The following is a 57,671-nucleotide window of genomic DNA, read 5'->3' as shown; positions in this document are numbered from 1 at the left end:
TCCAAAGCTACGCATAGTTGCCCGAGGCAATGTCATCAAAGTGCTGGGCGACGAGGAAGAAATGTGTGCCTTCGAGGAAAATATCACCAAACTTGAAAAGTACTGCGCCGAATATAATTCACTGAAAGAAGAAGTTATCATTGACATTATAAAAGGAAATGCTCCGCAAGCGGAACAGACAGGAAACGTGATTGTGTTCAGCGTCACGGGCAAGCCTATCATCCCCCGAAGCGAAAACCAGTTGAAACTGGTAGAAGGATTCGCCAAGAATGATATGGTATTCGCCATCGGTCCGGCAGGTTCGGGAAAAACATACACCGCTATTGCCCTTGCCGTGCGTGCATTGAAAAACAAAGAAATCAAAAAAATCATTCTTAGCCGCCCCGCCGTAGAAGCCGGAGAAAAGCTCGGTTTCCTGCCCGGCGACATGAAAGATAAGATCGATCCATACCTACAACCTTTATATGACGCCTTGCAGGATATGATACCTGCCGCCAAGTTAAAGGAATACATGGAATTGAACATTATCCAGATTGCCCCGTTAGCCTTTATGCGCGGACGTACGCTGAATGATGCAGTCGTTATATTGGACGAAGCCCAGAATACTACCGCCCAACAAATCAAAATGTTCCTCACCCGTATGGGGATGAACACCAAAATGATTGTGACGGGAGACATGACACAGATTGACCTTCCCGCTTCACAAACATCGGGATTGGTGCAAGCCCTCCGCATCTTGAAGGGAGTGAAAGGGATCAGTTTTGTTGAACTGAATAAGAAAGATATCGTACGCCATAAACTGGTGGAACGTATCGTGGATGCTTACGAAAAGTTCGATAAAGAAGCGAAATTTTAATATATATATCATTATGAAAGCATTAACAAAAACAGATTTCAACTTTCCGGGACAGAAAAGTGTGTACCACGGAAAAGTGCGCGATGTGTACAACATCAACGGCGAAAAACTCGTCATGGTAGCAACCGACCGTATTTCGGCCTTTGACGTAGTACTACCTGAAGGTATTCCTTACAAAGGACAAATGCTGAACCAGATTGCAGCTAAATTCCTCGATGCCACTACTGACATCTGTCCGAACTGGAAAATGGCTACTCCGGACCCAATGGTAACAGTGGGTGTGTTGTGTGAAGGTTTTCCGGTGGAAATGATTGTACGTGGTTACCTGTGCGGTAGCGCATGGCGGGCTTACAAAAGCGGTGTACGCGAGATTTGCGGTGTGAAATTGCCGGACGGAATGCGCGAAAACCAAAAATTCCCCGAACCGATCGTCACTCCGACTACGAAAGCAGAAATGGGATTGCACGACGAAGACATCTCTAAAGAAGAAATCCTGAAACAGGGATTGGCTACTCCGGAAGAGTATGAAATCCTCGAAAAATATACATTAGCCCTTTTCAAACGCGGTACTGAAATCGCAGCAGAACGCGGACTGATTCTCGTAGATACAAAATACGAATTCGGCAAGCACAACGGTACTATCTACCTGATGGATGAAATCCACACTCCGGATTCAAGCCGTTATTTCTATGCTGAAGGTTATCAGGAACGTTTCGAAAAAGGCGAACCACAGAAACAACTTTCTAAAGAGTTCGTTCGCGAATGGTTGATGGAAAACGGTTTCCAGGGCAAAGACGGTCAGAAAGTGCCTGAAATGACTCCGGCTATCGTACAAAGCATCAGTGACCGTTACATCGAATTGTTCGAAAACATCACCGGTGAGAAGTTTGTGAAAGAAGATACCACCAACATCGCTGAACGTATATTCAAAAACGTTGAAACGTTCTTGAATCGTTGATAGTCAACAAATGACAGATAATAAATGATAGTTGACAGATAATGAATGACAGTTCGTATGCAATTCATCGCATATAACTTCAACCTTAATTATTATCCGCCAACTATCATTTATCAACTATCATCTTCCAACTATCATTTATCAACTATCAATTAAAAAGAATGGACTACCCACAACAACATATCAAGCCTTACGACGAAGAAGGAAAAAAGACCGAGCAAGTGGAACGAATGTTCGACAACATCGCGCATGCATACGATAAGCTGAACCATACCTTATCTTTAGGTATCGACCGCAGCTGGCGCAAAAAAGCGATTGCCTGGTTACGCCCTTTCCAACCGCAGCGTATGATGGACGTAGCTACCGGCACAGGAGATTTTGCTATCCTCGCCTGCCGTAAACTGCAACCAGCCGAACTGATCGGGACGGACATCTCGGAAGGCATGATGAATGTGGGACGTGAAAAAGTAAAAAAGGAAGGACTGTCGGACAAAATCTCTTTTGCCCGGGAGGACTGTACTTCACTCTCTTTTGCCGACAATGATTTTGACGCCATCACCGTAGCTTTCGGTATCCGCAATTTCGAAGACCTCGACAAAGGACTCTCCGAAATGTGCCGTGTATTGAAACCGGGCGGTCATCTTGTGATTCTGGAACTTACCACTCCGGATCGTTTCCCGATGAAACAATTGTTTTCCATCTACTCTAAAGTCGTCATTCCATTATTGGGCAAACTGCTCTCCAAAGATAACAGTGCCTACCGCTATCTGCCGGATACCATCAAAGTATTTCCTCAAGGGGAAGTGATGAAAGGAGTCATCGCCCGAGCCGGATTTAGCGAAGTCAACTTCAAACGGCTGACCTTTGGCATCTGCACGCTTTATACCGCAACAAAATAGCAATTCATTGTGAATGATTAATTTAACCCTTATTATATTATGGAAAAATATGGTTTAATCGGCTATCCTCTGCGACATTCATTTTCTATCGGATACTTTAATGAGAAGTTCAAATCCGAAGGAATCAATGCAGAGTATGTGAATTTTGAGATTCCCAGTATCAATAACTTCATGGAAGTGATCGAAGAGAATCCCAACCTGTGCGGGCTCAATGTCACCATCCCTTACAAAGAACAAGTGATTCCTTTTCTGGATGAACTCGATCGTGACACCGCAAAGATAGGCGCAGTCAATGTGATTAAAATCATTCGCCAGCCAAAAGGAAAAGTCAAGTTGGTGGGTTACAACTCCGATATCATTGGATTCACTCAATCCATCCAGCCCTTGTTGCAGCCTCATCACAAGAAAGCGTTGATTTTGGGTACCGGCGGAGCTTCCAAAGCTGTCTACCACGGTCTGAAGAATCTAGGTATCGAAAGCATCTTCGTATCGCGCACCCACAAAGCCGACGATATGCTGACTTATGAAGAACTGACTCCCGAAATTATGGCAGAATACACAGTCATTGTCAATAGCACTCCCGTAGGAATGTTTCCTAAGGTAGATTTCTGCCCTAATATCCCTTATGAACTTCTGACACCAAACCATTTGCTCTACGATTTGTTATATAATCCGAACGTTACGCTGTTCATGAAAAAAGGAGAAGCGCAAGGGGCTGTTGTAAAAAACGGTCTGGAAATGCTCCTGCTTCAGGCATTTGCCGCCTGGGAGATATGGCATAAATAAGGGTTAAAAGAAGTTTTTATGAGGAGAAAAGTAGTATATAGCATCATTATTATCATGCTGGCATTGACCGGCTGCACTATCGGAGGAAGTTTTTATATGTTAAACTTCTCATTGACTCCGAATGCCAAAATTTTGTCTAAAGATGCTGACTCTTATCCTTTCATGTATAAAAACTACCCTTTTTTGCGTCCATGGGTGGATAGCCTGAGACAAGTGGATGCACTGAAAGACACTTTTATCATAAACCCACACGGCATACAACTACATGCGTATTATGTGGCTGCTCCCCAACCTACCAGCAAGACCGCAGTCATTGTACACGGATATACGGATAATGCTATCCGCATGTTTATGATCGGTTATCTGTATAATCGTGATTTAGGATATAATATATTACTCCCCGACCTGCAACATCAGGGAGAAAGTGAAGGTCCTGCCATTCAAATGGGCTGGAAAGACCGTCTAGATGTATTGCAATGGATGAACATCGCCAATGAAATCTTTGGAGACAGCACGCAAATGGTTGTACACGGAATTTCAATGGGAGGTGCCACCACCATGATGGTATCTGGTGAGGAACAAAAGCCATTTGTCAAATGCTTTGTGGAGGATTGCGGCTATACCAGCGTATGGGACGAATTCTCACACGAGTTGAAAACAAGTTTTCATCTTCCTCCTTTTCCACTCATGTACACCACAAGCTGGCTTTGCGAAAAGAAATATGGATGGAATTTCAAAGAAGCTTCTTCACTGAAACAGGTAGCCAAATCACAACTTCCGATGCTGTTTATTCACGGGGACAAAGACACGTATGTGCCTACCTGGATGGTATACCCGCTTTACGAAGCCAAACCGGAGCCCAAAGAACTATGGATTGTGCCGGGAGCCGCTCATGCTGTTTCATACCAAGAGAATAAACAGGAGTACACCGACCGAGTCCGTGCATTCGTCGGGCGATACATCCATTAAACCTATTATAACAAGGAGTTTAAGATTCATAACAGAAAAAGTTTCTATATTTGCAAGCATAAAATAATCGTTATGAAATCAATATTAACTTTTATACTAGCTACTTTTCTTCTGTTCCCACTACAAGCTCAAGGGAAAGTATACACGGTAGACAACCTTCCGAAAGTACATCTGCAAAATAAAATGCAATATGTTTGCAACCCGGCCGGCATACTTTCACAGGCTGCTTGTGACAGTATAGACTCCATGCTTTATGCTTTGGAACAACAAACTGGAATTGAAACAGTGGTTGCCGTAGTTCCCTCAATCGGAGAAGAAGATTGTTTCGACTTCTGTCATCAGCTGCTTAATAAATGGGGTGTAGGAAAAAAAGGCAAAAACAATGGATTAGTCATTTTATTAGTCACCGATCAACGCTGTATACAGTTCTATACTGGTTATGGCTTGGAAGGAGTACTTCCCGATGCTATCTGCAAAAGGATTCAAACAAGGTATATGATTCCTTACCTCAAAGATGGGAATTGGGATGCAGGAATGGTGGCTGGTCTAAAAGCGACTTGCCAGCGGCTCGACGGTTCGATGGAAAATGATGCTCTCTCCGATTCTAACAGCGGTGGTTCTTTTGATTTTATTCTTGCTATTCTTTGTTTTATCACCATTGGCGGAGGTCTTGCTTTCTTTTCGGCACGCAAACAAAGTCGCTGTCCGAATTGTGGTAAACATCAATTGCAGAGAAGCGGAAGCAGAGTCGTATCCCGGATTAATGGAGTGAAGACCGAAGATGTCACCTATACATGTAGAAACTGTGGACATACCATCATACGCCGCCAGCAAAGTTATGACAATGATTACCATCACCGGGGCGGTGGCGGAGGCGGTCCGTTCATTGGTGGTTTTGGCGGAGGCAGTTTCGGAGGCGGAGGCGGTTTCGGTGGAGGCAGCTTTGGCGGAGGAATGGGCGGAGGCGGTGGTGCCGGTTCTCGTTTCTAAAATAAATGTTATCCAATGCCCTAGTTTCGAAATAAATTAGTAACTTTACCTAATGACTAAGACAGAAGAAAATGAAAGAGAATAAAGAATATCAAGAAAAAAAAGAACAAGAAAAAGTTGTCCATGAGCCAACTGGTTCTTACGGTATGGACACCATCACCATGAGACAGAAAATTATGGAACGAGTTATGTTAATGGAAGAAAATCAGCTCAAAGAAATGCTTCGATTCTCCAACGAATTGGAACAAAAATCATGGTTATTACCACATACTCAAGAAGAATTAGAGATCGCAATCAATAGAGGTATGGAGGATGTCAAGGCAGGAAGAATTGTTTCACATGAGGATGTTCTCAAATATTATATGAAATGACAAATATTGTTTGGACTCAATCGGCTTTGCAAACGCTAGAATTAGTTTATTTACAAACATTACAATATACAAAAAACGAACGTATAGCTGCTAAATTACATAATAAACTTATCAAAGAAGCAGAGATGCTTAGAACTTTCCCAAATGCGGGAAACATTCTAAATACTTCAGAAAGAGTTACACTCTGTTACAGAGCATTAGTAGTAGACACTAATTATAAACTTATTTATTACGTTGATGCTAATAAGGATGTAATCATTGTGACAGTTTGGGACGTTCGTCAAAACCCTGATAAATTAACAAAAACTATAGAATAATTAGAAACATGAAGAAGTCAATTATTATCATCTTAGCCGTTGTGGTTATCCTTGTTATATGGGCAGTAAGTGTATATAACGGTCTGGTTACTATGGACGAGAATGTAAGTGGTCAATGGGCAAATGTAGAAACTCAATATCAACGTCGTGCCGACCTGATTCCTAACTTGGTAAACACAGTGAAAGGATATGCGACACATGAAAAGGAAACATTGGAAGGAGTTGTTGCCGCACGTAGCCAGGCTACTCAAATCAAAGTAGATGCTGCCGACCTGACACCGGAAAAGCTGGCGCAATACCAAAAGGCACAAGGTGCTGTAACATCAGCATTGGGCAAGTTATTAGCCATCACCGAGAATTATCCGGACCTGAAAGCTAACCAGAACTTCCTGGAACTTCAAGCTCAACTGGAAGGAACGGAAAATCGTATCAATGTAGCACGCAAAAACTTCAATGATGCTGCACAAGCTTATAACACCAATATCCGCCGTTTCCCGAAGAATATCTTTGCAGGAATGTTCGGCTTCGATAAGAAAGCATATTTTGAAGCAGAAGAAGGAAGCGAGAAAGCTCCGAAGGTAGAATTCTAAAAAAGATTTGATTTACCCAAAAAGATACTTGATATCATCTGAGATATTTATCTCGGCATTTTTTCATTAGATAAAACACTTCTATATTAAGAGTTAAATTCATAGTAATGAAAACTATGAATTTAACTCTTAATTTTCTATTATTCTTCTCCTTTTCAATAGAATATCCCAAAGTATAAAAGTTAATGATTAACATTTACTAGTACCTAGTTGGCTGTACCAAAAAAAAGCTGTACTTTTGCAGCCGTATACAAAATAATTCTATAACTCATGAGTAATCAACGATACATGATGCGTGGAGTAAGCGCATCAAAAGAAGATGTGCACAACGCCATCAAGAACATCGACAAAGGAATCTTCCCGAAAGCATTCTGTAAAATTATTCCCGATATATTGGGAGGTGACCCGGAATATTGCAACATTATGCATGCCGATGGTGCCGGAACCAAATCATCTCTTGCTTATATGTACTGGAAAGAAACGGGTGACTTATCCGTTTGGAAAGGTATTGCACAGGATGCATTGATTATGAATATCGACGACCTGCTTTGTGTAGGTGCCGTAGACAATATCCTTGTTTCATCTACCATTGGACGTAACAAACTGTTGATTCCCGGAGAAGTAATCTCCGCCATCATCAACGGAACAGACGAATTGCTGGCCGAACTCCGTGAAATGGGTGTAGGCGTATATGCAACCGGTGGTGAAACTGCAGATGTCGGCGATTTGGTACGTACCATCATCGTTGACTCTACCGTAACTTGCCGTATGAAACGTTCAGACGTTATCGACAATGCCAATATTCGCCCGGGTGACGTGATCGTTGGGTTGGCTTCTTACGGACAAGCTACTTACGAAAAAGAATATAATGGCGGTATGGGTAGCAACGGTTTGACGAGTGCCCGTCACGACGTATTCGGCAAATATCTTGCTGAAAAATATCCGGAAAGCTATGATGCTGCAGTTCCTGAAGAGTTAGTTTATTCCGGTAAGTTAAAACTAACAGACAGCGTGGAAGATTCTCCAATTGATGCAGGTAAGTTAGTACTCTCTCCTACCCGTACATACGCACCGGTAGTCAAAAAATTGCTTGATGCATTGCGTCCGGAAATCCACGGAATGGTACACTGCTCCGGTGGTGCACAAACTAAAGTTCTGCATTTTGTAGAAAACGTTCGTGTAGTAAAAGATAATCTTTTCCCTGTTCCTCTTTTATTCAAAACGATCCAAGAACAAAGCGGTACGGACTGGGCAGAAATGTACAAGGTATTCAATATGGGACATCGCCTCGAAGTCTACCTGTCACCGGAACATGCAGAAGAAGTAATAGCTATTTCCGAGTCATTCGGTATTCCGGCACAGATTGTAGGACGTGTTGAAGCATGCGAGCAAACAGAATTAATCATTAAGAGCGAATTCGGAGAATTTAGATATTAAAGAATGGCAGACAATAGTACCATACTAGAAAAATTAGACGGACTCGTAGCCCGTTTTGAAGAAATATCTACCCTTATCACAGACCCGGCAGTGATTGCCGACCAGAAACGTTATGTCAAGTTGACTAAAGAATATAAGGAATTAGACGACTTGATGAAAGCAAGGAAAGAATATATCCAATTACTGGGTAATATTGAAGAAGCTAAAAATATCCTTGCCAATGAATCGGACGCTGAAATGCGCGAAATGGCGAAAGAAGAAATGGACAATAGTCAAGAGCGCCTTCCGGTATTGGAAGAAGAAATCAAACTGATGCTTGTCCCTGCCGATCCGCAAGACAGCAAGAACGCTATTCTCGAAATCCGCGGAGGTGCAGGAGGCGACGAAGCAGCTATCTTTGCCGGCGACCTCTTCCGTATGTATGCCAAATTCTGTGAAACCAAAGGTTGGAAAATGGAAGTCTCCAATGCGAACGAAGGGACAGCCGGTGGATTCAAAGAAATTGTTTGTAGTGTGACAGGCGATAATGTATACGGAATTTTAAAATACGAATCGGGAGTACACCGCGTACAGCGTGTTCCTGCGACGGAAACGCAAGGACGTGTTCACACTTCAGCCGCATCCGTGGCCGTGCTTCCCGAAGCTGAAGAATTCGATGTAGTCATCAACGAAGGAGAAATCAAATGGGACACTTTCCGAAGCGGCGGTGCCGGCGGACAGAATGTAAACAAGGTAGAATCCGGAGTACGTCTGCGCTATATCTGGAAGAACCCGAACACCGGTATTGCCGAAGAAATTCTTATCGAATGTACCGAGACACGCGACCAGCCGAAAAACAAAGAGCGCGCCTTGGCCCGTCTCCGTACTTTTATCTACGACAAAGAACATCAGAAATATATCGATGACATTGCCTCCAAACGTAAGACAATGGTATCTACCGGAGACCGTTCAGCCAAAATACGAACTTACAACTATCCCCAGGGACGTATCACCGACCACCGCATCAACTATACAATCTATAATCTGGCAGCCTTCATGGACGGGGATATCCAGGATTGTATCGACCATCTGATCGTAGCGGAAAATGCAGAACGCCTGAAAGAAAGCGAACTTTAGAGAAGTGGAGAGTTGAGAATTGAGAGTTGAGAACGGTTTCTTAAAATAGTAAATAGTAAATTGCAAATTGCAAAATAGTAAATAACAAGATGGATAAGCAACAATTATTTGAAAACATAAAGCGCAAAAAATCATTCCTTTGTGTAGGACTTGATACTGACATCAAGAAAATCCCGGAACATCTGTTGAAAGAAGAAGATCCGATCTTTGCATTCAACAAAGCAATCATTGACGCGACAGCTGATTTGTGTATCGCCTACAAACCCAATCTGGCTTTCTATGAAAGCATGGGTGTAAAAGGATGGATCGCATTTGAAAAGACAGTAAAATATATCAAAGATAACTATCCGGATCAATTCATCATCGCTGACGCAAAGCGTGGTGACATCGGAAATACTTCTGCAATGTATGCCCGCACATTCTTTGAAGAATTGGATATCGACTCTGTAACAGTAGCCCCCTACATGGGTGAAGACAGCGTTACTCCGTTCCTTACCTACGAAGGCAAATGGGTGATCCTGTTGGCATTGACTTCCAACAAAGGATCTCATGACTTCCAATTGACAGAAGACGTAAACGGCGAACGTCTGTTCGAGAAAGTATTACGCAAATCACAGGAATGGGCTGGCGATGACCGCATGATGTATGTGGTAGGTGCTACTCAAGGACGTGCTTTTGAGGACATCCGCAAGATTGTCCCGAACCATTTCCTTCTCGTACCAGGCGTGGGAGCACAAGGCGGTTCACTCGAAGAAGTTTGCAAATATGGTATGAACAGTACATGCGGATTGATTGTTAACTCGTCGCGTGGTATTATCTACGTAGATAAAACAGAGAAATTTGCAGAAGCTGCCCGCACCGCCGCACAAGAAGTGCAGGCTCAAATGGCTGAACAACTCAAAGCAATTCTCTGAAAAGGGAAAAAGGATCTCTAAAGAAAACGAATGCTTTACGAAAGAAAGATAATTAACGACCCCGTATTCGGGTTCATCAATATTCCAAAGGGGTTACTGTACGATATAGTACGGCATCCCCTTTTGCAGCGTCTTACCCGCATCAAGCAAGTAGGATTGTCATCTGTTGTGTACCCCGGTGCACAACACACCCGCTTCCAACACTCCTTAGGTGCTTTTCACCTGATGAGTGAAGCTATCACCCAACTGGCCTCCAAAGGCAATTTTATTTTTGATAGTGAAGCGGAAGCCGTGCAGGCTGCCATCCTGTTGCATGATATAGGACACGGCCCTTTCTCGCATGTACTGGAAGACACAATTGTAAAAGGAGTCTCGCACGAAGAGATTTCTCTTATGTTGATGGAACGGATGAATAAAGAGATGAACGGCCAGCTGAGTCTTGCCATTCAAATCTTCAAGGACGAATACCCGAAACGCTTTCTGCATCAACTCGTAAGCGGTCAGTTGGATATGGACCGGCTTGATTATCTTCGCCGCGACAGCTTTTATACAGGCGTAACGGAAGGTAACATCGGCTCTGCCCGAATCATCAAAATGCTTGATGTAGCGGATGACCGTTTGGTTGTCGAATCCAAAGGGATCTATTCTATCGAGAATTTCCTCACGGCACGTCGCCTGATGTACTGGCAAGTATACCTGCATAAGACGTCCGTGGCATACGAAAAGATGCTGATTAGTACTCTATTGCGTGCCAAAGAACTGGCTTCACAAGGAGTGGAACTATTTGCATCACCCGCATTACGTTTTTTCCTTTACAATGATATCAATCCTACGGAATTCTATAACAACCCCGACTGTCTGGAGAATTTTATCCAGCTGGACGACAACGATATATGGACAGCCTTGAAAGTGTGGAGCACCCACACCGATAAAGTACTTTCTACTTTAAGCACGGGAATGATAAACCGAAATATCTTTAAAGTGGAAATTTCGTCGGAACCTATTAGTGAGGACAGAAAAAAAGAATTAACTTTGCACATCAGCCAGCAACTAGGCATAACCCTTTCCGAAGCGAACTATTTTGTCTCTACCCCCAGCATCGAAAAGAATATGTATGACCCGGCAGATGACAGTATTGATATTATCTACAAAGACGGCACTATCAAAAATATTGCCGAAGCATCGGACATGCTGAACATCTCATTATTGTCCAAAAAGGTAAAGAAATACTATCTCTGCTATCAGAGATTACACAGATAAGTATAAAATATTCATGCAATAACACGGAAATCTGAAAAAAAAATCCGTTATTTGTGAACTAATTAAATTTTAAATAAAAGACATGGAGTTCTCGGCTAAGCAAATTGCAGCATTTATCCAAGGGGAAATCATTGGAGACGAAAACGCTACGGTACACACATTCGCTAAAATTGAAGAGGGAATGCCCGGAGCAATTTCTTTCCTGTCAAATCCCAAATATACACCTTACATCTACGAAACACAATCAAGCATTGTCTTGGTTAATAAGGACTTCACTCCCGAACACGAAATTAAAGCTACTCTTATCAAAGTAGACAATGCATACGAAAGTCTAGCTAAATTGCTCAATCTTTATGAGATGAGCAAGCCTAAGAAACAAGGGATAGATTCATTAGCTTTCGTTGCACCCAGCGCCAAAATTGGTGAGAATGTATACATCGATGCTTTTGCCTATATCGGTGAAAATACCGTGATTGGAGATAATACTCAAATTTACCCCCACACTTTCGTTGGAGACGGCGTGAAGATAGGCAACAGTTGCCTGCTTTACTCCAATGTAAATGTTTATCATGACTGCCGCATAGGTAATGAATGTATCCTTCATTCGGGTGCAGTGATCGGAGCTGACGGATTTGGTTTTGCTCCCACTCCGAACGGATATGACAAGATTCCGCAAATCGGAATTGTTATTCTGGAAGATAAAGTAGATATAGGTGCTAATACGTGTGTAGACCGTGCTACAATGGGAGCTACGGTAGTACACAGCGGTGTCAAGTTAGACAATCTGATACAAATAGCACACAATGATGAAATAGGTTCGCATACCGTTATGGCTGCGCAAGCCGGAATTGCCGGTTCTACCAAAGTGGGTGAATGGTGTATGATCGGTGGTCAGGTAGGTATTGCAGGACATGCTAAAATAGGAGATAAAGTTGGATTAGGCGCACAATCAGGTGTGCCGGGAGACATCAAGTCCGGTAGCCAGCTTATCGGAACTCCTCCTATGGAACTGAAGCAATATTTCAAATCATCCATTGCACAAAGAAGCCTGCCGGATATGCAGAAAGAACTGCGTAACTTGCGCAAAGAAGTAGAAGAATTAAAACAACTATTAAATAAGTAAATAAGTAACCAATGCTGAAACAAAAAACGCTGAAAGATAGCTTTTCACTGAGCGGGAAAGGTCTTCACACTGGACTTGATCTCACTGTAACATTCAATCCAGCTCCGGACAATCACGGATATAAAATCCAACGCATTGACGTAGAAGGACAACCAACTATTGACGCAGTAGCCGACAATGTAACAGAAACCACCCGTGGTACTGTATTGTCGAAAAATGGAGTCAAAGTAAGCACCATTGAACATGGTATGGCAGCCCTTTACGCATTGGGCATTGATAACTGCCTGATCCAAGTTAACGGACCGGAATTTCCTATTTTAGATGGTAGTGCACAATATTACGTACAAGAAATAGAACGTGTAGGAACAGTAGAACAAAATGCCGTCAAAGACTTTTATATTATCAAGTCTAAAATTGAGTTCCGGGATGAAACGACTGGTTCTTCTATCATTGTACTACCTGACGAGAATTTCAGTCTGAATGTACTGGTTTCTTACGATTCGACTATTATCCCGAATCAGTTTGCTACCCTTGAAGATATGCATAATTTCAAAGACGAAGTGGCTGCCAGCCGTACTTTCGTCTTTGTTCGTGAAATAGAGCCGTTGCTCTCCGCCGGATTGATTAAAGGTGGCGACCTGGACAATGCGATCGTAATCTACGAACGCAAGATGTCACAGGAAAGCTTCGATAAGTTGGCAGATGTGATGGGAGTACCTCACATGGATGCCGATCAGTTAGGCTATATCAATCACAAACCGTTAGTTTGGCCCAATGAATGTGCCCGTCACAAACTGCTTGATGTCATCGGTGACCTCGCTCTAATTGGAAAACCGATTAAAGGTCGTATCATCGCTACCCGTCCGGGACACACCATCAACAATAAATTTGCCCGTCAGATGCGGAAAGAAATCCGTCTGCACGAAATACAGGCACCAAGTTACGACTGTAACCGTGAACCAATAATGGATGTAAACCGTATCCGCGAATTGTTACCGCACCGCTATCCTTTCCAACTGGTGGACAAAGTGATTGAAATTGGTGCCAACTACATTGTAGGTATTAAAAATATCACAGCCAACGAACCTTTCTTCCAGGGACATTTTCCACAGGAGCCCGTTATGCCGGGAGTACTTCAAGTGGAAGCAATGGCACAAGTCGGAGGCTTGCTCGTCTTGAATTCCGTAGATGATCCTGAACGTTATTCTACCTATTTCATGAAAATAGATGGAGTGAAATTCCGTCAGAAAGTAGTGCCGGGAGATACAATCATCTTTCGTGTAGAACTGCTGGCACCTATCCGCCGTGGCATTTCTACCATGAAAGGATATGCGTTTGTCGGCGAGAAAGTTGTTTGCGAAGCAGAATTCATGGCACAAATAGTAAAAAATAAGTAATAATTGATATTTAAAAGCATGATAAGTCCTTTAGCGTATATCCATCCCGAAGCTAAGATCGGAGAAAATGTAGAAATTGCGCCTTTTGTATTTATAGATAAGAACGTAGTTATCGGCGACAACAATAAAATTATGGCTAACGCCAATATTTTATACGGTTCACGTATTGGTAACGGAAACACGATTTTTCCGGGTGCCGTTATCGGAGCCATTCCGCAGGACCTCAAGTTTCGCGGTGAAGAATCGACAGCCGAAATCGGAGATAATAATCTGATTCGTGAAAATGTAACAATCAACCGTGGTACGGCAGCTAAAGGGCGCACGATTGTGGGAAATAACAATTTATTGATGGAAGGTGTACACGTAGCACACGACGCATTGGTTGGTAACGGATGTATCATCGGTAACTCTACCAAGATGGCAGGCGAAATCGTCATTGATGATAACGCGATTGTCAGCGCCAATGTATTGATGCATCAATTTTGTCATGTAGGCAGTCATGTAATGATTCAGGGCGGATGCCGTTTCAGTAAAGATATTCCTCCTTACATCATTGCAGGACGCGAACCGATCGCTTTCAGCGGAATCAACATCATCGGCTTGCGCCGTCGTGGCTTCTCCAATGAAGTGATCGAAAGTATTCACAATGCATATCGTATCATCTACCAAAGTGGTTTGAACACGACAGAAGCATTGAAAAAAATAGAAGATGAATTCGAAAAGAGTCCGGAAATTGACTATATAGTCAATTTTATCCGTAATTCAGAACGTGGTATTATTAAATAAACAGTTCAAAATAGTCATATTATGATATACAGATTTACTATCATATCTGATGAAGTTGACGATTTTGTCAGAGAAATACAAATTGATCCGGAAGCAACTTTTTATGACTTCCATGAAGCAATACTGAAATCAGTAGGGTACGCAAACGACCAGATGACTTCTTTCTTTATCTGCGATGACGACTGGGAAAAAGGAAAAGAAGTAACCTTAGAAGAAATGGACGACAATCCGGAAATAGATAGCTGGGTAATGAAAGACACTGCTATCAGTGAACTGGTAGAAGACGAAAAACAGAAACTGCTATATGTATTCGATTACATAACAGAACGTTGTTTCTTCATCGAACTATCCGAAATTATCACCGGAAAAGATATGAATGGTGCCAAATGTACCAAGAAATCAGGAGATGCTCCCAAACAAACGGTAGACTTTGAAGAAATGACCGCTACCGGAGGTTCTCTTGATCTGGATGAAAACTTCTATGGAGACCAGGACTTCGACATGGAAGACTTCGATCAGGAAGGATTTGACATAGGTGGTGACACTAGCAGCCCATACGAAGAAGAAAAATTCTAAGTATTAAGCATCAAGTATTAGGTATTAATTGCTATGTAGTGTCAGGCAGTTAATACCTAATATTTTTTTTTAGTCCCGTACGCTTTAATACTTAATACTTCTATACTTAATACTTAAAAATCTATGCCTACTCTCATTGTTCTTATAGGTCCTACAGGTGTGGGGAAAACGGAGTTGAGCCTGCGCTTGGCAGAAACATTTCAGACAAGCATTGTATCTGCCGATTCGAGACAGCTTTATGCCGAATTAAAAATAGGCACGGCAGCTCCTACTCCCGACCAACTCAAACGTGTCCCCCATCAACTGGTCGGCACGCTCCACCTCACAGACTATTACAGCGCTGCCCAATACGAAACAGAAGCACTGGAAATTCTGGAGAAATTATTCACGCAACACGAAGTCGTGATTCTCACTGGTGGCTCAATGATGTATGTAGACGCTATCTGTAAGGGAATTGACGATATTCCTACCGTTGATGCGGAAACCCGTCAACTCATGCTACAAAAGTATGAAGAGGAAGGCCTTGAACAACTCTGCGCAGAACTTCGCTTGTTAGACCCGGAATATTACCGGATTGTAGATCTGAAGAATCCCAAGCGGGTAATTCATGCGTTGGAGATTTGCTATATGACCGGACGCACTTATACTTCTTTTCGCACCCAACAAAAAAAACAGCGTCCTTTCCGTATTCTGAAAATCGGCCTGACTCGTGATCGGGAAGAACTTTATGACCGTATCAACCGTCGGGTAGACCAGATGATGGAGGAAGGATTATTGGAAGAAGTACGTTCCGTACTTCCCTATCGTCACCTCAATTCACTCAATACAGTAGGCTATAAAGAACTGTTCAAATATCTGGACGGAGAATGGGAACTCTCCTTTGCTATAGACAAAATCAAGCAAAACTCCCGCATTTATTCGCGTAAACAGATGACCTGGTTCAAAAGAGATGAAGAAATAAAATGGTTCCACCCGGAACAAGAAACGGAGATACTAGCGTACCTCCGTCAATCTTTATAACATTATATTTTGACAATATTTAGAAACAGAAGACATCTAAAATCTACTGCTATTCTTCAGATGTAGTTACTTTTATTGTTGAAGTCACTGTATCATTAATAGCACGAATAGAAATTTGACGGGCTTGATATTCTTCTTTCACTAATAGATTTACTTCAATCACTCCATTCTTTCCCTTATCACCATAAGCAGCCAATGCAGTCTTATCTTTCAATACAGATATACTCCTAATACGATCAGGAGAAATATTCGCTAAAGGATCATCACCTGTAGCCTCTTTGCCATCAATTATAACCAAAGGTTTACCTCCATCAGCAGAACGAAACGTAGCTCCCCAACTCTTTGCCCCACTATTTAATGCATCCAACCTTGTTTTATTAATGCCTTCGATTTCAATCTTTCTCGGCGCAAACTTTTTTTCCGAATATAGTTTTATATCCATCACTCCATCCTTAGCCTTTTCTCCATAAATCTTAATAGCTTTTTCAGGACCTATGACAGACACACTTTCAATACGTTCAGGATTCAAAGCATTTACTACTTCACGTTCAGACTCTTTCCCATTAATAATAACCAAAGGTTTTCCTTCACCGGAAATTCCTTGTACCGAAATAGCCACCTTCTTTTTCCCGGATGTTAAGACAGAATCTTTTTTTTCTGTACGATAACCTACCACTACTACCTTATTCTTGGTAGTATCAATAGGCTCCTTAACAACATTTTCTTCACTCTTTTTTTCCACAATTTCCGCCAAATCATTAACTTTGACTGCAGAAATCTCTTCCACTTTTTCAGAGATTTCAGGACGGGCAAAAGCAGTTACTGCAATAGCTGCCAACGGAAGTACATACAGGTACTTCAACCGTGCCCACGGATTCGATTTTTCTTTTAACATCATAGTGATACGTTTTTTAAGTTTACTGTGATTAAAGCTGTTGGCCATAGAGTAGAGCCTTGTGCCAACGGCTTTTTTTATTAATAATAGTTGATATTCTTTCGCGTTTACACCCTCATTAATGACGGTCTCGTCCGCTTCATATTCGTGAACGTTCTGCAACTCCTGTTTCAACAACCATGCACCAGGATTGAACCATTGGAAAAAGATGCAAATATCCGCCACCAATAAATCTACTGAATGACGATGGTGGATATGAGCCATTTCATGAATAAGGATTTCCCTCCCGTTTTCCTCCAGGTCTTTCCGGCTGATGACAATATACTTCATCCAACTGAACGGAGCTATCTCCTGATTGTGCACCACAAGTGTAACTCCTTTCTCCAACTTCTCATGTTTGCCGGAATGTATCAACCGGAAGAGACAAATCAAAGAATAGATATTGCGACAGGCAAGAAACAGAATACCCGCCAGATAGACCAACAGAACAATCTGTACCCAAGATATGGCCGGCGTCTCCTGCACTGCACCGACATTGGCAGGAGTAGCCTCCAACTCTGCCATCAATAGCAATTGTTCAATGGAAAGCACAGCCTGCTGCACTTCAACCTGATGCCGGGTAGTTACTTCGATACAAGGAATGAGTAATGAAAAGAACAACACTCCCAATAAAGCCATACGATTGAAACGATGAAAGGTTTCCTTGCTAAGTAATAACCGGAAAAACAGGTAAAACAGAACAAGACAAACAGATGATTTTAATATATAAATGAAGAAAACTCCCATAGCATAGATTTTCGTTTAATAGATTAGTGTTTTTTGTCAGCCTGTTCCACTTCCTCGATGAGCTGTTTCAATTCATCCAAGGAAATATCTTCCTCCTTAACCAAAGAAGAAACGGCATTCAGGTAAGAATTATTAAAATACTTACTAATCACATTCCGCAGCGTTCCTTTACGAAAATCTTCTTCACTGACTACGGGATAATATTGATAGGTATTTCCGAAAGTATAATGAGCTAGAAAACCTTTTTCTTCCAACCCACGCACAATCGTAGATAGTGTATTGAAATGTGGCTTGGGATCTTCATAGAAAGCCAACATTTCCTTCACGAACAAGGGACCTTTTTCCCAGAAAAAGCCCATGATTTCTTCTTCTTTTGCTGTTAATCCTTTCATATCTGCAACTTTGTTTGCTGCAAATAACGAAAAGTTTTAGTTCATAAACTAATTTATCTAGTTAAAGTAAACTAAAAACTATAGTTAAGACGAAGAATCTACTATTAAACACCTGTGAAACAGATTTATTACATCTCTTTTAGCTCCACAGTTTATTGACAATAAAGTTGCCGATAAAGAATAAGTCGCCCATAAAAATAATGCTAAATACCAGAAAAGTGAAACAAGTACTCCACCGGGCTCCTCCCTCCTCTTCGCCACGTTTGATACGAAGCAGGGAACTATGTAAACAATCACCTGCTATGAATAGTACAAACAAACTCGGTATCAAGTCACCCCATGACACCAACCACAGATTATCACCCTTCCCCATCAGGAACGTCAATGCCACGGCCAATAAGAAGACAGAAGCATATTGCAAGTCTTTTCTTTTTGAATTCATAGTGGTAATGTTTAAAGTCCTTTTCACAAAGATATTGAATCTCACCCAATAATCCTTATCAAATCTATATAAAAATCGGTCAGGCTTTGTTGAATCTAAGTTTATTGTTACTTTTGCAAGTACGAATTAAAACCAAAACCGATTATAAACGCAGATGAAAAAGATCAGCATCACTTTATTACTCTGCCTTCTCTGTCTGACCGGAATGGCACAAGGACAAAAGGCACTCGATTTAAAAGATATTACCTCCGGACGTTTCCGCCCGGAAAATATTCAGGGAGTAATCCCTATGCCTGATGGCGAACACTACACACAGATGAACGCTGACGGCACGCAAATCATTAAATACTCTTTCAAGACAGGCGAGAAAGTAGAAGTGATTTTCGATGTAAATACCACACGCGAATGTGACTTCAAGAACTTCGACAGTTACCAATTCTCGCCCGACGGTCAGAAATTGCTGATTGCTACTAAAACAACACCTATTTACAGGCATTCATACACAGCTGTACATTACATTTACCCTTTGAAACGAAATGATAAGGGCGTTACGACAAACAACATTATTGAACGGCTGTCTGACGGTGGACCTCAACAGGTCCCCGTCTTTTCTCCGGACGGTACCATGATTGCATTTGTACGCAACAATAACATATTTCTTGTTAAGTTGCTTTACGGCAACAGCGAAAGCCAGGTCACAGAAGATGGCAAACAGAATTCGGTAATCAACGGTATTCCTGACTGGGTGTATGAAGAAGAGTTCGGCTTCGACCGTGCTTTGGAATTCAGCGCCGACAATACGCTGATTGCTTTTATCCGTTTCGACGAGTCGGAAGTTCCCTCCTACTCTTTCCCGGTATTTGCCGGACAAGCACCCCGCATTGATGCTTTAAAAGATTATCCGGGCGAATATACATACAAGTATCCGAAAGCCGGATATCCGAATTCGAAAGTAGAGGTACGCACGTATGACATCAAATCACATGTCACCCGTACAATGAAACTCCCATTGGATGCAGACGGATACATTCCGCGTATCCGTTTCACAAAGGATGCCAATAAACTGGCTATCATGACATTGAACCGCCATCAAGACCGTTTTGATCTTTACTTTGCCGATCCTCGTTCCACACTTTGCAAACTTATACTTCGTGATGAGTCTCCTTATTACATAAAGGAGAATATTTTCGATAATATCCAGTTCTATCCGGAATATTTCAGCCTGCTTAGCGAACGTGACGGTTACAGTCACCTCTATTGGTATAGCATGGGAGGTAATCTGATTAAAAAAGTTACTAACGGTAAGTTTGAGGTGAAAGATTTTCTGGGATATGATGAAGAAGACGGTTCTTTCTATTACACCAGCAATGAAGAAAGCCCTCTGCGCAAAGCTGTCTATAAAATAGACAAGAAAGGCAAGAAGCTCAAACTATCCCAACAGGTAGGAACCAATACACCGCTCTTCAGCAAATCAATGAAGTATTACATGAACAAGTTCTCCAACTTGAATACTCCGATGCTGGTTACACTGAATGATAATTCGGGCAAAACACTCAAAACGCTTATTACCAATGACGGTTTGAAACAAACATTGTCCGGATATGCTGTGCCACAAAAAGAATTCTTCACTTTCCAAACCACAGATGGCGTGAAGTTGAACGGCTGGATGATGAAACCGGTTAATTTTTCCGCATCTAAAAAATATCCGGTACTGATGTATCAATATAGCGGTCCGGGCTCTCAACAGGTATTGGATACCTGGGGAATCAGTTGGGAGACATACATGGCAAGCCTTGGTTATATCGTGGTATGCGTGGACGGTCGCGGCACAGGAGGTCGTGGAGAAGCTTTCGAGAAATGCACTTATCTGAAAATCGGAGTCAAAGAAGCCAAAGATCAGGTAGAGACTGCCTTGTATCTCGGCAAACAGCCATACGTGGATAAAGATCGCATCGGTATCTGGGGCTGGAGCTACGGCGGATACATGACTCTTATGAGCATGAGCGAAGGAACTCCCGTATTCAAAGCAGGAGTAGCAGTAGCTGCACCCACCGACTGGCGTTTCTATGATACGATTTACACCGAACGCTTCATGCGTACTCCGAAAGAGAACGCGGAAGGATATAAGGAATCATCAGCCTTCACCCGTGCTGACAAACTGCATGGAAACTTGTTGTTGGTGCATGGCATGGCAGATGACAATGTGCACTTCCAAAACTGTGCAGAATATGCCGAACAATTGGTTCAACTTGGAAAACAATTTGATATGCAAGTGTACACGAACCGCAATCATGGAATATACGGTGGCAATACCCGCCAACACCTATACACACGGTTGACCAACTTTTTCTTGAATAACTTATAATGACGGACAGAGTACGTAAGCCCGAATGGCTGAAAATTAATATCGGTGCCAACGAACGATACACCGAAACCAAACGGATTGTCGACTCCCACTGCTTGCATACTATATGCAGCAGTGGGCGTTGCCCTAATATGGGGGAATGCTGGGGAAAAGGAACTGCCACCTTTATGATCGGTGGTGACATCTGTACGCGCAGTTGCAAATTCTGCAACACACAAACCGGCCGCCCGCACCCGCTAGACATAAACGAACCTACCCATGTAGCAGAATCCATCGCACTGATGAAACTGGATCATGCTGTCATCACATCCGTAGACCGGGATGATCTGCCGGATTTGGGAGCAGCACATTGGGCACGTACCATTCAAGAAATAAAACGGCTGAATCCACAAACAACAATCGAAGTGCTCATCCCTGATTTTCAAGGCAGGATGGAGTTGTTAGATTTGGTAATCGAAGCCCGCCCCGACATTATTTCACACAATATGGAAACCGTACGCCGCATTAGTCCGCTAGTGCGCAGCGCGGCAAATTATGATACAAGTTTGCAAGTTATCAGACACATTTCCAGAAAGGGAGTTAAATCTAAAAGCGGCATTATGGTCGGACTGGGTGAGACCCCGGAGGAAGTTGAAACATTGATGGATGATCTGTTAGCAACCGGTTGCCAGATTCTTACCATAGGCCAATACCTTCAACCGACTCACCGGCATTATCCCGTTGCGGCATATATCACTCCGCAGCAATTTGCAGAATATAAAACTGTAGGTTTAGAGAAAGGATTCAACATCGTAGAAAGCGCTCCCCTTGTTCGTTCCTCCTACCATGCAGAGAAACATATTCGTTAGTAAACAAAACACATACCCTATTTGTTTTATAGATAGAACCGACAAATAAACATAAATATAGAGATGGCTCATAAAGGAATACTTTCTTCCGCATTTAACATGTCGCTGGGTTTTATCCCCGTTATTATTTCCATTTTATTGTGTGAACTTATAACGCAAGACACGGCTATTTACATCGGTACAGGCATAGGTATTATAGGTATATACCTTTCTTATCGACGTAAAGGATTGTTAATTCCTAATTTTATCCTCTATATAGCGACCGGAGTGTTAGCACTATTATCCGTAGCAGCTCTCATTCCTGGTGATTATGTTCCCCCCGGTGCGCTTCCACTTACGCTGGAAGTCAGTATTCTCATTCCGATGCTAAGTCTTTATATGCATAAGAAAAGGTTTATCAACCACTTCTTAAAACAGATAGGTTCTTGCAACAAACGTTTATATGCGCAGGGAGCAGAGGCAGCCGTTGTCTCTGCCCGCATTGCCTTGATTTTCGGAATACTGCATTTTATTATAATCAGCATCACCGTCATTTTCCAAAACCCACTAAGTAAGACAAGTCTGTTTGTACTCTATAAAGTGTTACCTCCTACTGTCTTTCTGATGAGTATCCTGTTCAATCAGATCGCCATCCGTTTCTTCAATCATTTAATGTCACACACGGAATATGTTCCTATTGTGAATACCAAAGGAGACGTGATCGGGAAAACACCTGCAATAGAAGCTGTTAATTACAAAAATGCATACATCAATCCGGTGATAAGAATTGCCATATCCACTCACGGAATGTTATTCCTTTGCGACAGGCCATCAACAGCCATTCTGGATAGAGGGAAAGTAGATATTCCCATGGAATGTTATCTTCGCTACGGAGAATCTCTGGAAGTAGGCGCCACTCGCTTAATCAACAATGCTTTTCCTCATGAAAAAGGTATCAAACCTGAATTCAATATCGTTTATCACTTCGAGAATGAAGTGACCAACCGTCTTATCTATCTATTCATTGTCGATATCAAAGACGATTCCATCCTTTGTACTCCCCGCTTTAAAAACAGTAAGCTGTGGAGTTTCAAACAGATAGAGGAGAACTTAGGAAAAGGCTTCTTCAGCAGTTGCTTCGAAGATGAATATGAACACCTGAAAGGCGTTATTTATATAAGAGAAAAATACAGGGAATCTTAGATAAATCGGGCACGTGTCCTTTCCAGTCCTTCACTGTACGCGTCTGTATATATTCTCCTTCACAAGTAATATTGGCAGCGATACAGAGCTTTGTTTGAGGACGGCAATTCAACAAAATATCTTCTACCATCTTATGATTTCGGTAAGGCGTCTCAATGAAAAGTTGCGTTTGATTTTCAGCATACACACGCTGCTCCAGTGCTTTTAGTTTCTTGGCACGTTCTCCCGGTTCAATCGGCAGATAACCGTGAAACGCAAAACTCTGCCCGTTAAAGCCGGAAGCCATCACGGAAAGGATAATGGAAGAAGGTCCGACCAAAGGAACCACTTTCAGCTTTTTACGTTGTGCGATAGCAACCACATCCGCTCCCGGGTCAGCTACTGCCGGACAACCTGCTTCGGAGATAACCCCCATTGAAGCTCCACCCACCAAAGGTTGCAGATAACCGGAAATATCATCAGGAGAAGTATGCTTGTTCAACGGGTAAAATGTCAATGCATCAATATCAATCTCCCGGTCCACCTTTTTCAGGAAACGCCGGGCAGAACGAACATCTTCGACTATAAAATACCGGATACCAGAAATGATCTCCTTATTATAAGAAGGCAATACCTTTTCAATAGACGTATCACCTAACGTCACAGGCAACAAATAGAGGGCAGTTTCCACTTTTAAAATTGAGAATTAAGACTATACTTTAATATTAAAAATCAAATAAGGTTTTGAGCGAAGCTAATTAAAAATTGAAAAATGCAACAGTTTAGGAAGCCAGATAGTTGGATTCACTTAACATCACATGATAATCAGTAAATTCCAGGAGATCTTTCAGTTTCATGTCCTTATGCTTTTTCATATAAGAGGCGATGATTCTTGCACCCATCCATGTTCCGATCAATGCCGGAGCTTGAGCACCCAACATATCGACAGCAGGAGCAGGCTTCATATAATAGCGGATCACCATCGGGTCTCGTGCATGCAGATGATCGTTGGTACAGATATAATTCCATATCTCCTTTTCATTCTCCTTACACCAGTCGTTTTCCTCCTTGGAATATCCCATCGCTTCGCCGATATCACTATATCCTAATAAGTTCTGCACGACGTAGTTGATTTTTCCGGAGTGCATCATCAAGTCAATCAAACAAGTACCCTCATGATAGTTCATTCCGTAACGGCTCAAAAGATAAAAAGCAAAACAATCCGGCACAATCCGTTCCGGACGCATCGAGCGACATTGATAATCGTAATAGAAACGCTTATAAAGAGGATAATCTTCCCCCATATATTTATCAAGACTGATTCCCAATAAAGAATCCACTAAAATAATAGATTCGTTGAAAGCGGATACTTGCGAATAGATAAACGGCACTTTCGTATCAGGCACTTCCTTTTTCAGTTTCCGAAATCCTTTGCTAAGTCCTTTTTCCACTTCATCCAGATTAGGATATTTTGCTTCTACATCGCTAAGCAAACGAACCAAAGTCGTATCCGAATAGAATTTTTGCAGACGTTGCGAGATGGTATCATCTTTCACTGTACCGATAGACAATACATCCTCAATCAGGATTTTCGTCGGCATACGGTAGTCCATCGTCAACTTCTGCATAGCAGAAAAACTGTTGGAGCGAACATATTCGCTCAACAGCTTATCATATCTCAGAACAGAAATCTCTTCTTCCTTCTGCTCCGTACCCTTTCCTGTGCTTATCCCGCAGGAGGCGAAAAGCATACTCATTAAAATAATAAGAAGAGAGATCCGTAGTTTCATATTTTTTTATCCGTAAATGATGTTACCATTTTCGTCCATATACTCATCGAGTCCTTTCTCGTAAGTAGCCATGGCACGAAGACTCATACCTACACTGGAGAATCCACCGTCATGGAATAAGTTCTGCATAGTTACCTTACGGGTAAGATCGGAGAACATCACGATGCAATAATCGGCACATTCGTCAGCCGTAGCATTTCCGAGAGGAGACATACGGTTGGAGAAATCAAACAGTTTATCCATACCCTTCACGCCCGAACCGGCAGTAGTAAATGTAGGAGACTGCGAGATAGTATTCACACGTACGCTATGTTCGCGTCCGTAGATGTAACCAAAGCTACGTGCAATAGATTCCAGCAATGCCTTTGCATCTGCCATATCATTGTAGCCGTAGAAAGTACGCTGCGCGGCCACGTAGCTCAAAGCAACGATAGAACCGTAATCAGCAATAGCGTTCAATTTCTTGGCCGACTGAATCATTTTATGGAATGAAACAGCTGAAATATCCAATGTCTTATCCAACATTCCATAGTCAAGGTCATCGTAAGTACGTTTTTTGCGCACGTTGGGAGACATACCGATAGAGTGGAGTACAAAATCAATTTGTCCACCCAGTATATCCATGGAGGTCTTGAATACATTTTGCAAATCTTCTACACTGGTGGCATCTGCCGGAATAACCTGGCAATTTAATTTCTGGGCCAAAGCGTCGACTTCTCCCATACGGATAGCCATCGGAGTATTTGATAATGTAATAGTTGCACCTTCTTCTACGGCACGCTCTGCTACTTTCCAGGCAATAGACTGATCGTTCAAAGCACCGAAGATAATACCTCTTTTTCCTTTCAACAAGTTATAACTCATATCTTTTAATAGTTAAATTTTGTGCAAAGATAGGAACTTTCTGCATAAAAACACGAGAAGTGTGCAAATAATAGACAGAAATGACAAAAAATACACGTATTCTATCAATTAGTCCACATCCTCTTGGGGTTTGCCACCTATCTTTGCAATCGATAATTAAGAGGTTTTTTCATAATATTTATTTAAGGTTAGAATTAGGTTAACATGAATTTGTCTTATTCCTCTCCTGCAGGCTGCCTGCGACAGATCGCCTGCGGAAGGACATAAGAATTATGAAATCGCCCTCATTAATCATCACCCAATTACCAAGAAAAACAATAGATGTATAACCCTATAGAAATAAGTTACTAAATGAACACATTGACAAAAAGACTCTTCTGGATGGCCCTATGCTGTTTACCGTTTATCTCATCAGGATGTAAACAAAGCGAGACTACCGTAAAAGAAAGCTCCATCAGTGACGCTCTTTACCAGAATTTACCTTTTGAAATGCCGAAAGTACAGCAACCGGTTTTCCCTGCTTACGAAGTAAACATTGAGAAATTCGGAGCCAAAGGAGACGGTCTGTTCCTGAATACCAAAGCTATCAACGATGCTATTAAAGACGTGAATCAACGCGGAGGGGGTAAAGTGATTATCCCGGAAGGTGTCTGGTTGACTGGTCCGATCGAGCTGTTGAGCAATGTAAATCTATATACGGAACAAAATGCGCTGGTACTTTTTACCGGTGATTTTGAAGCATATCCTATCATTGCCACTTCTTTCGAAGGACTCGAGACTCGTCGTTGCCAATCACCGATTTCAGTACGCAATGCAGAAAATATAGCTATCACCGGACATGGTACATTTGACGGAAACGGTGACTGCTGGCGTCCGGTAAAAAAAGGAAAGCTGACTGCTTCACAATGGAAAAAGCTGGTAAACTCGGGAGGTGTTCTCGACGAGAAACAAGAGATATGGTATCCCACTGCCGGCTCACTGAGAGGTGCAATGGCTTGCAAAGACTTCAATGTCCCCGAAGGTATCAACACAGATGAAGAATGGGCTGAAATCCGTCCATGGTTACGTCCGGTGTTGTTAAGCATCGTCAAAAGCAAGAAGGTGCTGTTGGAAGGAGTTACTTTCAAAAACTCACCAAGCTGGTGTCTGCACCCATTGTCTTGCGAAGATTTCACAGTAAATAATATCATGGTCATCAACCCCTGGTATTCTCAAAACGGTGATGCTATCGACTTGGAATCTTGTAAAAACGCTCTAATTATCAATAGTGTGTTTGATGCGGGAGATGATGCCATCTGTATCAAATCCGGTAAAGACGAAGATGGACGCCGTCGTGGAGAACCTTGCCAGAACGTTATCGTGAAAAACAATACAGTATTGCACGGACATGGCGGATTCGTGGTAGGTAGTGAAATGTCCGGCGGTGTGAAGAATATCTATGTAGAGGACTGCACATTTATGGGTACAGATGTAGGTTTACGTTTCAAGAGTACCCGCGGACGTGGCGGTGTGGTAGAAAACATCTACATTAACAATATCAATATGATTAATATTCCGAATGAACCCTTATTGTTCGACTTGTTCTACGGTGGAAAAGGTGCCGGTGAAGAATCGGAAGAAGATCTGTTGAGCCGTATGAAAACTGCCATTCCTCCGGTGACAGAAGAAACACCAGCTTTCCGCAATATTCATATTTCCAATATTGTTTGCAGAGGTTCGGGACGTGCCATGTTCTTCAACGGACTGCCGGAAATGCCCATCAGCAATATTACCGTTAAAAACGTTGTGATGACGGAAGCTGCGGATGGAGTTGTTATCAGTCAGGTAGACGGAGTTACTTTGGAAAATATTTATGTAGAATCTTCTAAAGGTAACAATATATTAAACGTTAAGAATGCCAAGAATCTGACTATAGACGGAAAGGTATATGAGGAATTAGGTGCAAAAGAGGAGATTTTAAGTCTCAAATAAAAAACTCATTGCCATTCTGTGATGCAAAATAGAAACCACAATATCATTATATAGAGTAAAAAGCTCAAATAGCAGACTATAATCTCCTCAAAAGAGACACAGTCTGCTATTTTTTCTGCTATTTTTGCAAGGAGAAATACGACGTATAATTTCAGCCTTAGAAACATGAAGAAGAATCTTTTTATTATTACTTTCTTTTTAGGAGCTTTCAGCCTGTCTGCCCAAACGCAGAAACAGGAGAAAACCATCACAGTTGAAGTACAAAACAACTGGAATCAGCCCAAAGCGGATGCTCCGGTTGTTATCAATCTACATGAGTTGCACGCTGGTTTCAAAGTAAAATCAGCCGTTGTCATGGAAGGAAGGAAGGAAATTCCTTCGCAGTTGGACGATTTGAACCGGGACCGCAAGATGGACGAACTGGTCTTTGTTGCCGATCTTCCTGCCCATGGTAGAAAAACATTTCAGGTTACACTTTCTTCGGAAAAGAGTACAAAGACTTATCCTGAACGAGTTTATGCCGATATGTTTATTGTAGACAACAAGAAAGGTAAACATCAACGGGTACAGGCTATCACCGTTCCCGGCACTAGCAATATATACAGCATGGTACGTCCTCACGGTCCGGTTTTGGAATCGGAACTGGTAGGATACCGTCTTTATTTCAATGAAAAACAGACACCGGATATTTACGGCAAGTTCAACAAAGGACTGGAAATCAAAGAATCGCAGTTCTATCCGACGGATGAGCAGTTAGCTAAAGGATTCGGAGATGACGTACTTCGCGTGTTCGACAGTTGCGGACCGGGTGCATTGAAAGGTTGGGACGGACAAAAGGCAACCCATATTACTCCAGTGGACACTCGTACAGAACGTATCGTCTCTTATGGACCGGTACGTGTAATTGCAGAAATAGAAGTAACCGGATGGAAATATCAGGACCAGGAACTGAATATGATGACACGCTACACGCTTTATGCCGGACATCGCGATCTTCATATCGAAGCATTCTTTGACGAACCGCTCGATAAAGAAATTTTCTGCACAGGTGTGCAAGACATCGTAGGTACTTCCAAATCTTTCTCCGATCATAAAGGACTCGTAGGAAGTTGGGGAACGGACTGGCCGGTAAACGATACCGTAAAATATGCTAAAGAAACTGTAGGGCTGGGCACTTGTATTCCCCAACGTTATGTAAAATCGGAAGAAAAGGATAAAGCCAACTTCCTTTATACAATTACCGCCCCGGGAAATAAATATTTCCAGTATCACACGACTTTCACCTCGATGAAAGAGACATTCGGATATAAAACGCCGGAAGCATGGTTTGCTCATCTCCGCGAATGGAAAGAAGAGCTGGCTCATCCGGTGACAGTGAGAATAAAAGATAACCGCCCCAATAAATAGGGTAGAAACAAATACAACTAAACAAAAATTACGAGGTATCTACCAATTTTTCTATGACTCTGCACAAATATTCCTCCTTGTGCAGAGTCTTTTTATTTACCTTTGCCATCAGATAAAACCAACGAATCATATCTATAAATAATCTATCTATAACATGAAACGATTGACACAGACTTTAGCCTTTTGCTTATTAACGGTTTTCACCGCAGTAGCACAGAAGAACTATGTATCTGAAGTATGGGTTTCCGACCTCGGAAACGGTAAATACAAAAATCCGGTGCTTTATGCCGACTATTCCGATCCGGATGCTTGCCGTGTAGGAGATGATTTCTATATGACTTCATCCAGTTTCAACTGTTTGCCGGGATTGCAAATCCTTCATTCTAAAGATTTAGTCAACTGGACAATCATCGGTGCCGCAGTTCCCAATGCCCTCTCCCCTATCGAAACTCCGGAACGGCCGGAACACGGCAATCGCGTATGGGCTCCGGCTATTCGTCATTACAACGGTGAGTTTTACATCTTTTGGGGAGATCCCGATCAGGGAGCTTTTATGGTGAAAGCCAAAGATCCGAAAGGTCCGTGGAGCGAACCGGTCTTGGTGAAAGCGGGAAAAGGTATCATTGACACTTGCCCGTTCTGGGATGAAGACGGAAAAGTATATATGGTACACGCATACGCAGGAAGTCGTGCCGGACTGAAAAGTGTAATCACTATCTGCGAACTGAATGCAGAAGCAACAAAAGCGATCACTCCTTCCCGTATAATTTTCGACGGTCACGAAGCACATCAGACTTGCGAAGGTCCTAAAATGTACAAGAGAAACGACTATTATTATATCTTCCATCCGGCCGGCGGTGTGCCGACAGGCTGGCAGGTCGTATTACGTTCTAAAAACATCTACGGTCCTTACGAATGGAAAACAGTACTTGCGCAAGGTAACTCTCCTGTCAACGGTCCTCACCAAGGTGCATGGGTAGATACTCCTACCGGAGAAGACTGGTTCCTCCACTTTCAAGATGTCGGTGCTTACGGACGCATTATGCATCTCCAACCGATGAAATGGGTGAACGACTGGCCTATTATCGGTATTGATAAAGACGGTGACGGCTGCGGAGAACCTGTTTTGACTTACAAGAAGCCAAATGTCGGTAAAACATATCCTATCTGCACTCCACAAGAAAGTGACGAATTTGATGGGTATACACTTTCTCCGCAGTGGCAATGGCATGCTAACATTAATGAAAAATGGGCGTATTATGCAGGTGACAAAAGCTATGTCAGATTATACTCTTATCCGGTAGTAGAAGATTATAAGAACCTGTGGGATGTAGCCAACCTCTTATTACAAAAAACTCCTTCTGATAATTTTACCGCAACAATGAAACTGACGTTCAGCCCTAACCAAAAGAATAAAGGCGAACGCACTGGACTTGTCGTTATGGGCAGGGATTATGCCGGACTTGTTCTAGAAAATACAGACAAAGGTTTGGTTCTGTCGCAAGTTGAATGTGACAGAGCAGATAAAGGCAAACCAGAAGAAGTGAAAGCCGCTGTTGATCTTTCGCAAAACACGGTTTATCTGAAAGTGCGTTTCAGTTGTGACGGAAAGAAAATCAAGGGTAGTGAAGGCGGACATGACCTCATTGTGATGTGTAATTTCAGCTATAGCCTCGACGGAAAGAAATATGAATCATTAGGTGTTCCTTTCCAGGCAAGAGAAGGACAATGGATTGGTGCCAAAGTCGGTATGTTCTGTACGCGTCCGGCTATTAAAACGAATGACGGCGGTTGGGCAGACGTTGACTGGTTCCGTATTACGAAGAAGTAATCAAAGTATATATAAGGATGAAAAAAGATTGTCCCACAACTTTCAAGCAGTAGCGGGACAATCTTTTTTATCTTCTTTAAACTTACATACAAGCCCAGCCAAATTTACGAACAAGCTCTGCAAGCAGACTACGGTCTTTTATTGGCAAATTAATGACCACATTCTCGCGCTTCTCTCCAGATAAAACATATCCCTCAGCCGGCAATTTATCTTCCAACAATACACTTTCCTTTAATAACGTTTTCTGGTATTCACCCGATTGAAACACAACATCGTAATACTCATGTTCATTTTCAGGCTGTAGATAGAGTAAACGCAAATCGGCTTTACCTGCTAAGAAGGATTCAAGTCTACGTGTAGAGATACGTATTCCCGTATAGCGATAAACCGTCTCATCATCATATAAAAGACAAAGATACAGTGTATCAAAGGCATCTCTTGCCACAAAAAGCTGAGGCACATCACAGAAATCCAGAATTTTGTCTATCCTTAACACATCTTCCATTCCCATAATCAGACTATTTTAGCTTGTAAAACATTAAAATCCTTTGTTCTCCACCAAGAATAATGTGCTATATCAAATGTTTTCTTTAACACTCCATCTTTTGGTTCCAATATGACTAAAGCAATATTTGCCTTCTTGAACTTAGGAAGCTTTAATCTTTTCTCCGCTTCTTCCCTCTCTGAAAATAGAGAGACTGCCCTTGTCACACATTCATCTATTCCTAATCCTTTAAAGACCTTATCCGGCTGCATTTTTCTTTGCGAAAAGAAATCTTCTGTTGTAACAGGATTACCATTTGCAATTCTATAATAACAGCCTTCGCACCGCTTCGCATCTGTTGGGGGACATTGTTCAGGCAATGCCTCAAACCATTCTGCATTCATTATTCTTTAGTTTTTCGCAAAGTTAAGCCAATCTGGTAGAATAACAAATATATTTCCGGCTTTGTTGTTCATTCGATATTCTCTAAACTATTGCCTCATTCTTCCCAATCTCATTTTTTTAGTATACCTTTGCAGAATAAAAGATTTAAATATAGAATTAACTATAAACATAAGCCTTAATGAAAAAACTAATAATATTCGATTTGGACGGTACATTATTAAATACTATCGCAGACCTCGCCCATAGCACTAATTATGCTTTGAATAAATTAGGATACCCCACACACGATGTAGAAAAGTATAACTTCATGGTAGGAAATGGTATCAACAAACTCTTTGAACGTGCATTACCCGAAGGAGAAAAGACAGAAGAGAATGTGCTCCGGGTAAGAAAAGAGTTTATTCCTTATTATGATATTCACAATGCAGACGATAGTCGTCCTTACCCGGGTATTTCAGCGTTATTGTCTTATCTGCAATCCGCAGGCATTCAGATTGCCGTAGCCTCCAACAAATATCAGGCCGCTACCGAGAAACTGGTTGCCCACTACTTTCCGGAAATTCATTTCACTGCCGTTTTCGGCCAACGGGAAGGAGTAAATGTCAAACCTGATCCAACAATCGTTTTTGATATATTAAAACTTGCCGATGTACGAAAAGAAGATGTTCTTTATGTAGGTGATTCCGGTGTAGACATGCAAACAGCAGCCAATGCCGGTGTAACCGCTTGCGGAGTGACATGGGGATTCCGACCACGCACGGAACTAGAAGAATTTAATCCGGCATATATGACAGATGTGGCCGAAAAAATAAAAAAAATGGTCTTTTAACGATGATATCCTTACAAGAATAATTATGATTCGGCAAGTAAAACTTCAATAGTCTCAATAAGTTCTCTTGCCGGAGCTTTTATCGTACTGATTTCATCCTCCGATATTGAATAAATGCAATTATAATCCCCTTTTTGCCGTAATTGTTCCATACGCGCCAAAAAACTTCCCAAACGTGCACTAATTTTGCCTGTTTTTATAAAATTCAAGCCAAAGCAAGCTATCAACCCATCATGGGTTTTACATGATAATCCATTTTGTATTAATAAAGCCTGAACAGCATGAAAACAGGCATAATAATATCTATTGGAAGCAATATCCCAATACTTCAGATCAAACATCTCATCTGCTTGTTTCAAAAATACTTTAGCTTTCTCCAACTGTAATATCACCAAAGAATTACGTTCTTCATCTGTCAATTTCATACTAATTCAATTCCTTCCTGCTCTACATTTTTATAAAATGGTGTAATACAACTTGCAGCCCATTCTTTCATCGTATACATAATCGGATTAATTCGCGCTCCCAAGTCCCATCCCAACATAGTTAAGGGAAAGCTTACCTTATCATAATCTTCAGGCTCCAATTTTTCTTTATCTAAGATAATCAAAATATCCCAATCAGAATCAATCCGTGCATCCCCACGAGCTTGAGAACCAAACAACAAAGCCTTGCCACCTTTTGGTAAATGCTCTGTCAATGCCTGCTTAATAGACTCTAATATTTTATTTGTATGACTTTTCATATTCGTCTCCCCTTACTCTTCTACAAATATACAATAAATATCAATACAACAATATGACTTACAAAAAAATCGCTCTTGCTAATTATTCATACTTGGTTCTTATCCATGACTAATATGAATAAAGAATAAAGTCTAATATTACATATTTTCCGTACAAATTTCAATATCACTTTCCTTACAATGCATTTTCTTTGCAACAGGTAAAGAAAGGCTCACCTTTGCGTGCCTAAATCTAAGAACAATAGTAATCTAATTTATTATAAAATGAAAAAGCATCTTATACTATTTTTTGCAGGAGTAATATTGAGTTACGGGAACATAAAAGCACAGACAGTTCCCGATAAAAAAGAAATTCTGAAAGTAACTCTTCATGTGAACGACTATTTCATGAAGAAATATGCCGACTATCGCACTCCTTCCTTTGTGAAAAAAGTAGTTCGCCCCAGTAATATCTGGACACGAAGCGTATATTACGAAGGCTTAATGGCACTCTACTCCATCTATCCCGCAGACGAATATTATCTCTATGCCAAAGAATGGGCGGATTACCACCAATGGGGCTTCCACCGTGGGACAACCACCCGTAATGCAGATAATTACTGCGCCAGCCAAATCTATCTCGATTTATACAACATTTGCCCCGATCCTGAAAAAATACGGAAAACGAAAGCCAATATGGATATGCTGGTCAATACTCCACAAATAAACGACTGGTGGTGGATAGATGCTATCCAGATGGGGATGCCTATATTTGCCAAAATGGGGAAACTTACAGGCGAACAGAAGTACTTCGACAAAATGTGGGATATGTACGAATATACCCGTAATAAACACGGAGAGAACGGAATGTTCAATGTCAAAGAAGGTTTGTGGTGGAGAGACCATAATTTCGATCCTCCATACAAAGAGCCTAATGGCGAAAACTGTTATTGGAGCCGTGGTAACGGATGGGTATACGCAGCTTTGGTGCGGGTAATGAACGAAATTCCATCTGATGAAAAACATCGCCAAGATTACATCAATGATTTTATGGCTATGAGCAAAGCACTGAAACAATGCCAGCGTGAAGATGGCTTTTGGAATGTCAGCCTCCACGATCCGTCAAACTTCGGAGGCAAAGAGACTTCCGGCACAGCTCTTTTCGTATATGGTATGGCTTGGGGCGTACGCAACGGTCTATTGGATAAAAAGACCTATCTGCCTGTAATCATAAAAGCATGGAATGCTATGGTGAAGGATGCAGTTCACCCGAATGGTTTTCTTGGTTATGTACAGGGAACCGGCAAAGAACCGAAAGACAGTCAACCTGTCACATACGACAAAGTTCCTGATTTTGAGGATTTCGGAACAGGATGTTTCCTTCTTGCCGGAAGTGAAATCTATAAATTAGACCTCAATATGTAACTGATAAACATACTTATCTTGAATCCGGTCTATCCTTCACAAACCGGATTCAAGGTAAGTATATACTACGTTTTACTTCTCTCCCCTTTCTGGTAAGCCGAAGGAGATACTCCAAACTGCGCTTTAAAACATTTACTGAAATAAAGAGGATCGTTAATACCCACTTTATAAGAAACTTCCGCAACAGTCAGATCCCTTTCGGTCAAAAACAGTTCGGCAGCCTTCTTCATTCGTACGACACGCAAATACTCATTCGGTGAGTATCCTGTCACTCCGCGTAATTTCTTATAAAACACAGTTCGTCCCATCCCCATCATCTGCGCAAATTCATCAATAGAAATGTTGTATTGAGAATAAATCTTTTCCACCACAGCCACCAACTGATCTGCAAACTCCTTATCCCGGTCCGTGTTACATAAAGCAGGACGCACTACCCCCGGTTCACTGGAAAACTTCTTCCGTAACTTTTCGCATTGCTCTATCAGCCGGAACACCTGCGCAAGCAAAAGCTTAAAACTAAATGGCTTTGCAACATAAACATCCGCTCCCGCTTCAAGTCCTTCCAGGTGCTTATCCGGTGAAGTCAAGGCAGTCAGCAGAATAATAGGAATATGACTTGTCGCAAATTCAGTTTTCAGTTTCTTTGTCACTTCGAAACCGGTCATCCCAGGCATCAATACATCGCAGATAATCAAGTCTGCGTCATAGTTGCATGCCTTTTCAAATCCGGATATTCCATCCGCAGCCACTTCTACTTCAAAATAAGCACTAAGCTCCTCCTGCAGGAACCCACGAATATCATTATCGTCTTCGATGACTAATATTTTATGTTTTCTTGATGTGGTGACTGTCTTTTCATGTTCCTGACATTCCTCTGAAAGCTCCTGCAAATGGTGAGTCTGCATATTCGCTTCTTCCAACAGGAGATTGCCGGGAACCAGGAAGTCTTTTTCCGAATAAACAGTTTTATCAGTCGGAATACATACCGTAAATACGGAACCTCCCCCTTCATTATCTTTATATTCAATCGTTCCCTTATGCACCTGCACCAATTCATGGCTCAAATGCAACCCTACTCCAATGCTATCTCCGGAGAAACTACTTTGCATGAAACGTTTAAACAATTCTCCCTGCTTTTCTTTAGGAATACCTACTCCGGTATCCGCTACCTGAATGTATAAACACTTCTTCACCTCATCCACATTCACAGAAAACAGAATTGTCCCACCCGAAGGAGTATACTTAAAAGCATTTGAAAGTAAGTTATACACCACCTTATCCAAATTACCTTTATCAATAAACATTTTATAGGATGGCACAGACGGCAAAAAGCGGAAATCCATATTCTTCTGTTCTGCTACGTCACTGAAACTTAAATATATTTCGTACAGGAAAGCAACTACATCAGTTTCCTGCAGAGAAAGAGCCAACTTGTTGTTCTGCATTTTTCTGAACTCCAGCAACTGATTAATCAGCCTCAACATACGTTGTGTACTTTTATCCATGACTTTCAACGGATGCAATAAGGCTTGTGGAATATCATCCATCCGGTACATTTTCTCCAATGCTCCTTGGATCAATGTAAGCGGAGTACGGAATTCATGAGAGATATTTGTGAAAAATACCAGTTTATACTCTGTCAGTTGTTTTTCAACATTGATGCGGTTGCGCAACCTATTGAAATTAAAAATGATACGATATGTAAAGTACAAAGCTATTAACATCAGGATGAAATATCCAAGCATAGCCCAATTTGTTTTCCAAAACGGAGGCACGATAACAATCTTCAAAGTTGTTTCGGTATCATTCCAAATACCGGCACCATCACAATATTTCACATGGAAAATGTAACTGCCCGGCTCCAGATATTTATAAGTGGCAAAACTTAACGAAGACGGAACATTCCATCCCTTGTCATAGTTTTCCAGCCAATACATATACTTGATTTGACCATTATCCGAATAATCGAGAGTAGAAAAATCAAGCATAAAAGAATTCTGGAAATATTTCAATGTAATCTTATCCGAATAGGCTAAAGATTCTTGCAAAGGAGAACCCGGCATATTAGGCTTCACCTGAATTCCATTAACGGACAATCCTGTGATAACAATAGGAGAAAGCAATCTCTCTGTTGGAATCTTCTTCGGGTCAATAATCGTCAATCCGTAGTTTGTTCCAAAAATCAGTTTACCGTCTGCCCCCATACACGCACTGTTCTCGCTATACACATTTCCTAATGTATAAGATGAGAAGAAATAATTCTCGAAAGAATGGCTGTTGGGATTGAACCTTGAAATTCCATATTCCGTAGCAATCCATAATTGTCCCGAATGATCTTCCAAAATAGATTGCACCATATTATTAACCAGTCCTTCCGCTATTCCATAATGTGTATATTTCAAAGACTGACAGTCGTCTGACAGTTCGCATAGATTCAGCCCGGCACCCGAAGTACCTACCCACATGCGCCCTTTGCTATCACGAAACAGGCAACGAATCTCATTGCTGCAAAAATTGCCATCGGTGTAGCTGAACAAATGATAGTTATCTTCATTAGCGATCAATGAGTCAGGGTGGAAAATGCAGATACCTTCACTTGTGCCCATCCATATCATCCCTTTCTCATCTTCTGCCATTACTCTGACTATCCGTAAGCCATACTTCTTTCCTTGAAAGAAACGACGGAACTTGTATTGTCCTTTTTCCGTTGATTCTGCCAGATCCAGTCCTCCTCCAAATGTCCCCACCCACATACGATCTTTCTTATCGCGAAGAATGGAATAAATATTAGAATGAGATAAGGCAAAAGGATTAGACGGATCCGTTTTATACCACGTATCTCCTATTTTTAGTCCGTCTCCCCGGGTTCCTATCCATATATTCTCCTGACTATCTTCTGAAATCGCATAAATATTATAGGGCAAATAATGATTATCTATTTTAGTTTTCAGATGAGAATCATAATTATACAATCCACCTCTTCGCGTTCCTACCCATATATCTCCATTCGACATTTTAGTCAGTAACCGGATTGTATTCGAACGGTCAAAAACATCCGGTGATTCTGGATAGACATGTGTAATGCCTTTATTTGAAATGGAAATATGAGACAAACCGGAATATTCGGAGCTTACCCATATCCCTCCTGTTCTGTCTTTCATCAAACATAACAAAAAATCTGACCCTATAGGTCCTGCATTCTTCCCTTCGGAAACAAAGTGTTCCAACCGGTCCTCCTGAATATCGTAGGTGAAAAGTCCGTTTCCATAAGTTGAAATCCACACAATCCCCCGGTCATCACGCACCACATGATAGCGTTCATAATCTATATATTTCATCTTCTCTTCAGGAATCAGTTGAAAATTCTTTATTTCTCCGCTCTTCGAGTTTATGTAATAAATTCGTCCAGTGTTATTGTAAGCCCAACAATCTCCATAATTGTCATGAATAACTTTTCCATTATTTATTTTCAATTCCCGGCAAGGAGTTATTTGAAAATTCTGAAAATCAAATTCATATACCCCTTCGCTAGAAGTAAATATAACCCATTTATCTTTTATCAATGAATGTGTACTGACAGATGTATTACCGGCAATAGCAGACAGCGACGCTAAACAGTCTATTTTTTTCGATCCATTTACACAGCGATACACATCTCCACTCTTTGTCAGAAAATACATATCCTCTCCATGAGGGAAAGAAGAAGAAAAATTCAATTTCCTATCGATAAATTCAACTTTCCCTTTATAAACAGACGCAAGTCCCTGCATGGTACCAATCCAGATCCTGCCACTAGAATCTTCATTTATAAATTTAATCCGGTCATCGGGCAGGTTTCCAAATTTCGTTCTAAACTTCACAGAGGTCATAGTCCGATCGTCCTCACAAACAATTTGACGTACACCGTTCCTTCTATGCCAAAGCCACACATCTCCATTAGAGGACATAAATATTTCCGAATAGTTCTCTCCATCACTTCCGGTACCGGTAAAATCTACAAAACAAGCTTTCTGTAGGTCATAACAGCTGAATAATTCCGGTACAGTCTTTATCCACAAAAAACCGTTCTTATCCTCTGCCACATGTTTTATTCTGTTATCTGCTAAAGAAATCTGATCGTGTTTTCCACTTTCCAACTGATAAGTAAGAAAAGTATTTCCATCATAACGGGTCAATCCGTCTAAAGTACCCAACCATAAGAACCCTTTACTGTCCTGAAACATGCATCGTACAGAATTACTAGGTAGCCCATCACTGGTTCTCATTTGTTTGGAACTAAGTTCAATATCAGCATACAAATCCGATAAAGAAAAACTTAATAAAACGAAGAGGCATAATAATTTATATTTCATATAGTGGTTGGGGTTATTTTGATTGCTGGTTACAAAGATACATCTTTTCCGGTTCTTCGTCAAATTTGGTGGTACTTCTTCTATTGTGAATAAAGAATCTTGGCTCTCAGTAGTTTGCTTCCTGCCCTATTGTACATCTGCCTTTTTACCGCTTTAATTTTATTCACTGTCCCCTCCAGTAATCCGTTACTGAAGGGGATATCAATAGCTGCCTGTACTGCCTCCCAGTCTTTTTCAATACCATATGCAAAGTTCGTCAGTGCCATATTCCGTGTTGCCTTCGCTTTTTCAATCCACTTTCTAATATCCTTATCATAAGTGTTCCCATTAATCATATCTCTGAAATTCTGACACACGCTTAAGAGTTCTTTAATCTGTGGTGAGGACTTATATAGTTCCGCTAGTTTAGGATTATCCGATTCTCCCTTTAGAATGTATTTGCGTATCTGATTCTGTGAAACTCTCTGTGTTTTACTTCCGTTTTCAATGCTCTCATTATGCTCCTTGACTTCCTTCCTCTTTTGTTGATACATTTTTCGCAAGCTGGATGTTATCCTTCCAATAAGTGCGCCACTGATTTTACTCCCCATTTTTTGTGCCAATATTTTTCGGGTAATACAGCCCGCACTAATGATTGTAGCCAGTTCGGATACATATTTAAGAGCTGTCTTCTGTTGCTCATTCAAGTATGCCCCTATTCTCCTGTTGTGAATGAGCTTATAAATGTAGCGACTTTTCTTGCCCAAATGCGCGGCTGTCTGCTCAATGGTCATCCCCTGCATTTTTAAGTTCAGGCTTTCCCTGTATATCTTCAATTTTTCTCTGTGTCGGACATCTCCCATGTTAAATATGTCCTGAAGAATTAACGAAGAAGCCGTGTCTCTGTCAGGATATTCGTATTTGAGCTTTTGCTTGGTCTGACGAATCATTTTCTCTATTTCCGGTATCATCGTGTCCGTCATATTCTTGGTTAGATGGAACCGGTCGCAGATTTGTGTAACACCAGGGGTTATTCTGTTTATAGCCTCTGTGAAACATCTTCCACGGTCTCTCGTTATATATTGTATTTGAGGATTCCGGGTGAGCCAGTTATCAAGCGCTTCTCCGTTTCTATCCTCTAACAAAGCAATAGGCATGTGTGTCATCTGGTCTACGACCACACTCATATAATCCTTACCTTTTTTATAGGCAAAATCATCAATACCTACATAAATACTTTTATTATGCATAGGATTATGTTGCCCGCACTGTTGTAGGATGCGTAAGCAGGAAGAGCTACTGGCCGTTATATGGAACAGCTGCAAAAGAGAAGAGGCCTTTCGGGAAGTAAGTTCCAAGCTTATCGATCTGATGCGTTCCTCAACAAGATAGCTCCGTCTACCATACCGACGAGCCAGAAAAGACAACGGTTCGCAGAATATTTTTCGCGGACAAGAAACATTTTCGCAATAATATTTGCCAACCTTTATGACTAACTCCAAAGTATGACCGTAAACTTCAAGATCCTGAATATGACGGGAGTAATAACTGTGTAATCGGTGACTGAAATGTCCGCAATAAGGACAGGAAGCCCCCTTGCCAGCCGTATGTAAAAAGACCGTCAATGAACCAACAGCTTCAGAGATACCATCTTGTTGCAGATTATCGTAGCCAGGACTGAATCTGAAATCATGGAATAATCCCCTATTTGTAGGAGGATTTTCTTTTTTTGATGTATATTTGTACGTTGTAGATATGGCTTGTTGCATTGTAACTCTTAATGATGTGGTGTCTTTAAAGTTACTAAAAAGCAAACATATCTACAACTTTTTATAGGATTAAGAAAGAAGAAGAGGAAAACCATCGAAATAAAAAAGAGATTACCACCAAATTTGACGAAGAACCTCTTTTCCCTTAATTCCGCAACACTATTATAAATTAAACTTTTTAAGTACCTGAGCAACAAAAAGTTGCTCAGGATTTTGCCATGTCAGAATTTTCACTTATCTTAGTGTTGCAAAAAAAACAAGAGAATCCGACGATAGACATGGCGAAGATACAAATTAAATCTGAGAGACTCACTCCTTTTGGGGGATTATTTTCAATCATGGAGCAATTTGACTCCACATTATCATCTGTAATCGACTCAACCCTCGGTCTAAGGTGTAGATCGTTCGGTTATCAGTACAGCGAAATCATCCGTTCTCTCATGAGTATCTACTTCTGTAGCGGTTCATGTATTGAGGATGTCACTACTCATTTGATGAACCACCTCTCGCTTCATCCGACACTTCGCACTTGTAGCTCTGATACTATCCTCAGGGCGATAAAGGAGTTGACGCAAGAAAACATTTCATACACATCAGATATGGGCAAGACCTACGATTTCAATACGGCTGACACTCTCAATACTTTATTGCTCAATTGTATATTTGCATCTGGCCAACTGAAAGAGGGTGAGATGTATGATGTTGATTTCGACCATCAGTTCATAGAGACAGAGAAGTATGATGCAAAGCCTACATACAAGAAGTTCCTTGGTTATCGCCCTGGCGTGGCGGTTATTGGCGATTTGATAGTCGGTATAGAGAATAGCGATGGTAACACAAATGTTCGTTTCCATCAGAAGGACACGCTGAAGAGGTTCTTTGCGAGATTTGAACAGAATGGGCTCACTATCAATCGCTTCAGAGCTGATTGTGGATCATGTTCCGAGGAAATCGTGGAGGAAATAGAAAAACACTGCAAGTCCTTCTATATCCGTGCTAACCGCTGCAGTTCGATCTACAATGACACCTTTGCTCTCAAAGGCTGGAAAACTGAGGAAATCAATGGCATTGAGTTTGAATTGAACTCTATCCTTGTTGAGAAGTGGAAAGGTAAGGCATATCGACTTGTGATTCAAAGACAGAAACGGATGGATGGTGTGCAGGATTTTTGGGAAGGAGAATACACATACCGTTGTATCCTGACTAACGACTATGATTCTTCCGTAAGAGAAATTGTCGAGTTCTATAACCTTCGTGGAGGAAAGGAACGTATCTTCGATGATATGAACAATGGTTTCGGGTGGGACAGATTGCCCAAATCCTTCATGGCAGAGAACACAGTGTTCCTTCTTCTTACAGCACTTATCCGTAACTTTTACAAGGCCATTATTCAAAGACTTGACGTAAAGAAGTTCGGGCTCAATGCAACAAGTCGCATAAAAGCGTTTGTCTTCAGGTTTATCTCTGTACCAGCCAAGTGGATCAGGACATCAAGGCGGTATGTGCTGAACATCTATACCTGTAATAATGCTTACGCAGATGTTTTCCAGACTGATTTTGGATAATGCCTACAACTTATGGGAATGATATTGTGTATTGCCTCAAGTCACATTGTGGGGTAAGGGGATATTGTAGGCAGAAGTGGGTGCTTCAAGTTCAAATTATCTGCAAATTCAGTAATGAGAGGACGTGTAAACGCAATAAGGACGTTCAAGGGCTTAGTTGCGGATTTGAGGTTTTCATAGTTTTTTAAGATTTATACAAGCAAAACTAGCCAAAAGGAATAATAAATACAAAAAACTTAGCAGTCTATTTCGAAACAAGGATTATTATCCATATTTATGTCATTTTTTCCATATACTGACCAATGATTTGCATTGGTTCATAATCGGTACGGTTTTGAACAATTCAATGCTTTTCTCTATAACATGGTCAATTCTTCCATCTCCTTCACTTTTCTCTGTTTCTTCGATAAATAAGGAGTTTGCAGGTGGAATGTCTTTATTCTAAAAAGGTTGTCATCTAAAAAAATAAGAACAAGTGAAGCAAATTCTGTATTTCAAGATAAATCCTTATATTTGTATCAAATTCGTCTGATATAAAAGTTGAATATGATAAAAACAATGAATAAGCCACTTACATACGATGATATACCTAAAATGTATCTGTTTTGCAACCACACCAAATGTCCGCGCCGCAACAAATGCCTCCGTTTTCAGGCTGCGATGATTGTGCCCCAAAGTGTTCCTCACTACGAAGCGATCAACATCAACCATGTAGCGGGGAATGAAAAGGAATGTTCCTATTTCAGCGCATACACTCTCACGACCTTTGCACTTGGCATCAGCCATATATTAGACGACGTTCCGCACAAAAAAGCTATGGCCATACAAAATAGCCTTAAATCTTTAATGGGGAAAAGTATGTACTACCGTATTCGCAACAAACAACGTCGACTTCATCCATCGGAACAGAAACAAATCGCAGACGTTTTCCTGGAACACGGCATCAAGACAAAGATTAACTTCGACGAATACATTGAAGATTATGACTGGTAAGCCACAGATTGTGACGGGAAAGATACTTGCGAAAATATTTCATAGGAATTGAATAAAAGTTTCATAACGATGAAAAAAAAGTTCCATCGCAATGAAAAAAAAGTTCCATCGCGATAGAAATAAAGTTTCACAACGATGAAACCTGCGAAACTTTTAGCACAAATAAAGATTAACAGGTAAGCGAAGACCTAAAGGTTACACATGCGTCATATTCCCCTTATAATAAGAAGCCTGCGCAGACCCCCGTCCAAATGTTCAAGCATAAATATTAAAAAAAATCGGATACCATATTTAGGCTTCTGATTCATTTTCGCAATCCGCTCTGGACGCCAGCTTCTCCAGTGCCACCAATTCCCATCCCTTGAACACCAGCGTAATCAATCCAAGCCGGGTATTCCCTTTCGTGCGGGCCACCTTCCCATCGTCGGCATAGCGGCGCAACTGTTCTGCCGCATCACGTTTCAGCAAGGCGATGTCGGCATCGGAGGTGTCACGGCGGGCATACTTCACCTCCACGATATAGCTGTAGACTATGTCCGGCTGGCGCACCAGATCGGGCATCATGTAGAAGTCCGCATAACCTTTGGAAGATTCGTATTCGGGAAGAAGGATGTAGCCCTGCGTCAACCCTAAGTAAGCCAACAGGAATCCCTTGACGTGCGCCTCGCCGTCGATAAATTCACGGATGGCATTTTGCCGATGAATCAATACCATATCTGCTTAACATCTTTATACAAGAAAATTCGTTCATCCGTCCCCCTAGTAAGATCTCTCAATAAAAGTAAAGCATTTTGTGGTACATGGTGAAAGGTTAGACTAAAATCGTCAGCTATTTGTTTGCCCAACGACACCCAATCCATATCCCAATAAAAAAGCTCGTAAGTATCTCCAATACGAACATTATTGTCATCATTACGTGTCATATAGCCTATTCTTCCAACAGATTCCGGTTTGCCCAAATCCAATCCTACCCAACCATCTCTTAAAGTTTTAGATGCGAAAAATGTCAACGGATCTAAATCAAAAGCAGCAGAACGGCTATAATGAGGATTCTTACTTCGTTCTTCAGAACCAATAATTGTTCCTGTCAGTTTTTTATTCTCTTTATCCAAGAACATCAATTCTGCAATATTACAGCGGTAGGGCTTTGGACAGATATAACGCCAATAACGATACTTTGTAGTATCGCTCACATTTATACTACCCGATACGCTATACTCTTTGAACGTATGTACTGTGACGGCATCACTAAAATCCTCCTTGTGTGCTGCTTGAAACATGCTGTGTTTTAAACGGAGTGCTGTAGTGAACGCTTTGCGTGTTAAGGGATATTTCCGTTTTAAACTAATACTTCTTTTGGATGTGTTATCGGGATTCAAGAACTCCAGTTCACCTTTTTCATTCAACAAAGCAGGATAATTGAATGGACGAACCCTTCCATTTATATAATATACCGGCAGATAGACAGCTCCCTTCTCTATTTTATCAAAGGCAATCTGCTTACTATCTTTTATTTCCGAAAAGCAAATAGGAATCCATTTCGCATTGTCGAATACAGCCAGATACGCATATCTTTCTTTGCGTTCTCTTTTCCCGGAAAGTACAGGAAAAACAGGATCAATGGTCGTTGCATATTCATCCGTAACGTCTTTTATAAACACATTGCGCAACGTTGACGGGACACTACCAGCTTCTTTATTCAGCCGGACTAAGGCCGAATTGGGAGAATATGTTCTTCGATATACTTTTCCTTTACACTCCCCCGGTCGTAAGGCAGCTAAAAAAGGTTCATGTCCTCCTTCACATACCATTCGGCGATCGTGATCTATCAAAATACTAAGCCACGAATGTGCATGTGCTTTTGTAGGCCACTGCAAAACGAAATCATACGAAACCGCAAACCCCTTACTGCGCATGATAGCTAAAGCTGTGTTTGTCCTTGTCTCACAAGAATTGGAAGGAATATTGCACCAAAACGGAACCTTATATAACGCATGCCACTTCAGAGGCTTTTTCAAATCGACAATAACGGTATCACGTAGTTTAATATTAATAGCTTCTGCCGCATGATAGGGTGTTTTATTCCAAATGTCATTATAAGAAAAATCGCCTAATGTGTCATTAGCTATCGGTTTCAACACATTGCGCCAATCATCAAAAGCCTGAAACTCTACGCACTTATAAGGAAGCATATATTCACAAAATTCATCGAATGTAATGCCTCTTGCCCAACGACCTTGTTGCCAATCGTCAAAAGCCGCGTCTATACTCTGTATCAGATAGTCGGCTTTTATGACAGAGTAATCTTCCTTAAACTCAAAATCATCTGATGGAAACTCTAACAACAAGTTATTTAATTCATTCACCTGTTCATCAATCTTTCTGTCGGAGAAGATAATCTTTTCAGCTTCGACATAATATTCTTCAATATCTTTCCCTATATACGACTGGTGTCCGGGCATATTCATTATCAAAAATTTGGCAGCTCTAAGTTTCAAACTGTCAGCTTCGTTTTCTTTATAATGCTCCAACACTTTTTCGAGTTCCGGACGATTATTGCCCGCCAGTGTCAGCACCTTTTCCAACTGTTTTTCTTCAGAGCTTTGACAACTGAAAAGCAAAACAAGAAAAAGAAAGATGAATGTAGCTTTCATTTTGTTTTATTGTTAGTTTATAATTAAATATTCTTTTTACGCAAATAGTTTCTAGCCTCTTCTTGTATGATAGTAACAGTGTAAGATGGTATCTTTATTCGTTTATTTATTATTTCTAAAGCTATCCGTTCGGCAAGTATGCAGTTATCAGATTTTACATAGACCCTCAAAAGTCCTTGTAATGGAAGAAAACGGCTAGGACACATACATTGTGCCAGCTTATATCGTCTTTCAGCTTCTTCCCAACATTCCATTTGATAGTAATTATCCGCCAATTGCATTTGCAGGTCATACGTATTGATATAAGATTCGCAATGCAAGAATATGTTGACGCTTTGTTTGTACAATTCCACATTTTTCAATTCTGATGCATAATTGTACAAGAAATAGGGATTGCCATTCCACTCATCATATAGCTTGGTAAATACAGATAATTCATTATCCAGCAAACCATTGTTCTTTTCTGCAACCAACGAAATTCGTTTCCATGTACGCTCGAAAATGATATTCTTAATCAAAAAGAAACAGAGTATAAAAAGAATAATCAATAAAAATGGCTTGTTGAAACGTATTGTTCGTAGAGCAACCTCCCGTTGATTAAGTGAAGCGAAGCAGTAGATAATCATGAACCAAACAAAAGTATATTTGAATGGATAAGAAAAACAGGAAAATATAGCAATAGAAACAAGCGTCAGTATGGCTGGAGTGTCAAATGCCACATTACTTCGAAAAACAGCAATCAACGACAATAAGAATAAAGCGATTCCTATAAGTCCTTGTTCAATCAGCAGCAACAGATACTCATTAAATGGATAATTCGTGTTTCCTGCCAATATTCTATCGCTTTCATCAGCATGGGAGGAAGACAAATATTTGGCTTGTTCCGGCATGTAATCCGCCTTAAAAGAACCAAGTCCGTTTCCCTGAATTATATGTTCCTTACACAATCCGGCAGATACTTTCCAAATCAGAACACGACCGGAAGCGGAAGCTGGTTTTAGATAAATCAGTCCAATGAATAAACTTATTAGAAACAAAGCGCCTCCGCTGATAAGAAAGATGCGCCTTTTATGAATTAACTTCCGATAACGGAGAGCATAAAAAAGGAGTGTTACTACGCATAAAGTAAGTACACCTGTTCTCGAACCGGATAAGATAACGACTATAATGAGGAGAAGGCACGCCATAACCTTGAACGTTCTTCTTTTTCCGTTAGAAGAATGACACAAAAGAAAAGGATAACAGAGAACGATGCTCGCAGCAAATCCGGCGGGATTATCAAAAGAACCGGTAACTGGAAAATAAGATTGAATTTCTATACACCCTACATATTGCAGCAAGCCATACAAGGCCGACAAAACTCCAACGACAGCTAAAATGCTATTAAATGTTTCTGTAGGATTTTTTCTATTACGCATCAACACAAAAAGAATCCATCCAGATACAATGTATACACTGTGTATATATTGTGATGTAAAGAGACTGCAAACGAAAACATATCCCATAAAAACAGTAAAAGACAGAAATAGAAAATCAACAGACAGTCTAATTTTTCGCTTCCAGTTCCCTATGCAAATACCTCCCCATAATATGATGCCGACAACGAAACTTATATTTTTAGGCATAAAATACCTATCCATAAACCAATCAGCCGATAAGTATAAGGTGGTGATAAGTAAAAAAGAAAACGTAAAAACATTATCACTGAATAATTGCCTTAACTTGCAGAATATAAAAGAGGGAGTCTGTATTTGCATTGATAATAATTAATTCTTCTTTCGCTCCTAATCCCTTTCCTTTCGGATTGAAAGAAAAATGAAGCGAGCACGATTCGTCAGGATTTAATTCATACTTCTCCACCGATGCTTGTGTACATCCACATCCAGTTTCGATCTCTCCTATCTCCAATCTGGCATTGCCTACATTGGTGATTGTAATGCTATCACGACAAATTATATCAGAACTAATTATTCCGAAATCGTGTGTATAGGAAGACAGGGACATCTCTGCCTTCCTTTTTTGATTGCAAGAAACGCAAATCAGCAGAATAACAATAAGACCAAGGATTTTACTCATTTTTTATAGTTGTTGATGATGAACTACTCGGAATAGTCTCGATGAAACGGGGCGCATTATCACGTATACTATCCAACAACGGTTTGGTCTTTTCTCTATATTCTTCTCTTTTAATAGTATAGTCCCGCCAAGCCAAAAGAATATCTCGATCGGCTTTGGGCATTCGGTCGAGAATCCGTAGATATTTTGGGAAATCAGGATCCTTTGATGCTCTTCGTCCGTTCAACAAAAAAGATAAGTGGAATCGTACGACATCTGGATATTGAGCATATTTCTCTAAGAAAAAAAGTCTACATTCGTTGGCATGTATGTATGCATCTCTGAAAGATGCACTTCTATTTTGAAGAGAACGCTCTCTATCCACTTTTTTTTGCTGTTCGATAATACATCTGTTATAATCGTCGTTAATAGGAGTACCTGATACAATACCCTTATCTGCCCAATTAGCGATACGGATATGGATATTACCAGGCTCAACTATAAAATATAAGCCCAAATCCAACATATTTCTTCCTGTTCTGGCACTAGAAAGATACGCTAAGAATGGCTTTTGTGAAAGTACACCTTCATAATGGAATTTCCCGTCAACCACCAATATACTATCAATAAATGAATGTTTCATGCGCTCATACTCTTGACCAATGGCAGAATTGTTAACTAAACGCAAATAACTATTATCCAACGAATGGTCGGGTAATTCACCCCAAATGGTGTACTTTTCTTGTCCATAAAACTGTTGAGCTATAGAAACGAATGCGATAATTAGCAATATACTACTATATTTCATTTTTATATATATTAAATTTATCATTTTTCTTTTTTACCATATGCCGCCTGACAAGCATCTTGACACCCAGTTAAATCAAAATAACAACAATCCAAACAGAAATCATGACTATCTACGCATGCCTCATATCTAGGTCCCTCTTGATATAATTTTTCCTTTGCCGGTACATTTTCAAGACATGTATTGAATATCTCATAGCAATTAGTTACACCTTGTTCCATATCACCATCACATTTTTTATTACAATTCTCAAGTGCCTCTGGATCTTCCGCTCGTGTACCAATAACAATTTTATGCATTTGATATTTTTGCCGAGCTCTTATTAATTCTAATCGGGTGACATCAACTCCCTCATAAACTTCTTGAAATATAGAAAAAATTCTATTCCGTTCGGTTCGTTCATCATATTTTAACAAAATATTCAATTGCACTCTTGCTTCCATACGAGTTTCAGAATTCAACAATTGTTTCTTAAGCTGATGATACTGTTCCTTCCCTTCTGAAGATAATTCGTTAATTGCGTTTCGCCTTCGCCTAATCCCCTTCCTTATTTCTTTTTGTAAGTTCTGATAGGCTTCCGAAGCAATAAAGAGATCAGCGGCAGTCACATCTTCTGCCTGTTGAAAGTAATCGTCAGCTTCATCCGCCTGACAACTAAGCACAGAAATACTGATTAGAAAAACTAATCCAACCATAATAAAGCCTAAATTCATTTTTTTCATAAGAACTACTTTTAGAGATTAATAATATTGAATATCTTTTTCAAGGCGATACCAAGATATTAGTAGATAATCGTTTGGCTCATTTTCCAGTTCTGTCTATATCAAATAAGATAAGGAACTGTATTTTTCCATAATATTAGTACGAATAAAAGTTTATTGCTCTTGCTGTTACAAAGGACGACATTTATAAATTTAAATACAAATTTCAACCGTATACAAATACGTATACACAGCCAATGTATATGCGTTTTTTAAAGACCAAGGATTTTACTCATTTTTTACAGTTGTTGATGATGAACTACTCGGAATAGTCTCGATGAAACGAGGTGGATCACCGATCAAACTATCTAATATTATTCTGCTCTTCCTTTTAAATTCTCGTTCTTTTATAATATAATCCCACCACGACAAAAAAGCATCTCGATCCGCTTGGGGCATTGAATTAATAATGCGTAGATATTGAGAGAGTTCAGATTCCCTAATCGCGAATTATCTGGAAATTCACCTTGAATCGTGTATTTCTCTTGTCCGTAAAATAGTTGGGCTATAGATACAAACATTAATATGAATAGATATTTTCTCATGATAATAATTTAAGTGTTACAGAGACTCCGTTTCTTCTCTTCACATATTTAATTCTCCTAAAAAATGATACTTTTCCCCTGCTGCAAGGTGATATAAATGCTCGCACTTCCATTGGAATATACCTTAATATAAAAGTTGCAATTACCTATTGTTGTATTTGCAGAAAACTTGATGTGAGCATTTTTCTTTTTATCTATATCCACAGTATATTTTTTCAAAGGAGCCTGAAAGTAAAGTTCTGCTCCTCTCCTGTATGGTATATCAGCTTGACCGAGATAAAAAAGATCAGAAAAAATTGAATCATTTTTAATTTCTATTGAATAATCAGACTCATTCAATAATATAGGATCTTTATATGGAAGAATGCAAGTACCTACATTTATCTTGTAGACTTTTGATGTAATAATCTTTCCGACAACTTCCGCCTTTTGTTTTTTTTGTTCTTTTTTGCTTTGGGGCAGAAAGAATCGGAATTTCTACCAGCATTGTCAAAAATAGAACAAGAATTTGCTTTTTTACTTTCATATTAGATTATAACTTAAATATGGATGTATAAAAAGCCTAATGAAATACGGTTATAGGACACATACCATTGCTACTCTCACAATTGCCTATTCCGATTTGCAAATAATCATCATTCGATTGACAACTAAGCATAGATATAGCTATTAAAAAGGTTAACACAACCATATTCAAGAAAGCTTTGCTTTTTTTCATAAAACTATTTTTAAGGTAGTAACATATAGGGCACTTATTCTCCCGCTGATTGTCAATTTCATAATCAAAAACACGTCATACAAATCACAATAAGACTAAAATTCTACTTATTTTTCATCGTTGTTGATGATGAATTACTCGGAATAGTCTCGATGAAACGAGGAGCATTGTTACGTATACTGTCCAATAATGGTTTGGTCTTTTTTTCATATTCATACTTTTTAATAGTATAGTCCAGCCAAGCCAAAAGAATATCCCGATCTGCTTTAGGCATTCGGTCGAGAATCTGTAGATATTTTGGAAAATTAGGATCCCTTGACATTCTTCGTCCGTTCAATAAAAAAGATAAGTGGAATCGTACGACATCCGGGTATTGGGCATATTTTTCTAAAAAAAGTAATTGATTTTCCATACTTCTCTTTGTGCCAATCATATAGGTACTGTAATCTTCATTAATAGGAGTACCTGATACCACACCCTCATCTGCCCAATTAGCGATGCGGATATGAATATTACCAGGCTCAACTATAAAATACAGGCCCAAATCCAACATATTTCTTCCTGTCCTTGCACTAGAAAGATACGCTAAGAATGGCTTTTGTGAAAGTACACCTTCATAATGGAATTTCCCATCAACCACCAATATACTATCAATAAATAAATGTTTAATTCGTTCTTTTTCTTGACTAAGAGCTGAACTATTAGTCAAACGCAAATAACTATCATCTAACGAATGGTCGGGTAATTCACCCTGAATGGTATATTTTCCTTGACCGTAAAATAGCTGGGCTATAGATACGAAAATAAAAATGAATAGATATTTTTTCATTATTACGACTATTAAATATTAACTCTTACAATTAAAATTTATTCCTCATCTGGATAGCTTTTATCACAATTTTTTTTACAATTTTCTTCCTCCCTTTGTGCAGCCGATATACAGGCATCTCTTACTTTTACCCAGAATTTATAGCTTTCACCATCTGGAAATTCACTAGCAGGTAAATCTTTAATATTCTCGTTAAAATGGTTATGACATGCAATTATATCTTCTTTAGTCGTTTCATCACAATCATTCTTGCATTTTTCACGTAATTCTGCATTGGTATCTGTTCGTGTAATCACAACTTTACACATTCGACTTTTTTGTCGTGCCCTCATCAACTCTAATTTAGTAAAATTTACATCTTTAAAAACGTCCCTGACCAAGGAAGAAATACGATCACGGTTAGCTTGATAATCATATCCTGTCAGAATCTTTAATTGAGTAATTGCTTCTGTACGAGTCTCAACATTAAGCATACCTTTTCGGAGTAAACGATATTGTTCCAAGTCTTCTTTAGACAATTTAGAGATTGCGTTTCGTTCTCTTCTCATGTCCTTTCCTATTTCTTTTTCCAAGTTCTGATAAGCTTCCGAAGCAATAAAAAGATCAGCAGCAGTCACATCTACTGCCTGTTGAGAGTATTCGTCAGTTTCATCCGTCTGACAACTAAGTACTAAAATACTGATTAGAAAGGCTAATCCAATCATAACAAAGCCAAAATTCCACTTTTTCATAAGAATTACTTTTAGAGATTACTAATTTTGAATATCTTTTTCAAAGCAATATCATATATTTGTAAAAATTGTATAATTCACTTCCAATTCCATCTATATCACATAAGATAAGGAGCTGCATTTTTCCATATTATTAGTACGAATAAGAATTTATCGTTCTTGTTGTAACAAAGGACGACATTTATAAATTGGAATACAAATTTCAACCGTATACAAATGCGTATACACAGCCAATGTATACGCATTTAAATATGTTTTTTAAAGAAAGATTATTCTAAACGTAATGATTTAATAAAATCGGTAATAGATTCACAAGAAACATTCATTTTCTTTTTCAATCTACTACGGCGTATCCGAAAAGAACTTCCTAGAATATGGAACAACTCTGAAATCTGCGCATTACTAAAATCGATACGTAACAAAAGAATGATATGTATATCATCTTCAGAAAGTACAGGGTAATAACGTCTCAACTTATAGATAAAACCATCCTGATGAAGATTTATCCAGAATTCTAACTTATTCCAATTACAATCACTTATTGCTGATAAAGATGTAACATAAATTTGTACGTCATAGACAGTCTTCCATTCTTCTTCATTCATAGCTGGATTTTTATCTATTACAATTATGCCCTATTTCACCAATTCACCATTGATATAAAGGTTTTTGAAAGTAATATCTTTCGCCCCTTTAATATCATTTGCTCCTTTGGCTACATTATTAAAGTGAGAATCCTCTACACTGATATTATATACATGTTTATCATCCTCCAATCCGATAATAAGCACACCTAATTTACTCTTCTCACAAGTTACATTCTTCAAATGCACATTACGGACAATCGGGTCAAACCCTCTCTTACATTTCTCCCGATTCTCATATTGCAGATTGATGCGAAGTACAGCTTCACGACATTGTCCTACCGTTACATTGCGCACATATACATTTTCTATAAGTCCTCCACGGCAAGTGCTCGTCTTAATACGAATGACACGATCCAGATTCGGGCTATCCATCCGGCAGTCTTCTACAAACAAGTTACGGTAACCACCGGAAATCTCACTGCCGATCACTACTCCTCCATGTCCATTTCTCATCATGCAACCACGTACGATAATGTTCTCACTGGGAATATTCCATTTACGCCCGTCTTCATTACGTCCTGATTTAATGGCAATACAATCATCACCCGTGTCAAATGTACAATTCTCTATCAACACATTCTTACAAGATTCAGGATCACATCCGTCTCCGTTAGGTCCACGATTGAAAACAGTCACTCCGCTAACAATCAAGCTCTCGCAGAAAAGAGGATGAATCACCCAAAATGGAGAGTTTAACAAAGTAACACCTTCAATCAAGATGGTGTGGCAGGAATGTAAGTTCAATAGCTGCGGACGCATACCATCTTCCGGCTTCATCAGACGCTTGTAGACAGGAGTCGATGTTTCACCATACATCAACAGACGTTCACGACCTCCATTGCGTTGAGCCACCATGCCTTCTTTCCAACCATACTTTACGGCCCCACACATTGGCCACCAAGTTTCCATGCTACCTTGTCCGTCAATAATACCTTTTCCTGTTATGGCAATATTGCTTTCACCATAAGCATAAATCAAGGGGTGAGCGTTATAGCAATCAATTCCTTCCCAACGGGTTAAAACTGCAGGAAAATAAAGGCTTTGATCTGTAGAGAATTTCAAAACAGCTCCCTCTTCGAGATGGAAATTCACATTGCTCTTTAGAGTAATAGGTCCGGTATAAAAAGTGCCTTTAGGAACAATTACTGTGCCACCTCCTGACAGACTGCACTGTAAAATAGCCTGATTAATGGCTTCATGGCAAGGATTAGCCTCATCATCCGTTTTTGCTCCAAAATCAGTTATAAGAAATGTTCGTTTCGGAAAAGAGGTCCGTTTAATCTGTTTTTCGATACGGGCGCTTTCTTTAAATGCTTTATCAAAATCAACAGTATTCGCAGATGTTACCTCTGCCACAAAAAGCAACATCAGTAGTAAATTAATAGTTCTTCTCATCATAATTCTTATCCTTTTATTAATATGTTATTTTTATTTTATTGCAATGTAACTCCCATCAGACCGATAACAACATCGTTTGAAAGTGTTTCCAACGTCAGATGACTTAACTCTTTGGAAGGATTCAGAGGCATGTCCAAAAGTACACCTGCTCCCCCCTCGATGGAACGTCCATAAACACCCTTTATGCCTAAGTCCTTTCCCAAGTCATTGCTAACCAAACCCGTCTTAAAATGAATGCGATAAGGACGGGGAGAAACAACGGTGAATGCCTGACCATCAACATAGAAATCCTGTTCAATAGGACACCAGTTATCCGGATTCACTAATTCCAATACATCAGAAGTTCCATCTGTATAGTATACACGAACAATACCATTAGCAATGCGACACTGCATGTGGTTGGTACTGCCTGCCATCATTAAATAGGCATGAGAAGCCCGACCGGAAAGCGGAATACTCAAACTGTCGGGATAATTATCCCACAACGAAGTAAAAGCAATATTGCTTCCTTGAGCCAATGTTCGGAATGGCACACCCAGTTTGGTAGTCAGCATCTCATCACGTACCAAGGCACGCAAACCTGCATCATCAATATCAGCAGTTAATTTGGGATGGCACCACTCGCCAATGCCCTGAACAGGAAGTTGCAAAGTGGTATAAGGCGAACGGGGTGTCAGATACTCATTCCGGAAAATATCAGTCACATTCGCATTGAACAAAGAATCCATATTCATCACCCGGCACTCTGACGTATTCACCTGTGAGAAAGGAAGAATGACTGATGTTTTTTCCGATTTCGTAATCTGTACGTTTACAGGCTGCCACCATTCCATCTGTCCTTGTTTCATGCGAACAAAGAATGTATGATGCCCCAAATGATCATTGACCTTACTTCTTATAGATGTATCACTAACATTCGGTTGTATCAGCACTCCCTGCGGATCATATATTTCACCGAATACCGCCCCTAAAATGGATGGAACACGGATCTCCGCTAAAGCCTCCGCCTGTATTTCAGGCAAAACCGGATTCAGACAGTTTCCTTTCCACACAATTTCGACAATTGCTTTTTGGGCAGAAGAAGCAGGAATAACAACCACCGGATAACCAGAAGCAGCTTCCGCAAAGCTCCAGTCAACTTCTTTCCCATTTACTTTCACAGAATGAATCCTTTCTCTTCCGACATTCACTTGTAATGTCAATGCCAAAGGCGCCTTAAAACGTTGCTCTATCCGGTAAATATCCGTATCATTCTCCCTGACAAAGTGATAGGTTATGTCAGGCAAAGAAATAGAAGCTTTTAACCATCCTGCGGGAAATCCCGGACGAATCACCATCTTCCCGTTCAATACATCGGGTAAAATGCCATACAATCCTTGTACCAGTAATCGGGAAGCTACCCCTATCGGATCTCCAAAGTCACGATAACACTCTCCACGGGCAGCATCATAAAAGCTGACTTGCCCCAAATTGCCGGGACTGTTACCTAAGTACATACCATCCAGAAATGAACTTTTCATCAATCGATATGCCTCCTCCGGACGTCCTGCCTGGAAATAGGCCAAAGCTGTATGCATTACCTCTGCGAAAGCCACATTATTGATACTCCAGGAATAAGGTAACCAATTGGTAGTGGCAATCGTTGCATACCCCTCTTCCAGTCCATCGGCATACACGGGGATATGTGGTATTTCCGTATCAACATACCGTGTAGCCTGATAAGCTTGAAAAGGATCAGCAACGTCGCTATCGAGTGCATGGTATATAGTCCATAATCCCGGACTTTCGTGAAGCCGGCGATGTCCCATAAAATCCTGATATTCCGCCCAACAACCTTTGCCCTGCATCCAAAGACGCTTATTCATCGCTTTCAATATTTGCTCGGCTTCGTTCTGATAAGGTGAAGGGTCTTCGCCTATCAAAGAAGCAAGAAAAGCTGCCATTTTATTGGCACGGTAGTTATAAGCCGACGAATGGGTGACTGCGCCACTGTTGTAGTAAAGCGCATCACTTGCCCAAATACAAGCGTATGCATCATATAAACCATCATTGTCCGGATCATAATTTAATTTTTCCCAAGCTAGATGGCGGGTAATCACAGGCCACATTTTGCGGACATACGCAGTATCTCCCGTCCAGTTGAAGTGCCATAACAATTCATCCATGTAACAAAGATTCATGTCATAGTGGTGCATCTGGTTGTTACGTCCAGGATTCCGGCAAATATACCCATTACTATATTGAGGAGTTCCCCAACGTTTTTCCGAACGCGCCAGATTCATTGTAGAATCCTGTGCCGGATGAGGTATTGTATTCGGGACATCAGTCACCTGACTGGCTGCATAAGCATCAAAATGAGTCCGTGCCCGGTCATGCCAACCTAAAGCATCACCGGTATATCCGGCCCTCCACCCACTTAACGGCATACGCCAGCCAATAGCACCGTGCAACCAAACCTGTCCGTCCCAAATTCCATCGGCAGCTGCGACCAATGCACCACCCAACGTGTTCAAATAAGGGTCCGGCGTTTCTATCTTCAAATGAGAAGCCAATACCAAAGAGGCTGCCTCCGCTTGTTGATAAAGTTTACGGACATTATAGCCTTCGGAAACCTCCCCACGTACCAAGTATACTTCTTTCTGCAAAGAAAGTTCACCTGTGACAAGGTCAGTCGCTTCGGCAGGAAGTTCGAAGCAATCAGCCGGGTCTACCCCCATATCTCCATTACGACTCAAACGTTTTCCGGTAGCTCCCCCATGTTGCCAACGAAGTATAGCTCCTTTAGGCATATTCGAAGGAGAAAAACGCCAAATAGCTCCATCCATATCGGCTAATGCCAATACAGAAATACGCAGTTCTCCTTTTCCCCAAGACGGGTCTGTC

The 57,671-nt window shown here is 40.6% G+C and carries 52 protein-coding genes (2 of these 52 running past the window's edge); 28 read left to right on the top strand and 24 right to left on the bottom strand.

Features of this window, described 5'->3' with window-relative positions; genetic code table 11:
* The 18 genes from INE92_RS25450 to miaA all read left to right on the top strand — a co-directional run.
* Positions 1–856, top strand: the 3' portion of a protein-coding gene (locus INE92_RS25450; RefSeq protein ID WP_004315678.1) for a PhoH family protein. It extends 92 nt beyond the left edge of the window; only the last 856 of its 948 coding nucleotides appear in the window; its start codon lies beyond the left edge, outside the window; its stop codon occupies positions 854–856.
* A 13-nt stretch (positions 857–869) separates the two neighbouring features.
* Positions 870–1,814, top strand: coding sequence for a phosphoribosylaminoimidazolesuccinocarboxamide synthase (locus INE92_RS25445; protein WP_004315679.1), 945 nt, complete (start codon positions 870–872; stop codon positions 1,812–1,814).
* A gap of 161 nt (positions 1,815–1,975) precedes the next feature.
* Positions 1,976–2,713 carry a bifunctional demethylmenaquinone methyltransferase/2-methoxy-6-polyprenyl-1,4-benzoquinol methylase UbiE gene (gene ubiE / locus INE92_RS25440; RefSeq protein ID WP_004315680.1) on the top strand — a complete coding sequence of 246 codons (738 nt, stop codon included), beginning with the start codon at positions 1,976–1,978 and terminating at the stop codon, positions 2,711–2,713.
* A gap of 39 nt (positions 2,714–2,752) precedes the next feature.
* Positions 2,753–3,499, top strand: a complete 747-nt coding sequence (locus INE92_RS25435; RefSeq protein ID WP_008645474.1) for a shikimate dehydrogenase family protein — start codon at positions 2,753–2,755, stop codon at positions 3,497–3,499.
* Positions 3,500–3,517: 18 nt separating this feature from the next.
* Positions 3,518–4,468: an alpha/beta hydrolase gene (locus INE92_RS25430; RefSeq protein ID WP_008645475.1), complete on the top strand. Its 951-nt coding sequence runs from the start codon at positions 3,518–3,520 to the stop codon at positions 4,466–4,468.
* A 72-nt stretch (positions 4,469–4,540) separates the two neighbouring features.
* Positions 4,541–5,458, top strand: coding sequence for a TPM domain-containing protein (locus INE92_RS25425; protein ID WP_008645476.1), 918 nt, complete (start codon positions 4,541–4,543; stop codon positions 5,456–5,458).
* 71 nt (positions 5,459–5,529) lie between these two features.
* Positions 5,530–5,829 (top strand): hypothetical protein, encoded by a 300-nt coding sequence (locus INE92_RS25420; protein ID WP_004315684.1) that lies wholly within the window; start codon positions 5,530–5,532, stop codon positions 5,827–5,829.
* Positions 5,826–6,146, top strand: a complete 321-nt coding sequence (locus tag INE92_RS25415) for a type II toxin-antitoxin system RelE/ParE family toxin (protein WP_008645477.1) — start codon at positions 5,826–5,828, stop codon at positions 6,144–6,146. Before INE92_RS25420 ends, INE92_RS25415 begins: the two co-directional genes overlap by 4 nt.
* 8 nt (positions 6,147–6,154) lie before the next feature.
* Positions 6,155–6,736, top strand: coding sequence for a LemA family protein (locus INE92_RS25410; protein ID WP_004315685.1), 582 nt, complete (start codon positions 6,155–6,157; stop codon positions 6,734–6,736).
* Positions 6,737–7,006: 270 nt separating this feature from the next.
* On the top strand, positions 7,007–8,173 hold the full coding sequence (locus INE92_RS25405) for an AIR synthase related protein (protein ID WP_008645478.1): 1,167 nt from the start codon (positions 7,007–7,009) through the stop codon (positions 8,171–8,173).
* 3 nt (positions 8,174–8,176) lie between these two features.
* Positions 8,177–9,289 (top strand): peptide chain release factor 1, encoded by a 1,113-nt coding sequence (prfA, locus tag INE92_RS25400; protein WP_004301709.1) that lies wholly within the window; start codon positions 8,177–8,179, stop codon positions 9,287–9,289.
* An 89-nt stretch (positions 9,290–9,378) separates the two neighbouring features.
* Positions 9,379–10,203: an orotidine-5'-phosphate decarboxylase gene (gene pyrF, locus INE92_RS25395; RefSeq protein WP_004301706.1), complete on the top strand. Its 825-nt coding sequence runs from the start codon at positions 9,379–9,381 to the stop codon at positions 10,201–10,203.
* Between the two features lie 30 nt (positions 10,204–10,233).
* The gene (locus INE92_RS25390) at positions 10,234–11,463 is read left to right on the top strand and encodes an HD domain-containing protein (protein ID WP_008645479.1); all 1,230 of its coding nucleotides are present in this window, start codon (positions 10,234–10,236) and stop codon (positions 11,461–11,463) included.
* Between the two features lie 82 nt (positions 11,464–11,545).
* Positions 11,546–12,586, top strand: coding sequence for a UDP-3-O-(3-hydroxymyristoyl)glucosamine N-acyltransferase (lpxD, locus tag INE92_RS25385; RefSeq protein WP_211421270.1), 1,041 nt, complete (start codon positions 11,546–11,548; stop codon positions 12,584–12,586).
* An 11-nt stretch (positions 12,587–12,597) separates the two neighbouring features.
* Complete coding sequence (locus tag INE92_RS25380; RefSeq protein ID WP_004301699.1) at positions 12,598–13,983, top strand: bifunctional UDP-3-O-[3-hydroxymyristoyl] N-acetylglucosamine deacetylase/3-hydroxyacyl-ACP dehydratase; 1,386 nt, start codon at positions 12,598–12,600, stop codon at positions 13,981–13,983.
* A gap of 18 nt (positions 13,984–14,001) precedes the next feature.
* Complete coding sequence (gene lpxA, locus INE92_RS25375) at positions 14,002–14,769, top strand: acyl-ACP--UDP-N-acetylglucosamine O-acyltransferase (protein ID WP_004320906.1); 768 nt, start codon at positions 14,002–14,004, stop codon at positions 14,767–14,769.
* A 21-nt stretch (positions 14,770–14,790) separates the two neighbouring features.
* Positions 14,791–15,345 carry an IS1096 element passenger TnpR family protein gene (locus INE92_RS25370; RefSeq protein WP_008645481.1) on the top strand — a complete coding sequence of 185 codons (555 nt, stop codon included), beginning with the start codon at positions 14,791–14,793 and terminating at the stop codon, positions 15,343–15,345.
* A 123-nt stretch (positions 15,346–15,468) separates the two neighbouring features.
* Positions 15,469–16,365, top strand: coding sequence for a tRNA (adenosine(37)-N6)-dimethylallyltransferase MiaA (gene miaA / locus INE92_RS25365; RefSeq protein ID WP_008645483.1), 897 nt, complete (start codon positions 15,469–15,471; stop codon positions 16,363–16,365).
* Positions 16,366–16,414: 49 nt separating this feature from the next.
* Here the strand turns inward: miaA and INE92_RS25360 are convergent, their stop codons facing one another.
* The 3 genes from INE92_RS25360 to INE92_RS25350 all read right to left on the bottom strand — a co-directional run bounded on the left by INE92_RS25360 (position 16,415) and on the right by INE92_RS25350 (position 18,880).
* Positions 16,415–18,046, bottom strand: a complete 1,632-nt coding sequence (locus tag INE92_RS25360) for a M56 family metallopeptidase (RefSeq protein ID WP_008645485.1) — start codon at positions 18,044–18,046, stop codon at positions 16,415–16,417.
* 23 nt (positions 18,047–18,069) lie between these two features.
* The gene (locus tag INE92_RS25355) at positions 18,070–18,438 is read right to left on the bottom strand and encodes a BlaI/MecI/CopY family transcriptional regulator (protein ID WP_004301694.1); all 369 of its coding nucleotides are present in this window, start codon (positions 18,436–18,438) and stop codon (positions 18,070–18,072) included.
* Positions 18,439–18,577: 139 nt separating this feature from the next.
* Complete coding sequence (locus INE92_RS25350) at positions 18,578–18,880, bottom strand: hypothetical protein (protein ID WP_004301693.1); 303 nt, start codon at positions 18,878–18,880, stop codon at positions 18,578–18,580.
* Between the two features lie 154 nt (positions 18,881–19,034).
* Here INE92_RS25350 and INE92_RS25345 point away from each other — a divergent pair, with 154 nt between their 5' ends.
* The 3 genes from INE92_RS25345 (at position 19,035) to INE92_RS25335 (ending at position 23,275) form a co-directional block, all read left to right on the top strand.
* Positions 19,035–21,245, top strand: a complete 2,211-nt coding sequence (locus tag INE92_RS25345) for a S9 family peptidase (RefSeq protein WP_008645487.1) — start codon at positions 19,035–19,037, stop codon at positions 21,243–21,245.
* Entirely contained in the window at positions 21,245–22,093 is an 849-nt protein-coding gene (lipA, locus tag INE92_RS25340) for a lipoyl synthase (protein WP_008645494.1), read from the top strand. The genes INE92_RS25345 and lipA overlap by 1 nt, the downstream gene beginning before the upstream one ends.
* Before the next feature lie 63 nt (positions 22,094–22,156).
* The gene (locus INE92_RS25335; protein ID WP_008645495.1) at positions 22,157–23,275 is read left to right on the top strand and encodes a hypothetical protein; all 1,119 of its coding nucleotides are present in this window, start codon (positions 22,157–22,159) and stop codon (positions 23,273–23,275) included.
* Here INE92_RS25335 and INE92_RS25330 read toward each other — a convergent pair.
* The 3 genes from INE92_RS25330 to INE92_RS25320 all read right to left on the bottom strand — a co-directional run bounded on the left by INE92_RS25330 (position 23,241) and on the right by INE92_RS25320 (position 25,908).
* Entirely contained in the window at positions 23,241–23,945 is a 705-nt protein-coding gene (locus tag INE92_RS25330) for an SAM-dependent methyltransferase (protein WP_008645497.1), read from the bottom strand. The genes INE92_RS25335 and INE92_RS25330 overlap by 35 nt on opposite strands.
* Positions 23,946–24,036: 91 nt before the next feature.
* Complete coding sequence (locus INE92_RS25325; RefSeq protein ID WP_008645499.1) at positions 24,037–25,044, bottom strand: gliding motility protein GldB-related protein; 1,008 nt, start codon at positions 25,042–25,044, stop codon at positions 24,037–24,039.
* A gap of 6 nt (positions 25,045–25,050) precedes the next feature.
* Positions 25,051–25,908, bottom strand: coding sequence for an enoyl-ACP reductase FabI (locus INE92_RS25320; protein ID WP_004301687.1), 858 nt, complete (start codon positions 25,906–25,908; stop codon positions 25,051–25,053).
* 351 nt (positions 25,909–26,259) lie between these two features.
* On the opposite strand from INE92_RS25320, the gene INE92_RS25315 reads away from it, so the two are divergent.
* The 3 genes from INE92_RS25315 (at position 26,260) to INE92_RS25305 (ending at position 31,117) form a co-directional block, all read left to right on the top strand.
* A complete protein-coding gene (locus tag INE92_RS25315) occupies positions 26,260–27,879 on the top strand; it encodes a glycoside hydrolase family 28 protein (protein WP_004301686.1) in 1,620 nt (539 codons plus the stop codon).
* 165 nt (positions 27,880–28,044) lie between these two features.
* Positions 28,045–29,286, top strand: a complete 1,242-nt coding sequence (locus INE92_RS25310; RefSeq protein WP_004301684.1) for a DUF4861 domain-containing protein — start codon at positions 28,045–28,047, stop codon at positions 29,284–29,286.
* A 154-nt stretch (positions 29,287–29,440) separates the two neighbouring features.
* Positions 29,441–31,117: a glycoside hydrolase family 43 protein gene (locus tag INE92_RS25305; protein ID WP_004320923.1), complete on the top strand. Its 1,677-nt coding sequence runs from the start codon at positions 29,441–29,443 to the stop codon at positions 31,115–31,117.
* 82 nt (positions 31,118–31,199) lie between these two features.
* On the opposite strand, the gene INE92_RS25300 is transcribed toward INE92_RS25305, so the two are convergent.
* The gene (locus INE92_RS25300) at positions 31,200–31,628 is read right to left on the bottom strand and encodes a DUF6575 domain-containing protein (RefSeq protein WP_004301681.1); all 429 of its coding nucleotides are present in this window, start codon (positions 31,626–31,628) and stop codon (positions 31,200–31,202) included.
* 2 nt (positions 31,629–31,630) lie between these two features.
* Entirely contained in the window at positions 31,631–32,005 is a 375-nt protein-coding gene (locus INE92_RS25295) for a hypothetical protein (RefSeq protein WP_004301677.1), read from the bottom strand.
* A gap of 179 nt (positions 32,006–32,184) precedes the next feature.
* Here INE92_RS25295 and INE92_RS25290 point away from each other — a divergent pair, with 179 nt between their 5' ends.
* Positions 32,185–32,835, top strand: a complete 651-nt coding sequence (locus INE92_RS25290) for an HAD family hydrolase (protein WP_004301675.1) — start codon at positions 32,185–32,187, stop codon at positions 32,833–32,835.
* Positions 32,836–32,858: 23 nt separating this feature from the next.
* Here the strand turns inward: INE92_RS25290 and INE92_RS25285 are convergent, their stop codons facing one another.
* The gene (locus INE92_RS25285) at positions 32,859–33,260 is read right to left on the bottom strand and encodes a HEPN domain-containing protein (RefSeq protein WP_004301673.1); all 402 of its coding nucleotides are present in this window, start codon (positions 33,258–33,260) and stop codon (positions 32,859–32,861) included.
* The gene (locus INE92_RS25280) at positions 33,257–33,580 is read right to left on the bottom strand and encodes a nucleotidyltransferase domain-containing protein (protein ID WP_004301671.1); all 324 of its coding nucleotides are present in this window, start codon (positions 33,578–33,580) and stop codon (positions 33,257–33,259) included. Before INE92_RS25280 ends, INE92_RS25285 begins: the two co-directional genes overlap by 4 nt.
* Positions 33,581–33,844: 264 nt before the next feature.
* Between INE92_RS25280 and INE92_RS25275 the strand changes: the two genes are divergently transcribed.
* The gene (locus INE92_RS25275; RefSeq protein WP_004320924.1) at positions 33,845–34,984 is read left to right on the top strand and encodes a glycoside hydrolase family 88/105 protein; all 1,140 of its coding nucleotides are present in this window, start codon (positions 33,845–33,847) and stop codon (positions 34,982–34,984) included.
* A 65-nt stretch (positions 34,985–35,049) separates the two neighbouring features.
* Here INE92_RS25275 and INE92_RS25270 read toward each other — a convergent pair whose 3' ends face one another.
* Together INE92_RS25270 and INE92_RS25265 are read right to left on the bottom strand one after the other, a co-directional pair.
* Entirely contained in the window at positions 35,050–39,336 is a 4,287-nt protein-coding gene (locus INE92_RS25270; RefSeq protein ID WP_032842389.1) for a hybrid sensor histidine kinase/response regulator transcription factor, read from the bottom strand.
* 80 nt (positions 39,337–39,416) lie between these two features.
* A complete protein-coding gene (locus INE92_RS25265) occupies positions 39,417–41,084 on the bottom strand; it encodes an ISL3 family transposase (protein ID WP_203462761.1) in 1,668 nt (555 codons plus the stop codon).
* 278 nt (positions 41,085–41,362) lie between these two features.
* On the opposite strand from INE92_RS25265, the gene INE92_RS25260 reads away from it, so the two are divergent.
* On the top strand, positions 41,363–42,649 hold the full coding sequence (locus INE92_RS25260; RefSeq protein ID WP_009040242.1) for an IS1380-like element ISBf12 family transposase: 1,287 nt from the start codon (positions 41,363–41,365) through the stop codon (positions 42,647–42,649).
* A 558-nt stretch (positions 42,650–43,207) separates the two neighbouring features.
* The gene (locus INE92_RS25255) at positions 43,208–43,642 is read left to right on the top strand and encodes a DUF6078 family protein (RefSeq protein WP_032842376.1); all 435 of its coding nucleotides are present in this window, start codon (positions 43,208–43,210) and stop codon (positions 43,640–43,642) included.
* 291 nt (positions 43,643–43,933) lie between these two features.
* On the opposite strand, the gene INE92_RS25250 is transcribed toward INE92_RS25255, so the two are convergent.
* The 12 genes from INE92_RS25250 to INE92_RS25195 all read right to left on the bottom strand — a co-directional run.
* Positions 43,934–44,356 carry a PD-(D/E)XK nuclease domain-containing protein gene (locus INE92_RS25250; RefSeq protein ID WP_008645508.1) on the bottom strand — a complete coding sequence of 141 codons (423 nt, stop codon included), beginning with the start codon at positions 44,354–44,356 and terminating at the stop codon, positions 43,934–43,936.
* Positions 44,347–46,296 carry a discoidin domain-containing protein gene (locus INE92_RS25245; protein ID WP_008645509.1) on the bottom strand — a complete coding sequence of 650 codons (1,950 nt, stop codon included), beginning with the start codon at positions 46,294–46,296 and terminating at the stop codon, positions 44,347–44,349. Before INE92_RS25245 ends, INE92_RS25250 begins: the two co-directional genes overlap by 10 nt.
* 23 nt (positions 46,297–46,319) lie before the next feature.
* A complete protein-coding gene (locus tag INE92_RS25240) occupies positions 46,320–47,483 on the bottom strand; it encodes an O-antigen ligase family protein (protein ID WP_232289484.1) in 1,164 nt (387 codons plus the stop codon).
* 514 nt (positions 47,484–47,997) lie between these two features.
* The gene (locus INE92_RS25235; RefSeq protein WP_015532423.1) at positions 47,998–48,372 is read right to left on the bottom strand and encodes a DUF1573 domain-containing protein; all 375 of its coding nucleotides are present in this window, start codon (positions 48,370–48,372) and stop codon (positions 47,998–48,000) included.
* A complete protein-coding gene (locus INE92_RS25230; protein ID WP_015532422.1) occupies positions 48,365–49,183 on the bottom strand; it encodes a DUF4369 domain-containing protein in 819 nt (272 codons plus the stop codon). The genes INE92_RS25235 and INE92_RS25230 overlap by 8 nt, the downstream gene beginning before the upstream one ends.
* Positions 49,180–49,881: a hypothetical protein gene (locus INE92_RS25225; protein WP_008645514.1), complete on the bottom strand. Its 702-nt coding sequence runs from the start codon at positions 49,879–49,881 to the stop codon at positions 49,180–49,182. Before INE92_RS25225 ends, INE92_RS25230 begins: the two co-directional genes overlap by 4 nt.
* Before the next feature lie 641 nt (positions 49,882–50,522).
* On the bottom strand, positions 50,523–50,849 hold the full coding sequence (locus INE92_RS25220; RefSeq protein WP_230296849.1) for a DUF4251 domain-containing protein: 327 nt from the start codon (positions 50,847–50,849) through the stop codon (positions 50,523–50,525).
* 437 nt (positions 50,850–51,286) lie between these two features.
* Positions 51,287–52,012 (bottom strand): DUF4369 domain-containing protein, encoded by a 726-nt coding sequence (locus INE92_RS25215; RefSeq protein WP_008645522.1) that lies wholly within the window; start codon positions 52,010–52,012, stop codon positions 51,287–51,289.
* 38 nt (positions 52,013–52,050) lie between these two features.
* On the bottom strand, positions 52,051–52,743 hold the full coding sequence (locus INE92_RS25210) for a hypothetical protein (protein WP_008645524.1): 693 nt from the start codon (positions 52,741–52,743) through the stop codon (positions 52,051–52,053).
* 269 nt (positions 52,744–53,012) lie between these two features.
* Positions 53,013–53,348 (bottom strand): hypothetical protein, encoded by a 336-nt coding sequence (locus INE92_RS25205; protein ID WP_008645528.1) that lies wholly within the window; start codon positions 53,346–53,348, stop codon positions 53,013–53,015.
* Between the two features lie 30 nt (positions 53,349–53,378).
* Positions 53,379–54,788, bottom strand: coding sequence for a glycoside hydrolase family 28 protein (locus tag INE92_RS25200; RefSeq protein WP_178286125.1), 1,410 nt, complete (start codon positions 54,786–54,788; stop codon positions 53,379–53,381).
* 35 nt (positions 54,789–54,823) lie between these two features.
* Positions 54,824–57,671, bottom strand: partial view of a DUF4450 domain-containing protein gene (locus tag INE92_RS25195; RefSeq protein ID WP_008645532.1) — the 3' portion only. 416 nt of this gene lie beyond the right edge of the window; the window shows 2,848 of its 3,264 coding nt (coding positions 417–3,264); its start codon lies beyond the right edge, outside the window; its stop codon occupies positions 54,824–54,826.

The organism is Bacteroides xylanisolvens (assembly GCF_018289135.1).
Lineage (GTDB): Bacteria > Bacteroidota > Bacteroidia > Bacteroidales > Bacteroidaceae > Bacteroides > Bacteroides xylanisolvens.
The sequence above is the reverse complement of the archived record's forward strand: the minus strand, read 5'-3'. Positions and strand labels throughout refer to the sequence as shown.

What these genes read in the sequence shown, in the direction of transcription:
- INE92_RS25445 (WP_004315679.1), top strand. Translation starts at nt 870, where the DNA reads ATGAAAGCATTAACAAAAACAGATTTCAACTTTCCGGGACAGAAAAGT.
- ubiE (WP_004315680.1), top strand. Translation starts at nt 1,976, where the DNA reads ATGGACTACCCACAACAACATATCAAGCCTTACGACGAAGAAGGAAAA.
- INE92_RS25435 (WP_008645474.1), top strand. Translation starts at nt 2,753, where the DNA reads ATGGAAAAATATGGTTTAATCGGCTATCCTCTGCGACATTCATTTTCT.
- INE92_RS25430 (WP_008645475.1), top strand. Translation starts at nt 3,518, where the DNA reads ATGAGGAGAAAAGTAGTATATAGCATCATTATTATCATGCTGGCATTG.
- INE92_RS25425 (WP_008645476.1), top strand. Translation starts at nt 4,541, where the DNA reads ATGAAATCAATATTAACTTTTATACTAGCTACTTTTCTTCTGTTCCCA.
- INE92_RS25420 (WP_004315684.1), top strand. Translation starts at nt 5,530, where the DNA reads ATGAAAGAGAATAAAGAATATCAAGAAAAAAAAGAACAAGAAAAAGTT.
- INE92_RS25415 (WP_008645477.1), top strand. Translation starts at nt 5,826, where the DNA reads ATGACAAATATTGTTTGGACTCAATCGGCTTTGCAAACGCTAGAATTA.
- INE92_RS25410 (WP_004315685.1), top strand. Translation starts at nt 6,155, where the DNA reads ATGAAGAAGTCAATTATTATCATCTTAGCCGTTGTGGTTATCCTTGTT.
- INE92_RS25405 (WP_008645478.1), top strand. Translation starts at nt 7,007, where the DNA reads ATGAGTAATCAACGATACATGATGCGTGGAGTAAGCGCATCAAAAGAA.
- prfA (WP_004301709.1), top strand. Translation starts at nt 8,177, where the DNA reads ATGGCAGACAATAGTACCATACTAGAAAAATTAGACGGACTCGTAGCC.
- pyrF (WP_004301706.1), top strand. Translation starts at nt 9,379, where the DNA reads ATGGATAAGCAACAATTATTTGAAAACATAAAGCGCAAAAAATCATTC.
- INE92_RS25390 (WP_008645479.1), top strand. Translation starts at nt 10,234, where the DNA reads ATGCTTTACGAAAGAAAGATAATTAACGACCCCGTATTCGGGTTCATC.
- lpxD (WP_211421270.1), top strand. Translation starts at nt 11,546, where the DNA reads ATGGAGTTCTCGGCTAAGCAAATTGCAGCATTTATCCAAGGGGAAATC.
- INE92_RS25380 (WP_004301699.1), top strand. Translation starts at nt 12,598, where the DNA reads ATGCTGAAACAAAAAACGCTGAAAGATAGCTTTTCACTGAGCGGGAAA.
- lpxA (WP_004320906.1), top strand. Translation starts at nt 14,002, where the DNA reads ATGATAAGTCCTTTAGCGTATATCCATCCCGAAGCTAAGATCGGAGAA.
- INE92_RS25370 (WP_008645481.1), top strand. Translation starts at nt 14,791, where the DNA reads ATGATATACAGATTTACTATCATATCTGATGAAGTTGACGATTTTGTC.
- miaA (WP_008645483.1), top strand. Translation starts at nt 15,469, where the DNA reads ATGCCTACTCTCATTGTTCTTATAGGTCCTACAGGTGTGGGGAAAACG.
- INE92_RS25360 (WP_008645485.1), bottom strand. Translation starts at nt 18,046, where the DNA reads ATGGGAGTTTTCTTCATTTATATATTAAAATCATCTGTTTGTCTTGTT.
- INE92_RS25355 (WP_004301694.1), bottom strand. Translation starts at nt 18,438, where the DNA reads ATGAAAGGATTAACAGCAAAAGAAGAAGAAATCATGGGCTTTTTCTGG.
- INE92_RS25350 (WP_004301693.1), bottom strand. Translation starts at nt 18,880, where the DNA reads ATGAATTCAAAAAGAAAAGACTTGCAATATGCTTCTGTCTTCTTATTG.
- INE92_RS25345 (WP_008645487.1), top strand. Translation starts at nt 19,035, where the DNA reads ATGAAAAAGATCAGCATCACTTTATTACTCTGCCTTCTCTGTCTGACC.
- lipA (WP_008645494.1), top strand. Translation starts at nt 21,245, where the DNA reads ATGACGGACAGAGTACGTAAGCCCGAATGGCTGAAAATTAATATCGGT.
- INE92_RS25335 (WP_008645495.1), top strand. Translation starts at nt 22,157, where the DNA reads ATGGCTCATAAAGGAATACTTTCTTCCGCATTTAACATGTCGCTGGGT.
- INE92_RS25325 (WP_008645499.1), bottom strand. Translation starts at nt 25,044, where the DNA reads ATGAAACTACGGATCTCTCTTCTTATTATTTTAATGAGTATGCTTTTC.
- INE92_RS25320 (WP_004301687.1), bottom strand. Translation starts at nt 25,908, where the DNA reads ATGAGTTATAACTTGTTGAAAGGAAAAAGAGGTATTATCTTCGGTGCT.
- INE92_RS25315 (WP_004301686.1), top strand. Translation starts at nt 26,260, where the DNA reads ATGAACACATTGACAAAAAGACTCTTCTGGATGGCCCTATGCTGTTTA.
- INE92_RS25310 (WP_004301684.1), top strand. Translation starts at nt 28,045, where the DNA reads ATGAAGAAGAATCTTTTTATTATTACTTTCTTTTTAGGAGCTTTCAGC.
- INE92_RS25305 (WP_004320923.1), top strand. Translation starts at nt 29,441, where the DNA reads ATGAAACGATTGACACAGACTTTAGCCTTTTGCTTATTAACGGTTTTC.
- INE92_RS25300 (WP_004301681.1), bottom strand. Translation starts at nt 31,628, where the DNA reads ATGGGAATGGAAGATGTGTTAAGGATAGACAAAATTCTGGATTTCTGT.
- INE92_RS25295 (WP_004301677.1), bottom strand. Translation starts at nt 32,005, where the DNA reads ATGAATGCAGAATGGTTTGAGGCATTGCCTGAACAATGTCCCCCAACA.
- INE92_RS25290 (WP_004301675.1), top strand. Translation starts at nt 32,185, where the DNA reads ATGAAAAAACTAATAATATTCGATTTGGACGGTACATTATTAAATACT.
- INE92_RS25285 (WP_004301673.1), bottom strand. Translation starts at nt 33,260, where the DNA reads ATGAAATTGACAGATGAAGAACGTAATTCTTTGGTGATATTACAGTTG.
- INE92_RS25280 (WP_004301671.1), bottom strand. Translation starts at nt 33,580, where the DNA reads ATGAAAAGTCATACAAATAAAATATTAGAGTCTATTAAGCAGGCATTG.
- INE92_RS25275 (WP_004320924.1), top strand. Translation starts at nt 33,845, where the DNA reads ATGAAAAAGCATCTTATACTATTTTTTGCAGGAGTAATATTGAGTTAC.
- INE92_RS25270 (WP_032842389.1), bottom strand. Translation starts at nt 39,336, where the DNA reads ATGAAATATAAATTATTATGCCTCTTCGTTTTATTAAGTTTTTCTTTA.
- INE92_RS25265 (WP_203462761.1), bottom strand. Translation starts at nt 41,084, where the DNA reads ATGCAACAAGCCATATCTACAACGTACAAATATACATCAAAAAAAGAA.
- INE92_RS25260 (WP_009040242.1), top strand. Translation starts at nt 41,363, where the DNA reads ATGGCGAAGATACAAATTAAATCTGAGAGACTCACTCCTTTTGGGGGA.
- INE92_RS25255 (WP_032842376.1), top strand. Translation starts at nt 43,208, where the DNA reads ATGAATAAGCCACTTACATACGATGATATACCTAAAATGTATCTGTTT.
- INE92_RS25250 (WP_008645508.1), bottom strand. Translation starts at nt 44,356, where the DNA reads ATGGTATTGATTCATCGGCAAAATGCCATCCGTGAATTTATCGACGGC.
- INE92_RS25245 (WP_008645509.1), bottom strand. Translation starts at nt 46,296, where the DNA reads ATGAAAGCTACATTCATCTTTCTTTTTCTTGTTTTGCTTTTCAGTTGT.
- INE92_RS25240 (WP_232289484.1), bottom strand. Translation starts at nt 47,483, where the DNA reads ATGGCGTGCCTTCTCCTCATTATAGTCGTTATCTTATCCGGTTCGAGA.
- INE92_RS25235 (WP_015532423.1), bottom strand. Translation starts at nt 48,372, where the DNA reads ATGAGTAAAATCCTTGGTCTTATTGTTATTCTGCTGATTTGCGTTTCT.
- INE92_RS25230 (WP_015532422.1), bottom strand. Translation starts at nt 49,183, where the DNA reads ATGATAAATTTAATATATATAAAAATGAAATATAGTAGTATATTGCTA.
- INE92_RS25225 (WP_008645514.1), bottom strand. Translation starts at nt 49,881, where the DNA reads ATGAAAAAAATGAATTTAGGCTTTATTATGGTTGGATTAGTTTTTCTA.
- INE92_RS25215 (WP_008645522.1), bottom strand. Translation starts at nt 52,012, where the DNA reads ATGAAAAAATATCTATTCATTTTTATTTTCGTATCTATAGCCCAGCTA.
- INE92_RS25210 (WP_008645524.1), bottom strand. Translation starts at nt 52,743, where the DNA reads ATGAAAAAGTGGAATTTTGGCTTTGTTATGATTGGATTAGCCTTTCTA.
- INE92_RS25205 (WP_008645528.1), bottom strand. Translation starts at nt 53,348, where the DNA reads ATGAATGAAGAAGAATGGAAGACTGTCTATGACGTACAAATTTATGTT.
- INE92_RS25200 (WP_178286125.1), bottom strand. Translation starts at nt 54,788, where the DNA reads ATGATGAGAAGAACTATTAATTTACTACTGATGTTGCTTTTTGTGGCA.